The sequence below is a fragment of the Calyptranema fuscum S582 genome (assembly GCF_055793305.1).
Genome location: NZ_JBSLYH010000024.1, coordinates 1 through 57,671, shown reverse-complemented (window position 1 = coordinate 57,671; position 57,671 = coordinate 1). Strand labels below are relative to the sequence as shown.

Genomic DNA, 57,671 nt, shown 5'->3' with positions numbered 1-57,671 from the left:
AGCCAATCGCCCATTCCAGTTAGAATATCGGTTTCAACGTCCTGACGGCAAAGTTACCTGGGTGTTTGGGCAGACAGCGGCAGAACGAGATGCCAGCGGCACCATCATTGGCTACATCGGCACCTTGACCGATATTAGCGAACAAAAACGCAACCAGGCAGAACGACGGCAATCTGAATTGTTACTGGAACTTCAGAAAGCAATTTTAGAACAGATTGCTAAGGGAGAGCCGCTCCCAGATATTCTAGAATCGCTACTTCAGTCCATTGAAGGGCAACTCAACCAGACACCCTGTTCCATCTTGCTATGTGATGGGAACGGCAGATTACGCTACGGTGCAGCTCTCCATCTGCCACTGGCATATGTCCAGGCGATCGATGGGATTGAGATCGGAGAAGGGGTTGGATCTTGCGGTACGGCGGCTTTTCGCGGTGAACCCATCATCGTCAGTGATATCGCAACTGACCCACTCTGGCAAAACTTCAAAGAATTGGCACTCGCACATGAGTTGAACGCCTGTTGGTCGATACCCGTTTTGGCAAGCGATCGCCGTGTATTGGGAACCTTTGCGGTTTATCACTACGAAAGCTATACGCCCACCGAACAGGATCTATCTATCGTTACCCTAGCCGCTAACATTGCAGGCATTGCCATTGAACGAGAACAGACCATACAAGCTCTGAGACAGTTAAACCAGGAACTCGAATGTCGGGTAGAAGAACGCACGGCTGCCCTACGGGTTAGTGAAGAGCGCTGGCAGTTGGCTTTGAGAGGCACAAACGATGCCATCTGGGATTGGGATCTCAGGACAGATCAGGTATTTTTCTCAAGTCGATGGAGAGCAATGCGCGGCTTTACGGAAGATGAGATTGGCAATCGTCGTGAGGAATGGGCACAGTCCATTCACCCAGACGATTACGATCGCATCATGGCTGCTGTCGAAGACCACTTTGCCAAGCGCACAGAATTTTTTCAGGAAGAGTATCGAGTGCGCCGCAAAGACGGCTCTTACCTATGGATTCTCGATCGGGGGCAGGCATTATGGGATGAATCGGGTCGGGCAATTCGCATGAGCGGTTCTGAAACCGATATTAGCGATCGCAAACGTATCGAAGAGGAACGACACCAGGCAGAACAAGTCCTGCGACGCTATGAGCGCATGGTTAATGCCACCCATGACAGTATGGTGCTCATCGATCGATCCTATCGATATCAAGTCATCAACCAGGCCTATCAGACCGATCACCAGAAGTCTCGTGAGCAAATCTTGGGGCATACGGTTGCCGAAATTATGGGGCAAGACCTGTTTGAACAGGTGCTGAAGGCTAACCTCGATCAAGCCTTTGCGGGACACACAATCCGTCAGGAACTGTGGGTGACACTGGCCGATAAAGCCCCGCAATACATGAGTGTGAGTTGGTCGCCTTACCTGGAAGCCGACCAAACAATTTCGGGTGCCGTAGTCACTGCCCGAAATGTAACCGATCTCAAGCGCATCGAAGCAGAATTGCACGACAGCGAACGTCGCATGGCAACCCTGGCAGCAGCGGCTCCCGTTGCGATTTTCCGGTTTGATACGCCCTTGAACTGTGTCTATGTCAACAATCGCTGGAGCGAAATGACAGGGAGACCCCGATCATCGGCTCTCGGTCAGGGATGGATGGAGGCGTTGCATCCAGACGATCGCGAGGCTTTTTTGCGGGAATGGGTTGAAGGATTTGCTCACTCAACTCCAGGTCATCTGATTCTGAGTAATAAGGAAGGCAGACACCTGCGCCCAGATGGCAGCATCAATTGGTACTATGTCCAAGTTGCTCAGGAAACGGATGCCACGGGTGCTGTCATTGGCTATATTGGCACCTTAACCGACATTACCGAACGCAAGCTGACCGAAGCAGCCCTGCGAGAAAGCGAATCTCGCTTTCGTAATGCCTTTGATACGACAGCGGTGGGGATGTGTTTGGTCGCGCTGAACGGGCGATTTTTAAAGGTTAATCCTTCCATCTGTAAGTTTTTGGGCTACAGCGAAGCAGAACTGCTGGAACTCACGTTTCAAGAATTGACCTACCCCGATGATCTGGCAAGCAGTCTAGAATTCGTCAATCGAATTTTATCAGGAGAGATTAACCATCACACGGCTGAGAAGCGCTATGTGACGAAGCAAAACCAGGTCGTTTGGGGATTGTTGAGTGTTTCCTTGGTGTGGGATATCCATCATCAGCCCCTTTATTTTGTGTCGCAAGTTCAAGACATTACGGCGCGTAAAGCCATTGAGAAACAACTTCAACTGACTCAATATTCTGTTGACAATGCAGCCGAAGGAATTCTCTGGATGAACCTGGATCATGGGTTCTTTTATGCGAACCATGCTGCTTGCCAGATGTTGGGCTACTCGCTGGATGAACTCTTGCAGTTGAATATTGCCGATATTGATCCAGACTGGCAACCTGAACGTTGTCAAAGGTTCTGGAATGACTACCAACACGATCAAGGTTCATCAGGCTTTGTGTTTGAGGCTCGTCATCAAGCGAAGGATGGGCGACTCTATCCAGTGGAAATTGTGGGTAATTTCCACTCATTTGATGGGCAAGTGTTCGAATTTATCAGAGTCCGAGATATCAGCGATCGCAAACGGGCAGAAGCCGAACTAGCAAAATCGCACCAAAAATACTACGCACTGATTCAATCGGTGAATGGTGTGGTGTGGGAATATGATTTCCGCACGGATCAGTTTATCTTTGTCAGCAATAAAGCAGAGGATCTCTTGGGCTATCCTCTAGAAGCGTGGCTGGCAGAACCCCATTTTTGGAGAAACCATGTCTACATCGAAGATCTGAGCGAGGCTGAAAGACTCTTTGATGAAGCGATCGACAATCGCAGAAACTGGGAGCTGGAATATCGCATGGTCGCTGCCGATGGCAGTCTCGTCTGGGTGTACGATATATCCACCCTAAATGTGGATGAAAATGGCGATTCCATCACCTACAGCGGTGTCTTAATCGATATTCGCGATCGCAAACAGGCTGAAGCCCAACTGCGCCACTTATCCGATCGGCTCAATCTTGCCTTGCAATCGGGTACCATCGGCACATGGGACTGGGATTTGATCCATGAAGCTACTTGGGATGAGCGGATGTATGAGATCTATGGATTAGAAAATCTAGATCGTCCTATTACGTACCACGACTGGATAGATCGCGTTCATGCCGATGATCTTGCTCCGACAGAAGCGTTACTGCAAGCAGCGCTTCGAGGCGAACAAGAGTTTGACGTTGAGTTTCGTATCTGGCGATTTGATGGAGAATTGCGTTGGATCAGAGCAACGGCGTTAGTGCAACGCGATCGCCAGGGTAACGCCCTGCGGATGACGGGAATTAACTATGATATTACCGATCGCAAACAAGCCGAGCTAGATCTGCAAGAAAGTCAACGATTTATTCAACAAATTGCCGACGCCTCGCCCAACCTTCTCTATGTCTACGACGTGCAAGACCAGCGGAATATCTACGTCAATCGTGAGATTTCTGTGATTTTGGGGTATTCGCCGGAAGCCATTCAGGCAATGGGAGATAGTTTCATGCAAAATCTGATGCATCCTGACGATATGCAACATGTTTTGCCAACCTATCATGACCGTGCTAGAAGCGCTCAGGATGGCGAAATTATTGAAACCGAATATCGCATGAGACATGCCAATGGGGAATGGCGTTGGCTTTACAGTCGCGATGTCGTATTCAAACGCGATGCCAACGGTCAGGTCAAGCAAATGATTGGCACGGCTCAAGATATCAGCGATCGCAAACGCTTGCAACAAGAGCAACGCCGATTAATTGCAGTTCTAGAAGCCTCGACCGACTACATTGGCATGGCAGATATATCGGGCAATATTATTTGGAACAATACTGCGCTCAAGCAGATTTGTGGGTTAGAGCAGGATGCTGCTGTCCAACAACGCCAAATTAAGGATTACCATCCCCAGTGGGCAATCGACCTGATTACGCAGCAAGGAGTACCAACGGCGATCGCCCAGGGTAGCTGGGTGGGTGAAACCGCGTTGCTCGATGCCACCGGACAAGAAATTCCTGTATCCCAACTGATTCTGTCGCACAAATCACCCCAGGGATCGGTGGAATTTTTATCAACCATTGCCCGTGATATGCGCGTGCGCAAGGAATATGAAAAACGGCTAGAGCGTTCGAATGCCGAACTCCTGCGTGCCACACGGCTTAAAGATGAGTTTCTGGCGAATATGAGCCACGAACTGCGTACCCCCCTCAATGCCATTTTGGGGATGTCAGAAGCCTTACAGGAAGACATATTTGGCACCCTCAACGAACGTCAACAAAATGCGATCGCTATGGTCGATCGCAGTGGTCGGCATCTATTGGAATTGATCAACGACATTTTAGAAGTCTCAAAAATCTCGGCGGGCAAGCTAAAACTCGACATTACAGCCGTTTCAGTGACCCATCTGTGCAATTCCAGCCTTACCTTTGTGCGGCAACAGGCCCTACAAAAACAAATTCAACTGCGCACCTTTTTGCCCAGCACTCTCGGAGAAATTGCTGCCGATGAACGCCGGATGCGGCAAGTATTGATTAATTTGCTGAGTAATGCGGTTAAATTTACGCCGGTTGGGGGGCAGGTAACTCTAGACGTTTGCTGTCAAGAGGGCGAACCGGGGAATGCGGCGGTGAAAATCTTGCACGAACCAGGAGCTGCGATCGCCGAGCCACCGCCAGAGCCAGGGGATGCAAACACCTGGATTGTTTTGTCCGTGATCGACACAGGAATTGGCATTAGTGCGGCAGATCAAGCCAGACTGTTTCAACCGTTTATGCAAATTGATAGCAGCCTCAATCGTAAGTACGAAGGCACGGGGTTGGGGTTAGCGTTGGTGAAGCAAATTGTTGAGCTGCACGGTGGGTTTGTCAGCGTTAGCAGTGAGTTGGGCAAGGGGAGTTGTTTTACTGTGCGTTTGCCCCATATTCAGCATCTGGCAGAGATCGATTCCCCCCCGTCTGTAGCCCAACCGTCTAGAGCCTCCTCCTCGGCAGAGCGCGATCGCCCTGCATCACCCCCGTCAGCTCATGGAGAAGTCAGCATTCCCTCCGAGACGACCGAGCAGCAACCTCTGATCCTCTTGGCAGAAGATAATCCTGCCAATATCCTGACGATCTCCAGTTATCTCACCGCCAAAGGCTATCGCATCATACTTGCCAACGATGGTCAAGAAGCGATCGAGCTAACTCAAAACCATCATCCTGACTTGATTTTGATGGATATCCAAATGCCGGGAGTAGATGGTTTAGAAGCAATTCGGCAAATTCGCCAAGATCCACACTCCTTTCAGATTCCAATCATTGCCCTGACGGCACTTGCCATGACAGGCGATCGCGAGAAATGCCTGCAAGCCGGAGCCAACAGCTACATTGCCAAACCCATCAAATTAAAAGAACTCACCCTGGTCATTCAGACACTTTTAGATCCCTGCGCCGACTAACATAGCGGGGTTATTTCGGAAAACACAACTTGCTAGATCAACTGTCGGGAGTTGGCGCAGCTGCGTCAACTCATTGCCGCGAAACTCGATCAGATTTCCCCAGAGACAATTGCGTCATTGACGTCCTACAGTTTCATGCTGAAAGCCCTAATTTGGCGCAGCTTCACAATTAAAACGGTATTAAAGATAAATTGAGTAGCTCGTCCTCTCAAAAAGGGGGAGGGCTAAAGGGTAAACTATAGGATGCATCGTGCGATGTATTTCAGTTAACACCGTTCACCTTAGAAACTAAATCTAGATATAGCTGTGCGAAAGATTGTTATTGCCGGTAACTGGAAAATGTACAAAACCCAGGCAGAAGCGTCGGAGTTTCTGCGCGGGTTCATCGAGCATCTGACAGAAACCCCAGACGAACGGGAAGTTGTGCTCTGTGTCCCGTTTACTGCATTGGGTAAGTTGTCTAAGGATTTGCATGGTAGCCGCATTCGCCTGGGTGCCCAAAATGTCCATTGGGCAGACGAAGGCGCGTATACAGGCGAAATTTCTAGCTCAATGCTATTGGAAATGGGTGTGCGGTATGTCGTCATCGGGCACAGCGAACGCCGCCAATATTTTGGTGAAACCGATGAAACGGTCAATCTCCGACTGAAAGCAGCACAGAAAGCAGGGTTGTTGCCCATTCTTTGTGTGGGTGAATCGAAGGAACAGCGGCAAGCTGGAGAAACAGAAGCTCTGATCATCAGCCAACTCGAAAAAGGATTGGTGGATGTAGACCAATCTAAGTTGGTGATTGCCTACGAACCCATTTGGGCGATCGGAACGGGTGACACCTGCGAAAGTCTGGAAGCCAATCGCGTCTGTGGTCTGATTCGCAGTCAACTGAAGAATTCAGAGACTCCTATTCTTTATGGGGGGTCTGTTAAACCCGGAAATATCGACGAAATTATGGCACAACCTGAAATTGATGGTGCCCTCGTCGGGGGTGCGAGTCTAGATCCCAAAGATTTCGCCCGCATCGTCAATTATCATCCGTAGAAATCAGCAGAGGGGCTGGAGTCGTGGCAACGTCACGACTCCAGCCCCTTTTTGCTGCTTAAATTTCATAGATTTCCAGGGGCAGTTTGTCAGGATCTTGAAAGAAGGTAAACCGCTTGCCCGTTAATTCATCAAGCCGAATCGGTTCGATCGCCACTCCACAAGATTGCAACTGCGCCACCGTTTCATCGAGATCGGCGACGGCAAAGGCAAGATGCCGCAACCCACAGGCTTCTGGTCGGCTGGGTCGTTCAGCCGGATTGGGAAACGAAAATAACTCAATTTGATCGCGATCGCCCACTCTCAGATCGAGCTTATACGAGTTTCGTTCTGCTCTAAACGTTTCTTGAATCACCGAAAATCCTAAAATTTCCGTGTAAAAATGCTTTGAGCGCTCATAGTCAGAGCAAATGATCGCAATATGGTGAATGTTTTTCATAGTTTCTTAGCGAGTAGCAGGTAAACCCAATTGATAGGTGCAGGGAGAACTTCAGTCCTCCAGATGAATCCAGTATGGTTATTTAACCTTGGCTATTGGTTATATCGCGCTGTGCAGGGGTAGAACTCCTTTTCTACTGACTGAGGATCATGGATTTCATCAAACCCAATTTGGGTTGAGAGGCAACGGCGCAGTCGTCACCCTCTCAACCCAAATTGCCAGTGAACTTACGAGTAACCTCTAACTCAAAACTTTTATGATCTTCTCAGCCAATCCTCAGCTTATCCAGATTCAATCAAGATCACAGAGGTGGTGGTGTTTTCGGTCTGACGTTTGAATCTGAAAAGTTGATTGGGCATACTCTGTGCGCGCAAAATCAATGGTTCAGATAGGCTTTGAGTGAGCCATTTCATCATCAAGCCGTCGTCTGTTTGGCATCTGACTTTTTCTCAGGGAATGTGACACATGCTAAGGATCACAAATTAATTAAAACCCTGACGTTCACTTTTGGAAGCGCCGCTCCGCCGCGCTTCCAAAAATTAAATCTTCGGTTTTATTAAACCCATGATCCTAACGGTCGCCCTGGAAATTGAGGTAAGGAATTTATGGCTAGATCAAATCTACGTTTGAGTCCCTGGCTCAAACTCGGATTCATTGCGTTGGGGGTTGCTGTGCTAATTGTTTTGACCCAGCAGTTTGATATTCAAGGAGTGCTACAACTTGCCTTGGATTGGGTACAAAGTTTGGGGGCTTGGGGGGCGATCGCCTTCATCCTGATCTATATGGTAGCGACCGTATTGTTTGTACCGGGTTCAGTCTTGACCCTGGGGGCAGGCGTGCTATTTGGCGTGGCAATGGGGTCGGTGTATGTGTTTATTGGGGCGTCGCTGGGGGCAACGCTGGCATTTTTGATTGGGCGCTATCTCACCCGCCGTTGGGTATCCCAGCAGATTGAAGGGTATGCCAAGTTTAAAGCTATTGATGATGCGATCGCCAGAGAAGGCTTAAAAATCGTCATTCTCACTCGCCTCTCACCCATTTTTCCTTTCAACCTGTTGAATTATGGCTTAGGTGTGACTCGGGTTTCGCTGAAAGACTATATCTTGGGTTTCATTGGCATGATTCCGGGAACGGCGATGTATGTTTATATTGGCTCTCTCGCCGGAAGCCTTGCCCGGATTGGCACCGAAACAGCCGTCAGCCCAGAAACCCAGAAAATTCAATGGATCGTTCGCATCGTCGGTTTTATCGCCACCGTTGGTGTCACCGTCTACGTTACGCGGGTGGCTAAAAAAGCACTCGACCAAAGCGTTTCCCCAGGAGAAATGAGCCATGTCCCCCTCAGCGATCCCTAATGTCTCCGTTTTGCCGATGGATGAGTATAACCAGGCGTTGGTCAACAACGCTCATCCGACAGACTGGACGAATCCTACCCCCGCGTCTCTCTACGATCTGGTCGTGATTGGTGCCGGAACTGCCGGATTGGTTACAGCAGCCGGAGCAGCGGGATTGGGTGCCAGAGTTGCCCTGGTCGAAAAGCACTTGATGGGGGGCGACTGTTTGCATGTCGGCTGTGTCCCTTCAAAATGCATGATTCGCTCGTCGCGAGTTGCGGCAACGATCCGCGCTGCCGGGTCTTACGGCGTGCGGGTGTCGGGGGATGTAGAGGTTGACTTTGCTGCGGTCATGGAACGGATGCGGCGATTGCGATCGGGGATTAGTCCGGTTGACTCTGCTCAGCGGTTTACGAAATTGGGCGTCGATGTATTTTTGGGCAAGGGACAGTTTCTTAATTCGGAATGCGTTGACGTGGATGGACAACGGCTTCCGTTCAAAAAAGCTGTGATTGCTACGGGAGCCAGAGCCGCCATACCTGCGGTACCGGGTTTGGCAGAAGCAGGATGTTTGACCAATGAAACGGTATTTACCTTGACTGAACGACCGCAACGGTTGGCAGTGATTGGCGGCGGTCCGATTGGTTGCGAACTTTCCCAGGCATTTCGCCGGTTAGGGTCGGAGGTTGTGCTGTTTCATAAAAACGCCCATATTCTGGACAAAGAAGATGCTGATGCCGCAGAAATTGTGCAGCAACGGTTTTTAAAGGAAGGCATCCAACTGCTGCTCAATGCCACCTTAGACCGGGTTGAGGTGCAGCCGCAGGGTAAAGTCATCCACTACACCTCAGCAGGGCAATCCAGTTCGGTAACGGTCGATGCGATTTTAATTGGTGCAGGACGGGTGCCCAATGTCGATGGCATGAATTTAGATGCGATCGCCGTGCAATACGACAAGCATAAGGGAGTGCAGGTCGATGATTACTTACAAACAAGCAATCCCCGGATCTATGCTGCCGGGGATATTTGTATGGATTGGAAATTTACCCATGCTGCCGATGCCGCAGCGCGGATTGTCCTGAAAAATACGTTATTTTCACCGTTTGGGTTGGGGCGTTCTAAACTCAGTGGATTAACGATGCCCTGGGCAACCTATACCGATCCAGAAATCGCCCATGTGGGGTTATACGAACGTGAAGCCCAGGCAAAGGGGATCGAGCTCAATACGTTTACGATTCACCTGAGTGATGTCGATCGGGCGATCGCCGATAGTGAAACCGAAGGGTTTGTCAAAATTCACGTCAAGCGCGGCACCGACCAGATTATCGGAGCCACAATCGTAGCTGCCCACGCTGGCGATCTGATCAGCGAAATTACCCTGGCAATGGTGAATAAAATCGGGCTGGGTAAAATTTCTAGCGTCATCCACCCCTACCCCACCCAGGCAGATGCGATTAAAAAAGCTGCCGATGCCTATCGCCGCACCTTACTGACGCCGCGCACTGCCAACTTGCTCAAATTCTTAATGAAGTTATCTTAGACACCTAGAACATGGCTCAATTTGGGTATATTTTGTGAAGTGAAAACTGTGTTTTCACTTCACAAAACCGTTTGCCTAACGGATGGGTCAACGCGGTGAATCGGATTCTGACAGAAATTGTCGGAATATAGCAATCTCGAATGGATTGTGAGAGGCTCACCCCGACGGGGTGAGCCTCTCACAACCGATCATTTTCACAGATCAAATAGGAGCGCTATACATGGGTTGCTGTTAGCCAGGAATGGGTGAGTCAAGAGAATGCGATCGCTGACGCAAAATTTAAGACTCCTTTTTCTATATTTAAGGCTAAACTCCTAAGATTCTAAGTCAATTCTCAGCTTGATCCGATTGAATAAAGAAGATGAAATCTGTTTTAACGAACACAGCAATTGGATTAAAAAACTGCTAAGCAATCTCCGGTTCATATTTCTATTCTCAGCATTAAACTAATATCAATTCTCTCAACGATGCTTCCGGAGCTTGAAACCAAGCATGGGCAAGAGAAAGGAGCTTAATTGGGTAGCCGCAAACCCTTAATTCTTCGATCTATATCTCAGCACAATTAAAACCTAAACCTAAAGCCCTATGCCGTCCGTACAGCAGGCAGTGTAGAATTTCACAGCTTGATCTTCAATCATGATGACCGACGGATCAAGGCTTAAATGGTGTCGGGGGTTCGGTGTACCCTATACGACAGAGTTTAATACGTGCAATATGAACAATCACTCTGGTTTCAAGCGGACGTATCGGTGAGCATCGGTCATCCCTGAGATGGTGAGTTAGGTGTATATTTGGGGCTTAATTAAAGAAGATTTATAGCAGATTTAATTTTAAAGTTTTCCATAATTTTCAGTGAGATTTCAACCTTATCGACACGCTGAATTACAAGCTGAAGACAACGGGAACTCAAGAACGCATGAGCTAGTTGCAGACATGAAGGTGGTTAAGCAAGTCCTGAATAAATTAAGCAAGCGCAACTATGGCGGCATTGATCCCTCTTCGCTGCAATTTCGGTTAACGATAGGTGTCGCTTTAGTATCGCTGTTGGGGTTGGGTGGGTTAGCGGCATGGACGAGTTGGAAGATGCAGCGGATGATCTTCGATACGCATAGTGGCGATTTAGAGGCAATTATCGAACATCTACCCCGCGAAATTGTTGATGAAAGCCCTGCCGCATCTAGCCACCGGATGCAAACGGTGGTCAATCAGTGGTCGTCTTCCGATTTATGGTTGTGGGTCAAGCAACCGGGAGGCAAGGTAATTGCCCAATCTCCCCTGTTTCCCGATGCAACCATCAAACGGGCATTGATCGCTTCAACTCAATTGTCTGTTAACCCCCGCATTGATGCGATCAACGGACATTATGTCGTCTGGTGCAGTACGCCACTACCGATGAATAATCAGCTGGGGTATATCTATGTCGCCCGAGATGTGACACAAGATTATCGGATGATGCTGACCATCACCCAAAGTCTGGTGATTGGCACCCTGATGGCGATCGCCACATTAACTGCTATCAGTGCCTTATTTATCTGGCGATCGCTCCATCCCTTGCGGCAAACGGCACAGATGGCATGTGGTAAAGCGGGTACCAACCAGGCAGTAGACCCCAACCAGGCACCGGGTGAGGTGCGAGAACTCGTCGAAAACTGGAATCGTTTGCTTGATCAACTGTCGAAAACCGGAGAGCAACAACGGCAATTTACCAACGGTGTCTCTCACGAACTGCGCACGCCCCTCAGCGTCGTCTATGGCTATTTACAAAGCATCCTGAGACGCGGCACAAACCTGACACCCCAACAAAAGGAAGCCCTACAAATCGCGGCATCTGAGACAGAGCGGACAATTCAAATGTTGCAAGACTTGCTCGACCTGGCACGGGCAGAATGCGGCACCGTGCAATTTGACCTTAAGCCTTTGCCCTTAGATGAGATTGTGGCAGCGGTGGTGAGTATGACGGAGGAATGCGAGCAGCGTTCGTTTCAACTGGAAGCGCCCGTCGTTCCGGTGACCGTGATTGCCGATCAACACTACCTGATGCAAGCGCTCATTCATCTGGTGAATAATGCGGTGCAATTTTCCGATGCCCAGCAGCCTGTGGTGCTCAACTGGAAGCAAGAGCAAGATCTGGCTGTGATTCAGGTTTGCGATCGCGGCTGCGGGATTCCGGAAGCCCAGCAAGAGCGGATTTTTGATCCGTTTTATCGGGTTGATCCTTCTCGCGCGCGGTCTACCGGAGGGGTTGGGCTGGGGCTGGCGATCGCCAAAGCCCTAATCGAAAACATGAACGGTACCCTCTCTGTCTACTCGGTACCCAACCAGGGCAGTACCTTCACCATCACCCTACCTACCCGATTAGTCACAGTTCCTAAACAACTATCCTCCAGTTCAACACCTTAACCTCTCTCTAAATCATTCCCCATCCTTCTAGCTATTGGTTCAGATATTGGTTCAGTATAGGAGTCACTCTATGTCAGCACATATCTTACTTGTTGAAGATGAAGTTAAACTGGCTCGTTTTATCGAACTAGAATTGGGCTGTGAAGGCTACCAGATTAGCGTAGAACATGATGGCTTATCGGGGTTGACCAAGGCGCGTGAGGCGACGCCCGACCTGGTAATTTTAGATTGGATGCTGCCAGGATTAACGGGCTTAGAGGTGTGTCGGCGGTTGCGGACAACGGGCAATAAAGTCCCGGTCATTTTGTTAACGGCTAAAGATGAAGTCAGCGATCGCGTAGCTGGGTTAGATGCCGGAGCCGATGATTATGTTGTAAAACCGTTTAGTATCGAAGAGTTGCTGGCTAGAGTGCGGGCTCATTTACGCCGCACCCAGGAAGAAGATGCCGACCAACTGCAATTTGAAGACTTGACCCTCAATCGTCGTACCCGCGAGGTCATCCGCAATCACCGACCGATTGAACTCACAGCAAAAGAATTTGATTTGCTCGAACATCTGCTGGCACACCCCCGTCAGGTGATTACCCGCGATCGCATCTTAGAAGAAGTCTGGGGCTATGACTTCATGGGCGACTCTAATATCATCGAAGTCTACATCCGCTATCTCCGCCTCAAACTCGAAGAAAACGGCGAAAAACGGCTGATCCAAACCGTGCGGGGTGTGGGCTACGTCCTAAGAGATTAGGTCTAACGGCTCTTGATACCAATCTTTTATGAAGTTGCGCCAAACTAGAACCCCCTGTGGTTCCCCTTGGCAAGGGGGACGGCGACAGCCGGGGGTTGAATAAGACGTAGCTTCACATTAAATCGGTATGAGAGAGCGGCGCACGCCGCTCTCTCAAGAGCCATCATCTATCCGGGCGTAAAGCGCTATAGATAGGAACCCTTAATCGCCACTGACAAAGGCTTGCATTTTCCATTCGCCGTCTACTTTACCAAATAGCGCCCGATAGCCAACAGGAGAATACGCATAACGACTCGACACAAATCCGCGTTGTCCATCTGGCAAAATCACAGGTCGCCAACCGTCTAAGGTTTCCATCGCTTGCAGTTGCGGCTCAGTCATTGTCGCCAGGGCTTGACTGTCAACTTTAAGGATTTCGTTGGCGACCGTTGCAACCACGGGGCTAGTGGCATTGGCTTCCGTATGAACCTCTACCCCTTCGCCAACGATGAAGATATCCACAAACGCATCGGCAATTTCAGGCGCTTGAAATACGGAGGGGCAAGCCCAGGTCGTATCGTCGGGCGGATTCCCTGGCACTGCATTGGCACAACCGATCGCCAGCGATCGCTCTAAATATTTCCAGAACGGAGCATCGGGGTTATCGAGGTCCTGTTCATCTAAGCGGGTCGGGTTACCAAAGGAAAGCCGAATATTTGGATCTGCAATCGACCGAATATAGTTGGCATCGCGATCGCTAACGGCTTGGCGGAGATCTGCTCGAAACGTAAAGAAATCACTGCCTGCGTCCACCTGGTCGATCGGTTGAGCCGGTCGCGGAGCATAGGAGTTTGCCGAGGTGCCTGTAGAAGGAACTGGGCTGGGGGTCGTGGTTGCCGTTGCTGTGACATCGGCAGGTGGAGTCGTCGTCTCCTGGGGTGCTTGACAGGCAGCTAACGTACCCGCCATCAGTAATGCGGCGATCGCCCCGATGGTTAACCGTTGGTTATGTTTCATCTGAATTTTGGTTTGAAAAATGTTGTATGAGATACCAAATCATAGGTTGAATCTCTTGGCGATCGCATCCATCCCAAGGACATTTCACTCAGCCCCTCAGCATTGCTATGAACGTCATGCAGAGTCTAGCTTTCATAGCAACTCTCAGCCCAATTCAGCCATTCTATGTTCTGCCGCAATTGTCAATTGAGTGGAGGATCGATTATTGTTTGAACGCCATGCTCTGCATGGCGTTCAAACAATAATCTGGTGCTAGCCAAGCCCGAAGCGCTATACTGCCTAAAATTCCATGGGATGATAGGATTTCTACGATATTGCTATTTAATCATTGAGTTCCATTAGTTATGGATTTAAAGGCTTTAATCCGAGATATTCCAGACTTTCCCAAACCGGGTATCGTCTTTCGAGACATCACAACTCTGCTGCGCAACCAAGCAGGGCTTCAGTACGCCATCGATAGTCTCGCCGAAAAATGTGCAACGCTCAGCCCAGACTATATTGTTGGCATGGAATCTCGCGGGTTTATCTTCGGGACTGCCCTGGCTTATAAGATGGGAGTCGGTTTTATTCCCGTCCGCAAACCGGGGAAATTGCCAGCAGCCGTTCATGCCATCGAATACGAACTGGAATATGGCATCGATCGCTTAGAAATGCATCAAGATGCAGGACATCCGCAAGCCAGAGTGTTAGTGGTAGACGATTTGATTGCCACCGGAGGTACGGCGGTTGCAACTGCTAAACTAATCGAACAAGGCGGCTGCGAACTCGTCGGATTTGCCTTTGTGATTGAGCTAGTCGGCTTAAACGGACGCAAAAATTTGCCCGATGTCCCTATCGTTACGCTGGTACAGTATTAAATCCGGTGTAAATCATCAGGTCGTGTTACAAATCTGGTATTCGTTTTTGGGCAAGGCGCACTCTACACGCCTTTCCCAAAAACTCAGGAGCCGTTTCCCCATTCCCTCTACTCTCTTCAACCACGTCTCTCTATGACTTCTACGAAAGCCACGTCGATTCAGCAGGTGATTCAGTCAATCGGCGATCGCTTGATTGCAGCGGTCACGAGTGAAACCTTTACCTATGTGGTCAAACGACTCTTGCAGGCATTACTGACGCTGTTGTTGGCATCGGCATTGAGCTTTTTTATCATTCAATTGGCACCGGGCGATTATCTAGATACGTTGCGACAAAGCCCACAAATTTCAGAAGACACCTTGAAGGCGCTGGAGCAACAGTTTGGCTTAGATAAACCTGCGATCGAGCAATATGGGCGGTGGCTCACCCGAATTGTTACTCGGGGAGATTTTGGCTATAGCTTTGCTTATCAGCGTTCGGTGACGGCATTGCTATGGGAGCGGATTCCGGCAACGTTGTTGCTATCGATCGCATCGTTGATTTTGACCTGGGCGATCGCTATTCCGTTGGGGATTATCGGAGCCGTGCATCAAAATAAAGCGATCGATCGCGTTTTGCGAGTGATGAGCTACATTGGGCAGGGCTTTCCGACGCTGATTACCGGACTGCTGTTACTCTTCCTGGCACAAAATCTGTCGCCGCTGTTTCCCGTAGGTGGCATGACCAGTATCGATCACAACGATCTGCAACTGCCCGGTAAAGTCTTGGATATTGCGTGGCATATGATTTTGCCAACGCTGGCATTGAGCATTACGGGGTTTGCCGGATTGCAACGAATTGCGCGGGGTGAATTGCTGGATGTGCTGCGGCAAAACTATATTCAAACGGCTCGTGCTAAAGGCTTACCCGAAAATCGGGTGATCTATGTTCATGCCCTGCGCAATGCGGTGAATCCATTGATTACGTTGCTGGGGTTTGAGTTTTCTGGGTTACTCGGTGGCGCATTTATCACCGAAAACTACTTCAATTGGCCTGGATTGGGACGATTGATTTTGCAAGCAGTGACCGCTCAGGATTTGTATTTGGTCATGGCAAGTTTGATGATGGGGGCAACAATGCTGATTTTGGGGAACTTGCTGGCAGATCTAATGCTCAAAACAGTCGATCCCCGCATCAAGCTATCTGACATTAACTAGTATTGCAAACACAAAATTTTGCAACATGGGGGTTTGGGGGCTGCGCCCCCAAGAGGGGGTTTTACCCCCTCCACCCCCTCTAAAACTTTTAAGTTGGTGTACTAGACCCCAGATATACCACGCTATATCCTACGCGCAGCGTTCGACACAAGGTTTTTAGCGTTGTACCGATTTAAGCAGACCGCACAGCAATCAATCGTCTGTCAGGGCGCAGAGCACCGCTTCTCAACACATCACATGTGCTTAAGCCATGGCTCCAAAATAGTTGGGAGTAAAGGTGCCGTGCAATCCATACGGAACGTGGTGTTTGAGATGTAGACGGGCGATCGCCCCTTGACTCAGATCCCGCGCATCCAAAATCACGACATCAGAGCGATCGCGTTGGGCATCAAATACCATCGTAATCAGCCAGCCATCATCTTCGTTGCCGTCGTAGGTAGTGCTGGGTAAGCCATCGGGCATAGCTGAAGGATGACGGGGCACAAACACAGGTTCGCCAACAAATCCAGATGGTGCCGCACTCCAGAGCTGGCGATCGCCTGACTCCAGATCGAGTTTGATAATCGCTTGCAGCGGCGCATTCCCTGTGAATGCATGGGCAGCTCCCAAATAGACATAGCGATAAGGGCGTCCAACATGCCCTGGATGCAGCGTCGGAAATTCGCAACAGCGGCTTTCTAACAATGTCTGACTGGCGGTACCCGCCGCTAAATTGACTCGAAATCGCCAGAGTTCACCCGGTGCCAGTACCTCGAACTTAACATCTCGATAATCTTGATCGGGATCGACCGCCGGAAAATCGGCATAGGCTACAGAGTCGATATAGAGCGCATCCTCATGTTCAAAGGCATTGGCATGGTGAAACACAAAACCCGTCTTAATAGGAATCATCTGGATCGCCGACGTGCCATCCCGAGGAATCACAATCAGTTGAGAGGGCTGATTTTTCTGTAGGGTGATACATTCGCCTGCACCCCGCCAACCTAGTAAATAGGGTAGAGGATTAAACGAAACTGGATTTTGCAGAAAGATGCAATAGTTCGGCGTGATGGCAAAGTCGTGCATGAAGGCAAAACCCGGAACCATCCGAGTTTGCTGCTGCACTAACGCCCCTGTCGGGTCAAATTCGTAAATTGTGATGGCGGTCGAAAGTCCGGGTTTAATGGCAAAGTTAACGAGACGGGGCGATCGCCCTGTTTCTGGGCACGCCGGATCAATCCAGGGATGAGCCGCAAAGGCAGATCCCGGTTGCAAAACCCCATTGAGATAATCGATGCCGATCGTTTCTAACGTTTGGGGATCAAGCCGGTAAGGTTCGGCAGCTTCCCACAACGCCAGGAGTTTGTCCCCCCAGTAAATCACCTGGGTATTGGCAATATTTTTCAGGCGCGTATCGAATAAATTCGCCAGCCATCCCCCCGGTTTTTGGGTGCCAAACACCCCCCGATAGAGAAATTTCTGTGCCTGTTGCTCAGCAACAAAGCCATCGGTGCGCACAAAACGGTTACGGAAATGCGCTTTGCCATCGGCAAAGGCGATCGCACAAATCATGCCATCGCCATCAAAGGGATGCCGTACCGACTGCCCGTCGCGATCCAACAGGGCAGGTCCATTACGAAACAAGGTTCCCTGTAGATCAGCGGGAATCTGTCCCTCGATGTCGTCGATCGGATAATCAAACTCTTCCGTCAGCGATCGATAGCCTTTGCGCCAATCTTGGATCTGATAAGGAACCGGGGCAGATGGGGTGGTATCGTCCTGAAATTGAACCGTTTGCATCTTAAATTAGGGAAATTAGGGTTGTTAGGGTTGCCGGGTGCTGTCCTGGAAGATTGAAGAGGTTCGCTACGCGAACCCCTCAACCTATCTAAAACACACCTGTTTTAATTCAACGGATCTTCGATAGGCTGGCTTTCAGCAGAATGAGGGGGTGGTCCAGCAACCACAGGAACCAGTTCTAGATCGCCTGTGAGATCGACCGTGTGTAACGGCATGCTGAGTTCCACTTCTGATTGCGTTGAAGGAGGGAGGGCATCAGGCGAGGCGATCGCCTCAAATTCGATGGCTTCCGTTTCCTGATTGGGCAACCAACCCAGCAGGGGCAAGGGCAATAACGTACTGAGATTGGTAATCACGACCAGCAACCAGAGGTTATCGAAATTGCTGTCACTCACTCCCAAAACATGCATCAACCCTGCGCCCATTTCGTAGGACAGCAGTGCTGCTAAGTTAGTCACCGACATCAACAGCGCAAACAAGGTTGCTTCAACCCCCGGAGGGCAGAGGCGAGCCGCTAAAACCAAAACGGGCATATAGGCGATCTGCCCCATGACGGTTAAGACCAGGCTGTCGCCCAGGCTAAACCAATGATCGTCAATGCCCAGGGCACGATTGGCATGGGTCACTAACAACAGCATGGTCATCCCCAAGATGGCTGAGGTTACCATTGTCCAGCCGAAGATCGTGCGAAACGGAATGGAGCGGAAGAATCGCTGAAACATCCAGATGCCAACCAGAGAGGCGATACTGGTGACTAATCGAACCCGTCCGAGAAACTCTGGAGAAAAGCCCAGTTCGTTAGTCGTAAAGAAAAAGAAAGCTGATTCTGCGGTGGGCGTGGCTTGCCAAAGAAACAAAAACACCGTGGGCATCCAGATGGATTTTTGGGCGATCGCCCCTTTCAACTGTTTAATCTGTTGCCCCACTACCGACCATTCCATGGCTCGTTCAACGGGCAATTCGGCAATCAACCCTGCTACCAAAGAAACGATCAGCGGGAACGTTGCCGTAATCCCAAAAACCGTGCGGGTGCTGAAATGCTCTAACAAAAAGCCACTGAAGTAAGCGGTTAACAACCCACCCAGAGCCGATGATCCCCAGCACAACGATTGCAGCGACCCTGCATCTTGCAACGATTCGGTTCGTGCCCGCTCAACCACCAGCGAATCTACAATAACGTCGCTGAATGCGATGGATAGCGAACTCAAGGCGATCGCCAATGTTGCTGACCAGGCACTGTGGACGGAGGTTGCCAAAATAATCCAGGCACTCGTGCCCAGTAAGCCCGACAAGATCAGATACGGTCGGCGACGATAGCCAAACAGCGGCAATCCATCCGACAGAAACCCAAACAACGGCTTGATCATCCAGGGAATAGCAGCAATCCCCAGCAAAGCAGAGACTTCCGCTGGCCCCAAGCCCAACTCATCTTTGAGGAAAAAACTGATGGCAAGTCGTGCTAACCCCAAGACACCCTGGACAAAATAGACCAGCAGAATGGCGACCAATTCAGGGCTGGGCTCGTGACCCAAAAATATCTTGGTGGTCAGAGAGTCCTTGAATTTCGCTAGCTTTGTTGAAGAAGCAACCATGCAATATGCGATCGTTAAGAAATATCAACACTTCCTACTATGATATCTCTCCCCTCTCAAGTGTCTACCGACTTGTGCATTAAAACTGACCCAGAAGCGGGGAGCCAGGGAAGGATAAAATAAGGATCTTTTAGCTGAAAGCTATCTACATGAGGAACTTGCAGGCTCACTAACCCTCTCTCTCCCGATTGCCCAATTAATCGGATCTAATTTTTCGGTGTGACTGGTTTTGAGTATGAATGTGCATGTGAAGCCTGCGGTTTCACATGCACATTCATACTAGGATTCAGCAATACCAATTTTCTTTTATCAATTGTTTAGCCACATTACTTTAGCGGAGCAACTCGTCAATGGGACAAGGTAAATTAATCGTTCTCACCGGCCCCAGTGGTGTCGGCAAAGGAACTTTGTTGCGATCGCTACTCCGCCGTCATCCTGAGTTATATGTGTCCGTTTCTGTTACCACTCGCACTCCCCGTGACGGTGAAGTCAATGGCAAACATTATTTTTTTACCGATCGCTCGCAGTTTGAGCAAATGGTAGAAGATAACGAATTGCTAGAGTGGGCTGAGTTTGCGGGCAATTTCTATGGCACGCCACGGCGGGCGGTAGAGCAAAAAATTCGCGATGGCAAATGGGTGGTTTTAGAAATTGAACTACAAGGTGCTCGCCAGATTCATCAAAGCTTTCCGGGTGCTTTCCGTATTTTTGTTCTGCCGCCATCGTTAGAAGAACTAGAATATCGTCTGCGACGGCGTGGTCAAGACCCAGAAACCGCGATCGCTCGTCGTCTTGCCCATGCTCATGCCGAAATTCAAGCCGCCGATGAATTTGATTTGCAGGTGGTCAATGACGATCTGGAGCAAGCACTCGACCAAATTGAATTGGCGCTGTTTCCGACCCTGAATCTTGCCACCCCAGCCTCGGTTGATGGATAATAGCTGGCTCTCACATAACCCCCGCAATCGATCTGGGCGCGACATGTTGTAACTTGTCAGCTCTAAGGGCAAGGCGGCGCTGAATAGACGTATGAATTTGCCCCCCAACCCCCAATTCTGGGGGAGCCGGATTGCTCAAAGTCTCCCAGACGTGGGGGACTTAGGGGACTTAGGGGACTAGTCACGTTGCCACCGCTCACCATTCATCCCCGTATTCAGTCACGCCAAGGGCAATAAGCACAATAAAAAGAGGGAGCAAGCTGAGCTTGCTCCCTCCTGAATAGATCAAAAAGGAAGGTTGGGATAGATAAAATCTGTCCTCAACCCATTTCAAATGCGTCTTAAGGCAGGGGATGGAACAACAAATCCGGGAAAAAACGATTGAATTCAATCAAAATTCCGGCTGTGATAAACATCCAGATGGTTGCCAAAACTGGCGCTGTGGAAAGGTATTTAACGAAATACTGCATCTGTAATACGCTCCGAAACTACGGAAATGATCGAGGCACAGCAAGCAATTGAAGAGGTGGATATTGAATACCAGCAATTCCCCAAACGAGTTTGAGGAAACGCAGGTCGAATCCACCCAAAACGAATCAAAGAGTCAACAGATAAAGGTAACGAATCTATCGGGGTGAAACCGGGATTTCGCTATCTTTGACTGTTAATTCACCCGTTGTGAACTCTTTCAGTGCTGCCAGGGGCCAGAGGAAACCCGTTAGCATACAAGCCGTTGCCTTCGGTAGATCAATAATGATCTCACCCATTTCAGGATCCTTCGTTTTGCTAACGGCGATCAGGTAGGCACGACCTACCCAACCGATCCAGCCAGCAATGTAAAGGAACAGCACGCTAGGAATTAAGAATTCGCCAGCGTGGCTGAGCGTACCATCCACGATTAGGTGGGGCAGCCCCTCGGTACCGCAGGAAAGCTGAGAGTATGCTTCAAAACGAGCCTTAGCTTGAGCAGTCGTTGCTTTAGCAGCACGTTGCTGATAAGCGGGATTCGCACTGCAAGGAGTCAAAACGTCAGCAGAGGCAGGCGGAGCAAATCCAACCCAGAGAAAAAACACTAAAACTAGAGCAAACAACCGTCGCATGGAATTGTTTCCCTTCATTACAAAAAACAAAGTTTTTCGTACAAAATTTAAGCTATTTGTACAGACTAACGCTGAACTTCAGAGCAATCATACTGCTAGAGGGAAACCCAGTAAAGTTAAGCTTTTTAACAGATGCGATCGCCAATAATTTTTATTGCTGAAATCGTCCAGAGAAAATTCGCTGCCAAAGCTGAGTTTGGGTCATATTTTCACCCTAAAAATTCTGGATTCTCTATCTCTATCGATCGCTGTGTCAGCTTACCTTCTGGGGTTTAGATGTGACCGTTTAGAGATTTGGTATACACTCCTAAAGGATTCCATCTGTCCACTCTCTGCAAATCTCTCTGCAAATCCCTGCAAAACATTTCGCGTTGCTCTATTGAATGTCTGAAACTATGAAAAAGATTATCCAAACGGATCAAGCACCTGCGCCCGTCGGTCCCTATAATCAGGCGATCGCTGCGACCGGGCAGATGGTTTTTGTGGCTGGGCAAATTGCCCTTGATGCCAAAACAGGTGCGATCGTGGGTGACGGGGATGTCGCGGCACAAACCGAACAGGTGCTGGCAAACCTCACTGCTATTCTCACGGCAGCTGGAGCCACATTAGACGATGTGGTAAAAACCTCCGTTTTTTTGGCAGATATGAATGACTTTGCGGCAATGAATGCCGTCTATGCCAAAGCCTTTGGAGAAGACAATGCGCCTGCCCGTGCCTGTGTGGAAGTGTCGCGCTTGCCGAAAGATGTGCGGGTCGAAATCGAGTGTATCGCCGTCATTTAATCGGTTTTGATCGCGTTTGATCACTACTAATCACGGCTATTGCATCGCTGGTGAGATAGGTTGTCCCAGACAAACGATTGCTAAACTCATTAGAATTTTGATTGGGGCGCGGCAGAGCCGCGCCCCAATCAAAATTCCAACGAACCGTAAATCCTTAAAGAGTGGGCGTTATCCCGACCCTACGAATTCATGTCAACCGTTTTGGCGTTAGAGACCAGTTGTGATGAGACCGCTGTGGCGATCGTGCGCGATCGCCAGGTGCTGAGTAATGTTGTATCGTCTCAGATCCAGATTCATCAGCCATATGGCGGGGTTGTACCCGAGGTGGCATCACGCCAACATGTGGAAACGATCAATCTGGCGATCGCCCAAGCCCTGGAGCAAGCGGAATTAGCCTGGTCGCAGATCGACGGTATCGCAGCCACCTGTGCACCCGGTTTGGTGGGGGCATTGTTGGTCGGGTTAACCGCTGGTAAAACGCTGGCAATGGTTCACCACAAGCCCTTCATTGGGGTTCACCATCTCGAAGGACACCTCTATGCCTCTTATCTGAGTGAGCCTGAGTTGCAACCCCCTTTCCTTTGCTTATTGGTGTCGGGTGGGCATACCAGCCTGATCTACGTCAAAGACTGCGGGCATTACGAAATTTTGGGGCAAACACGGGATGACGCGGCTGGGGAAGCGTTTGATAAAGTTGCCCGATTGCTGAAGTTAGGATATCCCGGCGGTCCGATCATCGATCGCCTTGCTAAATCTGGTAATCCTCAAGCATTTCCCTTACCCGAAGGACAAATTTCACTTCCCGAAGGCGGCTATCATCGCTACGACTCCAGCTTCAGCGGTCTGAAGACTGCCGTTTTACGGCTCACGCAAAAATTGCAAGAGACAGGCGAACCGCTTCCGGTTGCTGATTTGGCGGCTAGTTTTCAGGCAACGGTGGCAAAAGCGCTGACTAAGCGGGCGATCGCCTGTGCCCTCGATTACGGGTTACAGACCATTGCCGTTGGCGGTGGTGTTGCGGCTAATAGTGCGCTACGCCAACATCTACAAACTGCTGCGACGGCTCATAACCTGCGCGTTTTGTTTCCACCCTTACGGTTTTGTACCGATAATGCCGCCATGATTGCTTGTGCAGCGGCTGAGCACCTTGATCGGGGAGATCGATCGCCTCTAACGATGGGGGCACACTCTCGCATGGCAATCTCAGCCGTGATGAGCCTCTACCGTGAGAACTTGAATGAGTCACCCTAACCCTGTAACGGTAAGGCTCACAACCCGTCAGCTTAGTTGAGCGATCGCTGGCTCTGCCAGCGATCGCTCAACCAGGCATAGGTTTTATTCAATCCCCCATGCTACGGACGCCAACCTGTTGTTTTCCAACCTCAGAGGGTGGTTGAATGGAAGGGGTTATGGATAATGTGACGCATAGCTATCAGTTGATATAGAGTCAAGGAGAAATTAATGAGAAGATTTCGGTCGATTTTAAGTTTGTTCGTTGCGGCGATCGCCATCTTCTTAGTCAGTTGTAGTTCTGCACCCGTTGCCAGGGGTCCTGTTTACACGACGGCTCAATTGGCGCAAATCGAGCAATATACAACTGGAGTCACAGAATTACGCGATCGCTTACTCGAAATTCCACCGCTCGTACAAAAGCAAAATTGGGTGGACGTACAATCCTTCATCCATGGACCGTTGGGCGAACTCCGTGTGCGCATGAGCCGATTGGCACGCAGTCTAGAGCCGAAAGTTCGAAGCAAAGCGCTCCAGGCAGCCAAAGAAGTCTACGAAGATTTGAACTTGATTGATGAAGCAACCCTGACTAGAGATAGTAAGAAGGCACTGCTGAGCTACAATCGCACCATCAAAGACTTTGAGGCATTCTTGAAATACGTCCCTGCCGACGCATTGAATAGTTAATCAAATCAGTGAAAATTTAGGGGAGTGGTGAGCGATGCTTACCATTCCCCTAAATTTTTGTTCGTCTCTTATCTCAAAATCGTGAATTTGATTAACCCCAACTCATTTTGAGAGAACGATGGCTCCGCCATCGTTCTCTCAGACCAAATTCAAACAAATTTGTATTACAAACACTAAATTTTGCAACCTGGGGGGTTTGGGGGCTGCGCCCCCAAGAGGGGGGTTCACCCTCTCCACCCCCTCTAAAACTTTTAAGTTGGTGTACTAGGTGTTGAGTGAAAGCCATGCGGAGTGTCACGCTCACTCACACCCGTAATCTATTCAGGCGCGTAGCGCCATAGGCTAACGATAGGGTTGTCTCGGATGACGCATGTAGCAGTAATTGGATGTGGCGTGATAGGCGCAGCGATCGCCTATGAACTCAGTCAGGTTAACGGTCTGAAAGTGACTGTGTTAGATCCTCAACCGCCTGCCCAAGCTTCGACAGGGGCGGCATTGGGGGTATTAATGGGGGCAATTAGCCAGAAAACGAAAGGACGAGCCTGGACACTTCGGCAAACGAGCTTGCAACGCTACGAAACGTTGATTCCAGAACTAGAAGCCGCCACGGGTCAAACCATTCCCTACAATCGTCAGGGTGTTGTCATGCTGTGCTTTGAGCAGCCAGAACTAGAGCGCTGGCAACACTTAAGGGATATTCGCCATGGTCAAGGTTGGCAGTTGGAACTCTGGGATACGGCAGAGCTGGAGGAGCGCTGTCCTCAGATCCAGACGTCCCGTTGCATAGCCGCCATCCATTCTCCCGGCGATCGCCAGCTTGACCCTACGGCTCTGACTCAGGCATTGGTCACAGCCGCTCAGCACAACGGGGTCGAATTTCATTTTGATGCAACGGTCAAGAGCCTCCCCTATTTGCGATCGCCTCAGCCCAATGACACCAGCGCGTTACCCGACACCCCCCTCATGCAAGTGTCGGCAATTGACATTGAAACAGCAGCAGCAGACAGATCAACAGCATCGCTCTCGGTGGATTGGGTCGTGGTGGCTGCCGGATTGGGATCAACCGACTTAACCCAATTTGCGCCGCAGCCGTTGGATATTCGTCCGGTATTGGGGCAGGCAATGTGCTTACGTTTAGAGCAACCGTTAGGCCATCCTAGCTTCCAACCCGTCATCAGTGGAGAAGATATCCACATCGTTCCCGTTGGCGATCGCGAGCATCGCGAGTATTGGGTTGGTGCAACTGTGGAGTTTTCAGCCGAATCGGGAGACCTATCTGCCGACCCAGAGCAACTGCAAAACGTTTTACAACGGGCGATCGCCCTCTGCCCAGCCTTAGCCCACGGCACCGTTCTAAAAACCTGGTCGGGCTTACGACCACGTCCGTTCAATCGTCCGGCTCCTATTATTGAACCGCTGACCGGCTATAGTAACGTCTTGTTGGCAACCGGACATTACCGCAATGGTGTGTTGTTAGCACCGGCAACAGCGATCGCCATTCGGGAAAAAATGGGGTACTGAAGGCATCGTCGATACAGACAGAGTTTTCAGATCAGATTTACTCCAGGCACCTTATTTCGCTCGTTCCTAAAAAGTGCCAGTTCAGAGCCATGCCTGATCAACCGACAAAAGTGCCAGAAAGCGCATTCTACCGCAGGGACAAGTTTTGCCGAAACGCTGACTGCAAACCGATTAGGCATTTGCTAAACCTGCCCTTACGAAGATTTGTCAGTTAATCAGCAGATCTCCAGAAAGGGAGCATGGAAGACGATGTCTTCCATGCTCCCTTTCTCAATCTTTACGTTTCAAATCGGTCGCTGTTGGTAATAAAAATGATGCTATTTTTATTGATTCCGCATCTTCCGCAAGATAGAACTTTTTTCTCTATTTTCTCAAGAACGGATCTTTCAAATCTTTACTATGAACTCGACAACATTTAATGATAAAAAGACGATTTAATGTTGTGTAGTTTACCAGGTGTACCCTCCACGATTCGAACGGGTTAGAGTATGAGTTTTCTCTGAAAACGCTTTATTCTGACCTGATCGCTAATTTGTTGAGGATGGGTAGCCTATCTTTAATCATTTAGAGGATCTCTGGAGATTGTCGAACTTTAAAATTCACACTCTGATCTTGTTTTGATTTTACGTTCAGAGTTAAAACAGAGATCTAATTCAGTGCGATCGCATCCAATTGATCGGTCACCGTGATCGCACGGATCGCTGTCACTCTGAAAAATAGTTGTAGATCAACGCTAAAATCCTGATTTCAGTGATAGCGTCTAAGCCCCTATTGCCGATCCGATGCGCGATCGCATCTATTACGTTTAGATAAAATTTGTAAACTTAGCAAGCTCAAGACTACGACTCCGTATTCATTTTTAAGTGATCGTGGTGTTACTAAAATTCCCCTATGAGTAACGCACTTCTTCACAAATCATTTACGGACAAACCAAGATAGCTGGGCGCATAACTCATTGTTTATACGAAGTACATAATCAACAAGAACGAAATTCATTGGTAATCGTCATTACTTTTACTGAAGTTTAAGGAGTTGCCAAAATCGTAGTTTTCCCCTTGATGATGTGAATATATTGTTACCACAATGAAAACCTATATGAGAAATTTATAGCTGCAACTGTAGACTGCTACTAAGTTCGCCTCTCAGACTGGGCTAGGATGTGCCTCACCCCTTTCGTGCATCACCAGGGTTTATCCCCATCTCAATCCATTAACCCAACGGTTACTTGTTCACGTTCCTCTTTGTCACTTCATCTTCAACAGGAAGGCAGCCATGTCAACCCGAAAGTTAACTAGAGCCATCCAGCAGCTTTCACAGCAGATTGGCAACACCGTTAGATTACTCACGAAAGGTATCGTTACCTGGCTTTTGCGATCGCTGCTGTTATTGGGCAGGCAGCCCCTGTTTGTGCAGGCAGGCTTTGTGTTACCAACCACTGTCTTGCTATTGCTCATTCTCACCCTGACCGTGGGTTCCATCGGTTATCGCACCTATACGCGATCGCAAGAAACCATTGGAGAACGGCAACAACGCGTCATTTATAACTCCGGTACGCCAGCGATCGATCGAGCAAAGTCGAAACTAGAATACATGTTCGATCGGCAGCGCGATTTTCGTCTGCCAGCGGGGATTCCTAGCGAATTGCAATTGTTGGGGATGCTCTACAACGATGGGCGCACCATCAACGCGGGAGGAGGCTCAACGATTAGAGTTACCCCTATCATTCCGCCGCCCAATGCCCCCAGTTGCTCAACCACAGCTCCCTCAGCGGACTGTGATGTTTACACCTTCCCCGGTGAAACACGGGTTGATATTAATGGCGACGGCACCGTTGACAATGCCTGGAGCTTCCGGATTGACTCCAATAGTGATGGAGATCCAGATGGCACCGTTCTATATTCGATTATCCTCAGTACACCTGCCAACATTAATGACCTGAGATATGCTAACCAGGCAGGGGTCGCATCTCGCGCCCAGGTACTCCAGGTGCGCCACGGTCCTCTCAGCAACTCCAGTCAGCAAAATGCTGCTTGCACATTGCCTGGAGCCGCAACGTCGCCTGACCGAGGTTGGGTTCCAGATAGCACCTCCCCTAATACCCTGCGGAAAAACTTCCAGGTCGATGTATTTGTTCAGCCCGATGCTGCCAACGGTACCGTCTCGACCCTAGAGTTTCACCAGGATCGCGAAGTCAATCGAGGCAATCGGTGGGGAGCCTGGTTCCGTAATGACCTGGAAGTGTTTCCTGGCCCTCTGTTCAACTGGAACGGGGCAATGCACACGGAAGGCAACCTGATTATCGGCAACGATAGTTTCAGGGGCTACATGATTAGCTCTCCCTACTCTTGCTTCTACACCAAAGATGCATCCGAAATTACGGTGCGTGAATTTGCAGAAAATCCTGAAGATGGTCGTCCGGCATTTCAGGGGCAGTGGCTGAGTGGCAAAGTTGGGGACAACACCTTTGGCAATACTAACCATTTCCATCTCTACAATGGTCAGGGTACTGCCCCCATCACGAGTACAACACAGACCAGCTTTACCACCACAACCGATTCATCTACAGGGGGGGGGAGTGGACCTGCTAACTATGCCCTCGATCCGGTCAAATTGCAGACTCTCGATTTCTCTGTTGGCAGAGGGGTAGCCAATCCTGCGACTTATCGATCTGCTACATGGGAAAGTACCCAGTTCAGAACCAAAGGACGGATGCGGCAAGAGACGGCTCGTACCACCCCTTATGTAGACGACTTTTTCCGCGCAGACAACCGTTATGGTCCCAAGCCCCGCTACGACGACTCCCCTAATGGTTCGTTCCCTGGCATTTTCATTGGCACAGACATCGGTCCCAACGAGTACCTGACACTCTCAGACGCACCGACCCCTGATAGCGAAGAGCAGCTTGGTTTAGATGGCTACTGGGAGCGTCGTGCCCGTTGGTCGGGGACGCGTCTAATTGTTGGGCAACGTCTGGAATTGGGCGATCCGTTAGGTTGGGGCGGTCCAAATAATGATCTGGATGACGAGCCACTGCGCCCCTGGAAAACTTGCCCAGCTAACAGCACAGGTCGCTGCCACGAAGCACGTCAACGCACCACCCTCTGGGATAATCTAGCAGCCGTCCAAGCCACTGCGGTCTATCACGGAGGGAGCAACGATAAGGATGCTCCTCTGGCCTGCCTGGCAACAACCGTTCACCCCGGCACGGCAACGACCCTGGCAAATAGTGCAACGTTCCAGGACTTGGCATATGGTTTACCCAATGCGGCTCTAGGAAGTGGTGCAACTGCCTATACCCGTACCAGCGGCACCAAACCGATTATCAGTAATTTCTTCTGGGGTATGGGCACCAACGGTTGGGAATTTACAGCACCGCAAGCCAATGTCACCAGTAATGCCTCGATGATGCAGGCATTGCGCAATCTGGCAACGTTTGCCGGAGACCCCAACGGCGGTGCGCCTTCCTTTGAGCCTGTACAGGATGCGAATGTCCATCCCTATCCCAGCATGGCAATGTGGGGGGATTTCTCTAACTTGCGCCGCGTCATCGCCATGGTAGACGGTGGCACCACCTATGCTGAGCTAAGCCCTGCGGACAAAACTACTCTGCAAACCTCTGCCTGCACATTGGGGATGTTGGCATACAACCTGGATTATTTGGAAAAATTTGATCTGCGAGCACTTGCCCAAGATTCAACCACTGGCGGTGGACGAGATCTTTTAGGTCTACCTAACACATCCACCACTCCACTAGTTTCGGGTTCTCCAGACTATAACAAAGGGCTGAGAGGTGCAATCCGGCAGTTGATCAACGGCACCAGTCCACTGGGCACGGCTCCCCGTACTTCCGGGATTCTCACCCCAGCGGTTGGCGCAGAACAACCCCAGGTCTATATCAGACTGCTAGAACGGTGGCGCGATAATGCGGCTACTTCTACCGCTCGAAAAGATGAGTTGAATAAGATCATCGCCTTAGCGCGGTTGATCATTACCAAAGAACAGGTCGGGCGCGATCGCATGTGGGGGGCTTATACTGCAACCGCTAAATATGCCCAGGCTCCTCTTGGGTTTTGTAGCCTTTGGAAAGGAACCGATGCTACCGTTTCTGGTCGCAATACCTTAAGTGGTGATGGCACCGCAATCCAGGTAATTCAAGATCTGACTGATACTGCTCTAGGTGCCCCTATTTCAGGTGAGCCGTTAGAATACCTCTGTTCCAGCCGTCCGCGCTATCCTGTGATTTATTCGCTATTCAATGCGAAAGATGAAGCGCTTCCTAGAGCTTTTAGTGGGTCTGCCAACGCAGTAACGGCATACGATCCGAATGCGATCATCTATACCAACTTTGAACCGCATCCGGATGATGCCAACAGCCGAGATTCTCAAGATCGGACAAACCCGGCTCTGTCTTACATCAACTCAGTCAACAGTAGTGTCTCATATAGTGTTGTTCGGCCGTCAGACATTGCGCTGACCCCCAAACTGATTAACCGGAGCAACTGGACATTACCGATTGAGACGCCCAATCAGGGGGCAACTCGCTATCAAAAGGCTTTAGCCGACACCAACCCCAACAATAATCGCGATACCTTAATCAAGATCTGCGATGGCATTTGCCCTAATGAACTGCCCAACCCAGTGTCTGCTAACTTGTATCGGGTTGCCTTTAAAGATACGGCACCTTTCAATGGGCGGGAGATGATGCCCACTCGCATGTTGGATGTCAACATCGACCTAATTCGGCGCACATCGCCATCTGGTGTACCAGACTTTTGGCTGCCCAAGAAAGGCATTGTCTATGCCTATCGCGAAGATTCAGTATCTGAACGAGAGATCGTCAGACCTGCAAGTGCTGCTTGGGGAGCCTGCGATTCAGAAAGCGAGTTGAATACTAGCGCCACCTGCCGGATGAATGCAACCAGCAATGCATTCTCGTCTACCGATCCACCCATTTACCCCAACAATAAAATCTCGACGAAACCTGTCGATTATCTCCCCGATCCCGATCGTCGTCCTCACGGTTTCCGAATTCGCAATGGCGCAGAGGTAGGGCGCACAGGCGATGATGGCAAAGGTTTATCCTTTATCACCGATAACCCGGTCTATCTCCAGGGCGACTTTAATCTGCACCAGGCAGCAGCTAATGCCAGCACACCGTCAGAGGAATTTACTCAGGCACTGGCAACTGACTTTAGCAACTTCTATACGCGCAATAGCCTCAATTCTGGCTTTGCCCGAGCTAACAGCGACCTGTGGCGACCTTCGGAAATTTTGGCGGATGCCGTTTCTATTTTGTCTGATGACTACTGCGACGGCAGTCTTGAAGATGGCATATTGACGGCTGCAACCGGCAGTGGCGCTGTTATCTCATCAACCAAACGGGATAACGAATATAACTGCAACTCAGCCCATCTACGCACCTCCTACCTCAACCAGGATCGACCCAATTCGAACCCCAGCACTAACGCATCTGGGATTCGTTGGTTACGGGCAAACCCGGCTGATAGCTTGGGGCTAGGTACTGCAACGGCACCAAACCCTAATGAAGGAAGCTCACCGATCTTTATCAATCGGCAAGGTAATCCCCACTACTTCACAGGCACAACACTTCCGGCAAATACGAAATATGGCACACTGACCGCTCAGCAATATTTTTTGCCTTCAGATGCGAAGTCACTAATGACCGGGATCAACAATACGCGTGTCAACTCGATTATCATCAGCGGTCTGGTACCCTCCAGGATTAACCAATCCTACGGTGGGCTACACAACTTCCCGCGCTTCCAGGAAGACTGGGGCAGCAGTCGTGCCCTCTTCATCTCTGGATCGTTCCTTCAGTTAAACTTCAGCAACCAGGCAACGGGTCCGTTTGACCACGATGCTTGGGAACCAGGAACAACTCCGGTCACGAGTGAAAACATCGGATATTACAACCCACCGGCACGACGTTGGGGGTATGACGTTGGCTTACAGTATGCACCCGCAGGTCCTATCGCTGCTCGCTTTGTGACGTTGGATTCTGTCCGCAATGAGTTTTATAGCGAACCTGCGGCAAATGACCCCTATATGCGGCAACTTTGCCTCAAAGCCAACTCCAGCAACCCCGAGCGTTGCCCGGTCTAGTGTCTACTCACGATGGGTGGATATCGTTCCTGTAAAGCAGCAATAGATATCTACCCATACTTGAGTGCTGCTAACGTCTGCCCGATCTCACTCTAAAATCCTTGCAAGGGAGTCCGTCCATGTCACTACTGATGTTTTTGTCCCGGCAGTTACTCCACCCCCAACGCCCTGATGTGCCCGTTCGTCCTGATCTAGGCATGACTGTAGAGCGCAAGACTTCTGAGCAAGGTCTTAGCCTGTTGGAATGCGTCATGGCGATCGCTGTGATTGGGCTAACGGCTGCCATGATTGCGCCACCTCTATTTATTGCGGCGGCTACGCGAGTCCAAAATCGGCGAGCAGAACAAGCCTTTCAGCTGGCTCAGGGCGAGGTTGACCGCATTCAAGTTTTGGTGTCTAGAGGCGACCACTATCGCAACGTATTGCCTCCTGTATCAAATGCCCCAGTCAGTGGCAACACAGTTAATTTAAGTAATACTAGCAATCCGTCTTCCATTCCAACTAACATTTTGGATTCGATCAATCCAAGCTGTAATACTTACCGAGAACAGGTTCTGACGCTGGCGCAAGTTCGTCCTATCGATGTCGATGGCGATTGCCAGGCCGATTTTTATCTACAATCCTTCACGACTGCGGGTGTTGTGTCGAGTGCTGAAGCAACCGCCGGTGGAACGAGACCGACTCGGTTTCAATTGGGAGTAAGGGTCTATTCATTTCTGGCTAGAGATCGCATCACAGGGGGCGGTTTGAGCCCCAACCAGGCTTCTTTGATTCTCACGTCAGGGAATGGTAGCCAACGCAGTAATCCACTGGCAGTGGTTTACAGTGATATGCGTTGGGCAGAGCGTAGCGACACAGCTTGTGATTATTTCACCAATAATGGCAATTGTTTCTAAATTCTGTTTGATGGCATAGCGGCTTAGGTTGTAAATATTAAAAACACATATATGTTGTGTTGAATTGGGCACTCAATTTTGGGCAAGAGAGATGGCAAAACACGCTCTGATCAGCAAACTCAAGCAACGATGGTATTCTGCACGTAAGCACAGTCATGCAAGTCATACCAAGGGTTTCACTCTACTCGAACTATTAATTGTCACGATTATCGCAGCGGGCATCGTCGCTGGTTTGCTGTCTATCGTGACTCAGTTGCTAGAAGCAGACCTAAGAGAAGCTTCTAGAAATGATACTCAGCGAGAAATGCGATTAGCCCTAGATTTCATCGCCAATGAAGTGCAAGAGGCGGTTTATGTCTATGACCCTGCTTGTTTAGCTGGCGCGACAGGTACCACCCCAGGGCAAGCATGTTATGGAATTTTGCCCTATCTCCCCGCTTCACTCACCAGCGCAAGCAACATGCCCGTGCTTGCTTTCTGGAAACAGCAACCCTTGCCCCAAGTTTTGAAAAACCAATGCAGTTCGGCTAGTCCACCGGCTAACGTTCCCTGCCTCAACGCCAACTCGTATTCATTAGTTGTTTATTCGCTGAATAACGACAATTCAAGTAATACCTGGAGAGGTCAAGCCAGGATTACTCGGTATGCACTCACCCAATTTGATCAAAATGGGGCTGCCAATGCAGGCTATGTTGATCCAGGGCAATATAACAATTTTGCCAGCTGGCCGTTTGCCGTTGACTCTAGTACCGGCACAGTCATTAACCCGCAGAGCTCTCAACCAAATGGAGCCGCACAGGTTCTGGTAGATTTTGTTGACGATGGTGCGGGAATGGATATCAATGCAGCAATCCCCGGCCCGACATTACCCGACCCTCTTGCCACGGATGAAAATACGCTTTGTCCGAATCCCAACGCCCCGACAACGTTCGCTTATCGGCTCAGCCCTAATCTGCCAACAGGCAACTTTGCCAGTAAACCTAGAAGTTTTTATGCCTGTATTAGTAGTAGCAATTCAACAGGTGCAAACAAAGATGTCATTTTGTTTGTCCGGGGCAATGCTTATAGAAGACCGGCAATCAATACAGTTAGAGGATTTTTGCCGACTGTAGAAACCAGAGTCTTGAGCCGAGGCGTATTGCAAAGAAACCCAGATGAATAGATCTGTTGAGCCAATTCTTTTCGGCATAAACTATTAGCTTGGAGTTGGAACATTATGAACAGATCCATAACCCGCGAATCTACATCCGGTTTCACATTAATTGAGATGTTGGCTGTTGTCATCATCATTGGAGTCCTCTTTGGCATTGCGGCTCCAAGTTGGCTATCGTTTACCAACAGCCGCCGGTTGGGTAACAGTCAAGACCAAATTGTTTTAGCCATTCGACGTGCCCAAACAGAAGCTTTACGCACTCGACGCCCGCAAACGATGAGTATTAACACGACTGTCGATCCACCAGCGTTAACGGTAAAAGGTGAAACTGAGCGACTTGGCTATGGCTCTTATCCAGCTAATCGGCAAATTGTTCAGCTGACATCTTCTGTAACCCCTGCCCAAGTTGCATTTGACGAAAGGGGGAATTTGGTTGAAGGAACAACTTTACCCATTGTGTTTACACTGACGACGCCGGTCACGGGCGGCAAACGATGCGTTGTCGTACAAACTTTATTGGGAGCTGTGCGTAAGGTTAGTGCCGGGGAAGATCCGGTTTGCCCTTAATCAACGAGCACGACCCAACATAGCCATCTTCAACCAGGAGATAGGGCACCATACATTCATAACCCAAAGGGTGGGTGTGGAACCGATGCGCGGAGTGCATCGGTTCCACACCCACCCTGTTTTATTTAACGGTCTCCAAATGTTTGAATGCAACTGAGTAGGCGCTCTTGATCTGCCTCAGAAAGGGGTTGATCGATCCGCTGATAGTGATCGAAATCAATCGCCGTGCCTGCCCGAAATTGCCAGTGAGCCGCAGGACCATACGGTGGCTCAACTTGAGTCATATCAACGATTTGATTGCCATCGGCAAAGCCTCGGAAGCAAATGGCACCTATTGCCGATCGCCACTCAAATCCAGTGATGATACGCCCTGACTTGAACAGCACAATGTATGGATTGCTCAGCCGAGTTGCTCTGGGGGTGTTGTTCTCCCCAACCAACTGACCTGGTGCATAGTAGTATTCACCCTGAGGTAAGTCCTCTAGAGAGGTGAATGCACTACCCGTACAGATGAGTAAAACAGAACTGAGTAGAGCGATCGCCAAATCATTCATAAGACCAAGATTGTCAAAGGATAATGGGCTAACCGTCATCGCCCACACGAGGGATGTTTGCTCGTGGCATGCAACAAACGTTACAAGATCATAAAACTCATGAAAGAGGTATTTGATCAAACACTCCTGGCTGGCAAGATTAAGAGAAGTTAGATCAGCTTTTGTCAGTAATTGCCCCTAAAACGATCCCTGTTGATGACGCTTGGACTTTAGTTTTGCTACGTATAACGTAATTTAGTAATTCTGTGGCGTTTTAAGCAAAGAGTGTTTTGCGAGATCTCGGCTGAGTGGGATCTCAAAAAATACTCATCACCGATGTCAGCACTTAGCGCTATCGTCCCTGCTGCTCGGTTGGGATCGTCAATTGAATTAAACCGAGGATTGATTTGCAGAGGTAAGGCGATGCCCCGCTTCTGCAACTGAACATTCGAGTTTTTGTAAATGCGTGACCCTTAGTTGAGTAAATCTACTCTTCATCTACGGAGCTTTAGTTTGACGCTTATGTTATCCAGCATTTCACCCGCCCCCTCCATAGCTGTTTCACCAGTTTCATTACAATTGCAGTTTAAAAATCTTGTTTTTATTGATGCGGCTGTCGATGACTACCCCAGTCTCATGGCAGGCGTTTTACCGGGTTATGACGTCATTCTCTTGCATCCGGAAACCGACGGTATCGCCCAAATTAGTGAGGTGCTGTCAAACCAGATTGATATTGCCACCATACACATTGTTTCTCATGGTCATGCAGGTCGGTTGCAGTTAGGAAACATCTGGCTGAGTTTAGAAACGTTGGTACCGTACCAAAATCAACTCTTGCAATGGCGCGATCGCCTGGCTGATGGTGCAGAGATCTTTCTATACGGTTGTCAGGTTGCCGAGGGCATTCAGGGAGAGGCATTTATCCGACAACTACACGCCCTGACGGGTGCCAAAATTGCGGCATCTACCAGCAAAACAGGTGCCGCTCACCATGAGGGAAACTGGCAGTTAGAACGAACGATTGGCTCCATTCAAACCCCACTTGCGTTTCAGCCCACGGTGATGGCACACTATCCGTCCGTTTTAACGACGTTGTTGTTTGAAGATTTTTCGGATGCCATTGGCAGTACTCCTCCTCCAGGTTGGAGCATAGATGTTATTGCAGGTGATCCGTCAATTGATGCCTGGGTGTTTGATAACCCTGCCGGACGAGATGTTGCCGATCTGTTAACCGATCCCTTTGCCATCTACGATAGCGACTTTTTCTCAAACGATGACATTGCCGAGAATGTAGCGTTTGTCTCGCCCGAGTTCGATATCTCTGGGGTGGATGAGTTATACCTCAAATTTGATCAGGAATATCAGGGCTTGATTGATCCCGACTATGGCAGTCTTGCCTATGTTGAAGTGCTGAATGGAGATACCTGGGAAACGGTATATTTCTCAGACTCCGGTGAACCTGTGATTGGTCCGCAAGTCGTGGACTTAACCGATACCTTAGCAGGGGTGTCGAGTACGCAGATCCGGTTTCGCTTTGAAGGCAACTGGTCGTATTACTGGGGGATCGACAATGTAGAAGTAACCGATGAACTGGTTCCCGGCATCAAAGTCATTGGCTCTCCGGCAGTCAGTGAGGATAATGTTCCTGATCCGCTCAGATTTAGCCTGGTTTTAGAGAAAGCACCGACTGCGGATGTAACGCTAAATTTTACGGTTGATGAGAATCAACTTCAGCCGATCGCATCCATCACCTTTACGCCCGATAACTGGAATATCCCCCAGACCGTACCTGTGGCGGCAGTGACCGATGATATCTATGAGGGCAATGATCAAAAGTCGCCGATCGAAATTACGGTGACGAGTGCCGATCCTCAATATGCGTCATTGCGAGTGCCTGATGCGATCGCCACGATTACCGAAGATGTCATCCCCAACTTCCCTAGTTACCGCACGGTTGAAGGCACATACGAAGATCTGGAAGCGATCGCGGCAGCAAATCCCGATCTGGCGAGTTGGGTTGATATTGGCGACAGTTACGACAAAGTGACCCCTGGCGGATCGTCTGGTTATAACATTTACGCTTTGCAACTGACCAACAAAGATATTGCTGCACCCAATGGCGGCGAAAAGCCGGCTTTATATCTCCAGGCATCCATCCATGCTCGCGAATATACCACCACTGAAGCCGTTACTCGTTTTGCTGAACAGTTAGTTGCCGGATATGGCGTGGATGCCGACTCCACCTGGCTACTCGATAATTTTCAAGTTCACATCGTACCGATCGTCAACCCCGACGGACGCAAGTTCGCCGAACAAGGTTATCTCTGGCGAAAAAATACCAATCCTGGGGATGGCACTGCCTTTTTCCCGTATTACGGCGTAGACCTGAACCGGAACTATTCCTCAAAATGGGGTGAAATTCCGGGTGGGTCGAGCGACAATCCCTTCTCAGATCTCTATCGTGGCACGGCTCCCTTCTCGGAACCCGAAACCCAAGCCGTTCGCGACTATTTGTTAGATCTGTTTCCTGATCAAAAGGGTCCTGACGAGTTTGATCCGGCTCCAGATGATGCCACGGGAGTGTACATCGACGTTCATAGTTACAGTAACCTGATCCTCTATCCCTTTGGCTGGACAAATGAGCCGCCGCCTAACTACACCGGCTTGAGAAATTTGGGACTCAAGTTTGGCTACTACACAGCTCTGGCAGATGGGGAAGCCTACGATGTGCAACAGGGGATCGGGCTTTATCCTACCGATGGCACCTCCGACGACTGGGCATACAACACCTTTGGTGTGGCATCCTACACCTTTGAGTTAGGGACTACCTTTTTCCAAGATACAGATTATTTTGAGACCATTATTGACCCAGAAATCATTCCTGCCTTTTTCTATGCTGCCAAGTCAGCCTATCGTCCCTATCAGACCTCCGCAGGTCCCGATATTGTCAATCCGGCGTTAAATTTTGGTGCAGTGGCGGCAGGGTTTGCTGTGACTCTAACGGCTACAGCTGACTCAACCCGCTACGATGATGACAATGGCAATTCTCCTCCAGGATTGACCGAAGGTTTAGAGCTGCCAGAGTTCAAAAATATTGCAGCGGCACGGTATTCCATCGATGCTCCTTCCTGGTTTGAGGGAACTACCACAGAAGAATTGGATGCCGCAGATGGTGCATTTGATGGCACCGTTGAAGATTTAATTGCCACGATCGACACGTCTGAGTTATCAGCAGGTCGCCATACGATTTACCTCGAAACCCAAAATGAAGATGGGGTTTGGGGCGTACCGACAGCGATCTTCCTGGATATTCTTGATATTCCAACCGACGCCAAGACCTTGACCGGAACGGGTGGGGCTGATGAATTGAAAGGAGGTAAACGCACCGACGTCATTTATGTATTGGCTGGGGATGATACGGCTGCGGGTGGTGGTGGCGATGATTATCTCTTTGGTGGCACCGGCGATGATACGCTGCGCGGCGATAATAATAGCGTTTCTTCGGGTGGCAGTTATAAAGCTGGCGATGATGTCATCTATGGGGGTGCCGGGGCAGACCGTATAGGTGGTAAGGGTGGCAATGATGCTCTCTATGGCGACGAGGGCAACGATAGTCTCTGGGGCGATGAGGGCGACGACTTGCTGTGGGGAGGTGCAGGCGACGATTATCTCAGGGGTGGTAGCGGGTCAGACACATTTGCGCTGGCATTTGGTCAAGGCACAGATACCATCTTTGATTTTAGAGTTGGCAGAGATTTAATTGGGTTGGCAGGTCGGCTGAGTTTTGAGCAACTAGATATTACCCAAACCGATGGCAATGTCTTGATTGGTTTTCAGACAGAAACGCTGGCAGTTTTGCAGGATGTGACGGCAACGTTGACGGCAGCTGACTTTGCCCCGATCGCATAGTGATCGACGATTCAATGAACGTGAACCCTTCGGGTTCACGTTCAAATTCATCCCGCTATAGCGTTGTGCAGGTTGTTCAATACGATTTTGTGGGGCACGGAGCGCCCCACAACACCGTTTCTGTACTTAAATCGCTATACAACCCTCCATGCAGCAAGATTTAGTGTTTGCACTACTCGTTCAATTTTCATAGCCATTGGTAGGAAGCGCCTGGTTACACAAAGCCCCTGATGAATGGCAAAACAAAACCTTACAAATAGCGCTGCACTGCGTTGCCAAACTCTTCGTAGGGCTTGACCCCAATGATGGTTTCTTGCAACTCACCTTGCTTAAAAAACATGACAGCCGGAATGCTTCGAATGTTGAAGCGATTGGCGATCGCCTTGTTGTTATCCAGATCTAGTTTGTAAACTTTGGCGCGATCGCTATACTCTTCTGCCAACTGATCCATCAGCGGGCTAACCAGTTTACATGGTCCACACCAACTGGCCGTGCAATCTACCACCAACAACGCCTCATTGGTCACGAGTGCATCAAACTCAGTTTCATCTTGAATAAAAGCGGCTGTACCCATTACGGCGTCTCCCGAAGTGATTAATGTCTGATCAGACTGCTTGACTTTAGCAGAAATTAGATGACAACCTGCTTTTGTAAATCAGGCTGCTTTACATCACGAAGCTTGAACTGTGGATTATAGCGCTTTGCACCCGGATAAATGACGGGTGTTGAGTGAGAGCCGCGCGGGGCGCGGCTCTCACTCAATAATTTGTACGCACGCTATTGAGACTTGCTATAGCGATCCTAAATTCGGTGTGAAAGCGCCCGCCCGAAGGGCGGGCGCTTTCACACCGAATCATTTTCACAGATCAAATAGGATTGCTATATAGCAATTGAGTAGATGGTTAAGACAGTGGGGCTAGGGTTCCACTCCTGCACCCCGTTCAATCAGCCTCTCGGCTGCTATATGTAGCGCTATGCAGGTTGATTCAGTACGGTATTGTGGGGCGCTCCGCGCCCCACAATACCGTTTCTGTACTTAACGAACGTGCACACCGCTATAAACGCTGCAAAACTCGGTGTCAAAGCTACGCTTCATCCTGAATCATGCCGTTCCCGATCTACCAGTTTTTGGGCGGTGCGTAAGATTTGTCCTGCCAGCATGGCTGCCCCAAAGCCATTGTCAATATTAACAACGCCGACCCCGGCAGCACAGGAGTTCAGCATCGTCAGCAGAGGGGCTAACCCACCAAAATTTGCGCCATAGCCAATGCTGGTGGGTACAGCAATCACAGGGCAATCTGCCAGCCCTGCCACCACGCTGGGTAAGGCTCCTTCCATCCCTGCCACCACAATCAAAACATCGGCAGAGGCAACCAATTCCCGGTGGCTGAGCAGTCGATGAATGCCCGATACCCCCACATCCCAAAGCCGCTGCACCCGAAAGCCTGACAGTTCTGCGGTAACAGCGGCTTCTTCTGCAACTGCCAGATCGGCGGTGCCTGCCGAAATCAGGGTAATGGTACCGAGATATTGGGGTTGAACCTCAGTAGGAACGATCGCACAAATCTTTGCCATTTCGTAATAGCGCAAATCAGCAACCTGCCAGCGCAGTTGGCTAAATACCAGGGGGTCGATGCGAGTTGCCATAACGACGGAATTGCGCTGCCGTAGCGCTGCAAAAATCTGGGCAATTTGTTCCGGAGTTTTTCCGGGACCCCAGATGACTTCGGGAAATCCGGTGCGTAAGACGCGATGGTGATCGACCTTGGCAAAATCTGCCACGGGTTCAAAATCAAAATGTTTGAGCTTGTCTAGGGCAATATCGGGTGCTACGTCGCCAGCAGCAACCGCATCCAGCAAATTACGTAAAGCGTCGGGTTGAGTCACAGGGAAAAGAATAAAGGGATAAAGGGATACGACTGTGATCAGGATAATGAGAATGAGAGGCATCACGTCTCTCATTCTCATCATCTCAAATCCTATTTCACACGAATTTCTTGGATATTCCACAAGCCCCAACTGGGTAAGCCAGAATATTTAACGCCTTCGACGCGATCGCGCACTGCCATCAAAGCAATTTCTTGCACCAGATGGATCACCGGCAACTGATCTTGGACAATTTGCTGAAATTCAGCATATATCGCCTGGCGCTTTTCTTCGTTCCATTCTTTAGCACCCGCCTCAAACAGGCGATCGATCTGCTGTTCCCAGTCAGATATTTGCCAATCAGATAACGATGGCGAACCGGGTTGGGGTCCCAGGTTAAATAAATGAGAACCACCACCACTCGTCCATAAATTAGCCGCCCCATGGGGTTCGATACCACCTGTGAAGCCAATCAAATGACAATCCCAATCGCGGGTATCGGTCAGCTTACTCAGCAATGTACTAAAGCTAATAGGACTAAAGTCAACTTGTATGCCAATCTTGCCTAGGTCAGTTTTAATCTGGGCACCGATGGCTTCTCGAACTTCATTGCCGGAATTGGTAAGCAACGTAAACCGAACCAGATTGCCATCTGCGTCGAGTAACTGCCCGATTTCGTTATAGCGAAAGCCGATCGATTGCAGCAGTTGCTTGGCTTTGTCTGGGTCGTAGGGGTAAACCTTCAAGCCATTTTCGGGACTAAGGTAAAACGGACTTTGCACGGCAATGGGCGAATCTTGGGGAATGCCAATGCCCTGGTAGATATTGTTGATCATCCGAGGGCGATCGATCGCATAGGCGACGGCTTGACGAAATTCCTTGGCGTTAAACCAGCGTGACTTGATCGGATCGACAAACGGTTGCCCTTTATCGTTTTTGGCACGGTTGAGGTTAAACGAAATGAAGGTCATACTGGACCAGGAACCGCCCTGGTAAATCTTGAATTTGCCCCGTGCTTCTTCACGTTTTAACAGCATAAAATCTTGGGGGCGCAGCACTCGCACATCGCCAATGGCATCTAACCCACCCGACCGAAATTGCAGCAGTTGTGTGTCGGTTGAATCGCTAATTTGCCAAACAATGCGATCGATATAAGGAAGTTGAGAACCCAGGTCATCTTGTTGCCAGAAGTGAGGATTGCGGCGAAAAATGATGCGTTCGCTGGGGGTATAGCTTTCGATCAAATAGGGACCGTTGACAACAATATCGGCGGGGTTGGTGTCAGTGCCCCAGGTCGAAAGAAATAAGGGATTACCATTGGAATCGAGCGATCGCACGGAGTCTTCTAACCGATGCTTTGGCAAAATGACAATATCAGTGGGGGGTCCCGATGTGGATGGCAAGAAGGGAGAAAATGGCTCTGGCAAGGTAAATTCTACTCGTCGATCATCCAGTTGGCGGACGTTTGGAAACGCTCGATTGGCACCAATTCTCAAGCCGTCTTTGGCATCCGTTGGGATTTTTTCGTTGAATATAATATCTCGATAGGTAAACACCACATCGGCAGCCGTCAGCGGTTCACCATCCGACCAGCGCAAATTGGGACGCAACGTAAAGGTAATCATCCGCTGGTCGGCGGAAACCTCCCATGACTCTGCCAGATCGGGTTGAATATTGCCTGTCGTGCCCTCTTGAGTCGTCAGTCCGCGAAATGTGAACAAAAAAATGTTGGGAAACTCCTGGTTCAGGGCGTAATTAAACGTTTTGGGATCTTGCAGGGTGGTCAGCACCAGTTGCGTCGCGCCTTCTGCCTGAGAGGGTGTCGTCAGCAAACGACAGGCGCTAAAGAACAGGGTAGCAATGAGAAGAACCCCGATAATCAACCGACGGCGCATAAGCAGACCTGCAAGTCTTGCAAGAACGAGGGGAATGGTTAAACCACATTATATTTCTGGCTCGAAATATTTCTGGCTTAGATCTGGCTGGAAAACGTGGATTTCACGATACACCTATAATTTTTGGGGAGGGCGACGGCTCCGCCGTCGCCCTCCCCAAAAATTAGATTTTATTCAAGCCGTTAGCCCATTCTTGATAAGTTTCAGTAATGCTTTTGATTAGAAGAAAATATCAGGTGTCAGCTATCACGATAATATTGAGGAAACTGCGGAGTGCTGAGGGCAATGACACACTCATCCTGATGGCAAATCCACACCCTTGAAAGGCGTTCATAATACTTTCGCAAACATCTTGATGATCAAGATCGTTGATACCTACGAAGATACTTTGCTCAGCAATTCTTTTCCGGCTGTAGCACAAGACCGCATTCTTGCTGCCATCGATGTGGGCACCAATTCCATTCACATGGTTGTGGTGCGAGTTCAGCCGTCTATTCCTAGCTTCAGCATTATTTCGCGAGAGAAGGCGACCGTGCGACTGGGCGATCGCGATAAAGAGACGGGCAACCTCAGTAAAGCGGCAATGGAACGGGCGTTTACGGCGCTCAAGCGCTGCCAGGAGATTGCTAGAAGTCTGAATGCGGAAGATATTATTGCCGTTGCCACCAGTGCCGTCCGAGAAGCTCCGAATGGACAAGACTTTCTCAAGTCTATCGACGATGAACTGGGGCTATTCATCAACCTCATTTCTGGCACCGAAGAAGCGCGACGCATCTATCTGGGCGTGCTGTCGGGGATGGAGTTTAACTACCAACCTCACATCATCATTGACATTGGTGGCGGTTCTACCGAGCTAATTTTGGGTGATGGGCATGAACCCCGTAGCCTCAGCAGTACCAAAATCGGGGCAGTTCGGCTAACCGCAGAAAAAATCAACACTGACCCGATCAGCACAGAAGAATTCAGCTATCTCAAAGCCTATGTGCAGGGAATGTTGGAACGTCCGGTAGAAGAGATTCGTAGTCATCTGCAACCGGGAGAAGTGCCTCGTTTTATTGGTACGTCGGGCACGATTGAAACCCTGGCAACGCTTCATGCCCGCGAGAAGTTGGGGATTACGCCAACGCCTCTCAACGGCTACCAGATGAGCCTGAAAGATTTGCAGGAGATTGTTAATCGCCTGCGCAAGCTAACCTGTGCAGAGCGAAGCGCTTTACCGGGAATGTCGGATCGTCGTTCGGAGATCATCATTGCCGGAGCCATGATTTTGCAAGAAGCGATGATCTTGCTGGGCGTTGATACGATCGCCATTTGTGAGCGATCGCTGCGAGAAGGGCTGGTTGTAGACTGGATGCTGACCCACGGGCTGATCGAAGATCGGTTACGCTATCAGCGATCGGTGCGGCAACGGAGCATTATTAAAATCGCCCACAAGTATGCCCTCAACATGGAGCACGGAGAGCGAGTCGCTCGCTTTGCTCTGAATCTGTTTGACCAGACCCAGGGAGTTTTGCATGACTGGGGAGCAGCAGAACGTGAACTGCTCTGGGCAGCCTCAGTCTTGCATAACTGCGGTCACTTTATCAGCCATTCTTCGCACCACAAACACTCCTACTACCTAATTCGCAATGGCGAACTGCTGGGCTACACCGAGTTAGAAGTAGAAACGATCGCCAATCTTGCCCGTTATCATCGCAAAAATGCGCCCAAGAAAAAACACGATAGCTATCGCAATATCAGTAGCAAGCGATATCGCAAAGCCGTAGATCAACTCAGTGCCATTTTGCGCTTAGCCGTTGCCCTCGATCGCCGTCAGATTGGTGCAATTCAGCAAGTGAAATGCAACTATCATCCGGAGCTAAAGCAACTGGATTTGCACATTTGGAGTGCGAAGGCTGGCGATGACTGTGCGCTAGAGCTGTGGAGTTTGGATCAGAAAAAATCGTGTTTTGAGTCAGAATTTGGCATTAAGCTGATGCCAAAACTGGAATCGCTTCGAACCCCGACCTGAGCGCCTACCGATAGGTCATGATTTTTTGTGTGGTGGGGCGCGGAGCGCCCCACCACACCGTTTCCGTACTTAATGAACCTACATAGCGCTATATCGCCAACCTAAAGTGGCATGACTTATTTATCTCGTCAACGGCTATAACTTTAAACAAACATCACACGTCTCAGTATTTATCCGGATAAGGGTTTATATTTTAGCCCACTTAATCGGTTATAAAACTTGTATAGCGATCTGAATTGATAAAGGGTATGCAAAGAGGTGCAGTTTTTTTGACACGCGATCGCTAATTTTACGGAAGGTGCATTGTGCCGGTTCTTCTTATTAACCCTGTGTTGTCTTTAAAGACCTGTTGGGATATGAAACCGTCTACATTGCCTTTTTTCATTTGCCTGCTTATTACGGTGTTGAGTGCGTTGGTCGGTCGGGTTGACGCCAAGTCTGTAACCGATCCACTTGCGCCCAAAAGTCTTTCCTTATTCGACTTGCAAACGTTTCAAGATCAGGTTTGGGAGACTGAAGCATTACCGCCAGTGTCTTTTCCCCGTAAACCGTTTGCAGGGTTGACAACAGACGATAAAGCGTTTTACCTGCCGCCTTTGACAACGCAATTTTTCATTGCAGAGTTGGCATTGGATGAACGCTTAAAAGCGGAATTAACCACCGAGAAAGCGATCGCCCCTGCCCCTGCCCCTGCCCCGGCTCCGGCACTGGAACCTGATGATCTGGTAGTGCAGTTTCCCGAAGCCCGATACCCACGAGTTAGGGTGCCGGATATTAAATTTCTCAGCATTCAGATTCAAGAGAATGACCAATTTGCCATCATTACCATTCCAGCGGATAGTCTGTTTGATTTTGATCAGGCTGTGGTTCGCCCCAATGCTCAAGAAATGATGCGTCAGATCGGGCAGGCGATCGCCACTCGTTATCCCAATAGCACCCTCAAAATTCAGGCGCACACAGACTCACTCGGCGATGAAGCCTACAATCAACGCCTCTCAGATCGTCGGGCTGACTCGATCCAACAGTGGTTGAAACAGCAGCATAGCCTCAAACTCATGTCAATGATGAGTCAGGGGTATGGCGAGATGCGCCCGATCGCCCTGGATACTAACATCGATCGATCAGACAATCCCCTGGCTCGGCAGCGCAATCGCCGGATTGAACTGGTCGTCCAAAAACAACCCAACTTAGCGTTTCCGTCCCCTCAGGCGAATTATTCACCCGCCAATCCCCATGCCCAATTGCTGCTATCGGCTGCCCCGAACACCGAGCCAACCCCAGCAGCCAAGCCAGAAACTGCCCCCCCTGTCCCCACCCCTGACCTGACAGCAGAGTCGTTACCCCAAAGGTCTGTGGATGAAGAGGATGCAGCTGATTTAAATATCGAGTTTCCTAAAACGGCGTTTCCGATCACCAGATTGCCGGAAATTACTTCTCTGCGGGTGACGGTTCAAGCCAATGAGCAATTCACCATCATCACAATTCCGGTAGACAGTCTCTTTGAGTTTGACCAGGATGAGGTGCTTGCCGATGCCGAGGAGATGATGCGCCAGATCAATCGAGCGATCGCCACGCATTATGCTAACCGTCCAGTAAAAATTCAGGCACATACAGACTCGATTGGCAGTGACGCCTACAACCAGAGTGTGTCAGAGCGTCAGGCTGAGGCCGTCAAGCAATGGCTGAACCGTCAAGGCAAGATCGATCTGACCTGGCTCAGTAGCCAGGGCTATGGAGAAACCATGCCTGTAGCCCTCGATATCAACAGCGATCGATCCGATAATCCTCTGGGTCGGCAGCGTAACCGTCGCATTGAAATCATCATTCAAAAGTAGCCAGGGGTTTTAGGATTGAGTGTGGGAGCGATCGCCCTGCGATCGCTCCCACACTCAAGGTTGAACGGCTCAACGGTATGAAAACAGGGGTCTATGTAGGGATTGATTTTGGCACGTCTGGGGCACGGGCGATCGCCATTAATTCCCAGACAGAAATTCTGGCGCAGACGGAGTTTCCATGGACTTCAGGACTGACTTCAGAACACCATCAGACGGCTCTGTGGCAGACAGCTTTGTGGCAGACGGCTCTATGGCATCTAATCGGGGAATTACCGTCGGATCTGCGTCCTCAAATCCGGGCGATCGCCATCAATGGCACCTCATCCACTGTGTTACTCTGCGATCGCCAGGGTCAGCCGCTGGTGGAACCGATGTGGTACAACGATGCCCGTGGAGCTGCCGTCTTGGATCAATTACAGGCGATCGCCCCACCCCACCATACCGTTCTCAGTGCGACCTCCAGCTTGGCAAAGTTGCTCTGGTGGTCAGTGAATTGGGGCAATATCGACCCACAGAAACAGCCTGTGTATTTCCTGCATCAGGCAGATTGGTTGGCATTCTTGCTGCATGGGCAGTTGGGCATCAGCGATTATCACAATGCGTTGAAACTGGGCTATGACGTGGCAGCACTGAGCTATCCCGACTGGATGCAATCGCTGTCTCACCCGTTTCAATTGCCGCATGTTGTGGCACCGGGGACAGTTGCAGGAACCGTAACAGAGGCGATCGCCCAGCCATTGAACTTGCCCTCTGACTGCCAGATCTGCGCTGGCACCACCGATAGCATTGCTGCCTTTCTTGCCAGCGGTGCCCAGTTGCCGGGTGAAGCCGTTACCTCTTTGGGGTCAACCCTGGTGCTCAAGCTACTGAGTCAGACTCGTGTTGATGATGTTCGCTATGGCATCTACAGCCATCGCTTAGGTGATGTCTGGTTGGTCGGCGGCGCATCCAACACGGGCGGAGCAGTTCTGCAACAGTTTTTTAGTCAGGTGGAATTAGAACAGTTGAGCCGTCAATTGCAACCCGATCGCCCCAGTCCACTCGATTACTATCCCCTGACACAACCGGGAGAACGCTTTCCCATTAACGATCCGACTCTGGCACCCCGTCTCGAACCACGCCCCGATAACCCCGTTGAGTTTTTACAGGGTTTGCTAGAAAGCATGGCTCGGATTGAAGCCAGGGGCTATCAACTACTGCAAGATTTAGGTGCAACCCCTTTAACCCAGGTTTATACGGCGGGTGGAGGTGCCAGGAATGAGGCATGGACAACGCTGCGATCGCGCCATTTGGGGGTTCCTGTAAACGCATCTGCCCATACCGCAGCGGCATATGGAACGGCATTGCTGGCGCTCAACGGCAGTCGTCCAGTTCGCAAAAATCAGCACGGCGAAATCCCGACATGAAGCGGCACGGGAAACCCAGAGTTTCACCCATTGTCTGCCCAAAACCAGTAATGCCCGTGATAGGGTAAATCTAAACAGTGTCAATCGGTTTGCTCATGCCACCCTCTGTTGATCCAGAACTCCGCGCCCGCCTCAAATCAGAGATCAAAGCACCCTATCGTCCGTTCCGGCAATTTATTTATGTTGCATTTGGCGCATCGGGTTTGATCGGCGCATTTGTAATTTTGATGCAGTTGTTGGCAGGTCGAGAGGTCGGTGTTGCTGCGCCCAATTTTGCCTTGCAAGTGGGAATAGTGGCGTTAATGGTTTGGCTGTATCGATTAGAGCTAAAAATGGGACAAAAGCGTTAGGGCGTGGTTTAAAACTCGCTAAAAGGGTTGTTTTTTCGTGCGCTTCGCGCTTGGATATGTTCAGTTTTTTTGTTGTGTGCCGCGCGGAGCGCGGCACACAACAAAATGAAGCGGCATCTTATTCAACCCCCCGGCTATCGCCATCCCCCTTGCCAAGGGAGACTACAGGGGGTTCTAGTTTGGCGCAACCTCATAAAAGATTGGTATTAGGTATCAGTCTCACTGAAGGGAGGTTTCCAGCTCCACAGTTCGCCGATCACGGGTTGTAACTGACCGCCATAGGTTGCTTCAAATTCAGCTCTAAAGTAGTCTGGCAGATTCAGCAGAAAGATGGGATGCGATACATCAGTCAGCGTTGGAATTTCCTTCGACACTCCAACCTCTGGAAGGGGCAGCAATTGAACCGTTTCATTCAACAAATAGCTCAACGAGACTAAATTAGCGGGGTTATAGCCAAAGGCATCCGTGATTAAAATCGGGCGATCGCTCGTGTTGAGAATCTGAGCAATGACTGGGTTGTCGTAGCTCATGACTTTATTCCACCAGGTATTGGACTGCAAAAACATGCCACCAGAAACGATGCCAGCGATCGCCAGTAGGGTGAACAGAGCGATTCCCATAGAGCGATACCAACGGTTTGCCGTGATGAGTAACTGAGCGATCAGATACGCCACCGCAATTTGCAGACACAGGAAAAAGGGAAGGAAATAGCGGGTGGTTAAAGAGCGCTGTCCTCCAAACACCAGATCGGGCAATATTAACGGCAGTGATGTGCCCGCTAATACGCTCAACGCAAACAGCCAGGACGACTTGGGAGCTTTTTTAATCAAAAAGTAAAACGCATACATCTCCAGCAGCACGATCGGAATAATAGCCCACCAGTTTATCTGTCCATCGGCTGCAAACGGATTGCCATCGGTATCGAAAAACACCCGGCTGAGGTTCAACATCCACAGCTTAAACCCTGTGGACAGGGGTAGGGAAATGGTAATCCAGGCGGTTGATGCTTTGAAAACATCCGAATAGGTCGCCAGGAAATAGAGCCAGGGAACAAATGCGATGACGGCGATCGCCCCGGTGAGCAAAAATGTGATGGCTCGTCGGGTCAATTGCACATGCAATTGGACGCCATCCTCCATTTTCTCCAGACTCATGGGCTGCGTGGAGAGGACATAAAGCCCGTGACCCAAGGCGACGAGGGCAGAAAACACAGCCGTATAAAACGACACGATCAGCGTCAGACCATACACCATCCAGCGCTGCCAGCGATCGCATCGGATTGCCCACAACAATGCCGCACTACTGAATAACGTCAAGGCAGTAAGCAAGCTATATTCTCGGGCTTCCTGGGCATATACTACATGGATCGGCGAGATGGCTAAGAGAGCGATCGCCACCCATCCGACCAGAGGCGATTGAAACAACTCCCAGCACAGCCAATACACCCCCGGAAAAATCAGCATGCCCAAGATGGCGGCAAAACTGCGCGTTACCACAACGGAGTCTCCCCAGCAGCGCATCCAGGCGTGCATCAACAGATAGAAGAAAGGAGGATGTTGGGGATCTTCACTACCTAATCCAAAAATCAGTTGTGACACCGTCCGGGTTGGATCAAGGCGTTGATAAGGTAACAAGGCAGCGGGAGCAACCTCCTGCCCCGTAAAGATCTCTGCCTTCAGCTCTGATCCGGTGTGCGCAGTTGCCTCCATTGAGGTAAACACCTCGTCATGCCAGTACACTTTTTTGTCTAAATGGCTAAATCGAAACACAATACCAACGATGAGGAGACCGAGAACGATCCATCTTAAGAGCGCAAGCACAGGCTTTTCGGCAACGGTCTTGAGGTTCTCCATATGCGGTATCTCCTGGGGGGCAATACCGCACTATTGTAGTCATATAGCCATCCCCAATGAGTTGTAAAAGCGCCCGTCCTTCGGGCGGGCGCTTTCACAGCTAATCAGGTTCACACATCAAATAGAATCGCTACAGAGCAGATTCAATCCAGCAGCGCCGATACACTCTATGGAAACCTTAACGGGCAAACTGCCCATTGTGATTGCGCATCGAGGTGCCAGTGGCTATTTGCCAGAGCATACGCTGGCGGCTTATCAATTGGCGATCGCCCAGGGAGCCGATTTTATTGAGCCAGATCTGGTTTCGACGCAAGATGGCGTACTGGTCGCCCGCCACGAACCGAATTTGATCGACACGACAAATGTGGCAGATCTACCCCAGTTTGGCGATCGCCGCACGACCAAAATGGTGGATGGACTGGCACAGACGGGCTTTTTTGCGGAAGATTTTACTGTAGCCGAACTGAAGCAACTGCGAGCCAGGCAGGCTCATCCCGATCGCGACCCATCGCACAACGATCGCTTTACCATCCCCACCCTGCAAGACATTCTCGATCTGGTGAAACAGGTGGAACGGGAAACGGGGAAAAAAGTCGGCATCTATCCCGAAACTAAGCACCCGACTTATTTTGATCAACTGGGTTTGTCGTTAGAAGAACCGCTGATTGCCCAATTGGTTGCTAACGAATTTACCGATCCCAAACGGGTTTTTATTCAATCCTTTGAAGTTTCTAATTTACGGGATGAATTGCCTGCTTTGATGGCAGCCGCAGGAATTGCTTTGCCGCTGATCCAACTGTGTGACGCGTGGCATCTTCAACCCTATGATGGGGTTGTCAACGGCGATCGCCAGACCTATGCCGATTTGATGGCAGAGGACAATCTACCCCAGGTTGCCACCTATGCAGCAGGAATTGGATTGTGGAAACGCAGCTTCGTTTTGGCAGAACCGCTTGATCCCCCGATCGATCTGGATGGGGATGGTATCGCTGAAACCTGCGAAACACTGACGGGCGAGATTGTACCCATCATCAAATTGGCTCATGCCGCAGGCTTATGGGTGCATGCCTATACATTCCGCAATGAAGCTCGATATCTGGCTCACAATTACAACGGCAATCCTTCAGCAGAATACGACCAGGTTTTTCAACTGGGGATAGATGGGGTATTTTCAGATTTTCCTGATACTGCCCTGGCAGCTCGCGATCGCATCCAAACCCTACCTGAGAACAGCAGTCCCTAAAAACTAGACCATGAAATCCTAATTTTGTTGAGGCGCGGCTCCACCGCGCCTCAACACTTAAGACCTCGGAGGTTTTTAAAACCTCCGAGGTCTTATATCTTGCAGCCACCCCAATCTGTCAGAGATCTACACATAGCGATCCTAAATCGGGTGTGAAAGCGCCCGCCCTTCGGGCGGGCGCTTTCACACCGGATCATTTTCACAGATCAAATAGGATTGCTATAGATTCAGAGGAAAATCGCTTCATCGGGCAACACAGGCGTTATACTGCAAATTTGCAGAGATTGGGTACTCTGCAACACGTTTGACATCTTAGAAAATGCCGCTGTTAGTTGTTTGTTTCGTCTTATTTTTTGGCATGGCGGAGCTTTATCCGTTGGTCGAAGGCATAACGGTGCCCATGCCTGTTTTTATTGTCGTTGGCTTTTTGCTGGCAATCGCCTCTAACTACCATCAGCCCGCCGGATTGCCCTGGCGAATTAAGGGTAAATCTATCGAGCGATCGCCTAATATCACAGGGGCAAACATCCAACAACCAGGGATTCCCATAGCTAACGCGATCGCGCAACCTGTAGCAGACGCAGATGCGATCGACGCCAACCGATCATCCGTCCACGCTGCCCCGTCAGCCAATCCTGTAGCTGCTCAGGTCTCTACTCCACTGCGGAAGAGTCCACAATTGCCAAACCTGACTCGCTCATCCCATCCCAATCGGTAGAGTAGGGCTTACTTCAGCGCATAGGACGCTTGATATTCCACCAGTTCGATCTCGTTACCATCGGGATCGGTGACGTAGATACGGTGCTTGGTTTCAGGGGCGGTCATGGTGTAGTACTCAATGCCATTTTTGTCTAGCTGCGCCTTCATCTGGTCGCCATCGGCAATCACGAATCCAATGTGGTTGATGCCAATGTTTTCGTACAGATGATGAGTACGTTCTAGCTCGGGCGTATCGTTAAGTGCGAGATAAAACTGGCGATCGCCAAAGTGCATCCAGCGCCTGCCATCATTTTCCCCTTCAGCCCGAACCGACCAATCCGGGAAAAGCGCCTGGTAAAACAATCGGGTTTTGTCGAAGTCACGACAGGAAAGATTGATGTGCTCAAACCGATTAAAGTTCATAGCTATTTCCTTGTTTTAGATGCATTGCTAATGTCAAACGACAAACGTTGTCAGCCTTGAGGCATCAACAATGCCTTTCCTTAAATCATAATCATAACGACTTCGACTTGACAAGGGGATGACTCATGTCAATTTTCAATCGAGTGGAGTACAAACTAACTTTTTGAGAGAGACGCGCGGAGCGCGTCTCTCTCAAAAAGTTAGGCTTTATTCAATCCACAAGCTAATTAACAGGCAATCAGGCTATGCCCTCTGATACTGCCTGACTGAGCGAAAAGCTGACAGTAAACCTGTCGGTTATAGGGAGTTGAAATACCTTTTTGCTCGCCTAACTGAATAATAAAGCCATTGAGAAAGTCAATTTCTGTATTTCGTCCTGACATTAAATCCTGATACATCGAAGAATAGTGTTCGGGAACTTGATTGATGATGTTATGGATGGCTTCTCGCATGATGACTAGGTCAGGCAACGCATAATCATCGTTCAAAACCTGCCAGCTTTCTTGAATAATTCCATCCACAATAGAGCAGGTTCTCGGATGCAAAACTAAATCACCAAACGGTTTCTTCTCAATGGCTGAGAGGGCATTAACAGCCGCATTAAAAATTAATTTCTTTGCTCTCGCTTGTGCCAGATCCGTTGCAATATGACACCGAATTTTGGCAGACAACAGTAAGGCACAGACGTTTCGCCCTATCAGCGTATCTTCAGCCTGAAATCCTAAGTCTGTTTCTGTTACCAGAATCTGATTGTGGGTCAGGTTATACCCATTGAATACGCTGAAGGTTGTGAAGCCTGCATGGCGTTGCCATTCCCCATAAAAATCACGATTGACCAGTCCATTTTGAATGAAAGCAAGTATCGTTGGATCAAAGTGATAGCGACTCAGATCGATCAAGGTATTCGGGGTGTCATATAGCTTGGTCGTAACAAAAATAGTGTCGTATTGATCGGGCTGTAATTGATAAATTCGTGGCGGTAAGGAATAGGGTAATTGATTGATCCAAATTGGGTCGGTGATACTGCGAAGTTTTCGTCCGCCATACAGAACCACATCATATCCAGCGGCATACAACGTTGTTCCTAAAAATATGCCGATCGCACCCGCACCCAATACCAAAATTCTCATCATAAACATGACCTACAGATAGGGATTTTTCTACCTGCAACCGTTCATTTTTGCCTGAGGGGTGTGTGAGGAAAAGCCTAACACACCCCAATCTTTTGAGTTCTCAAATCGGGTTTTGAAATTACGTGAAGGTTGCAATGTCTTGAAGGGATTTCAATAATTCATGGATCTCTGCCATCGTGTTGTAATGGACTAATCCGATCCGCAATAATCCGCCACTCGACTCTATCCCCAGTGCCTCAGTTAAACCCAACGCATAAAAATTTCCGTGCCAGCTAAAAATGTGGCGATCGCCCAATTGTTTCGCGACCTCGTGGGGAGAGTGTCGAGCAAACCGGATGCCAACCGTAGGTGTACGCCAGAAAAAGCGATCGGGTTCTGTGATGCCGTAAACCGTCAAACCTGGAATCTGCATCAACCCGGCAACCAACCCTCGACTCAGGTCTTGCTCATAAGCCTGAATGGCTTGCATTGCCGTTAATAGCGCATGACGGCGGGTTGTCGCCTCCGGGGAAAGGCGATCGCCCAATTCTGCCAGGTACGCGATCGCCGCCACCAAACCAGCCAAGCCCTCATGGTTTTGGGTGCCCGTTTCCCAGCGATACGGTACCTGATCTGGCGCAGGCTGCACTTTGTAGGGTTGCAGCCGCGCCAGAAGCTCTCGTTTGCCGTAGAGAATCCCTAAATGGGGTCCAAAAAACTTGTACGCCGAGCAAACTAAAAAGTCGCATCCTAACGCCCGCACATCGATCGCACCGTGGGGCGCATAGTGAACCGCATCAACAAATACCCAGGCACCCACCTCATGCGCCATTTTGACGATGGTTGAGACATCATTAATCGTTCCAACCGCGTTAGAGGCATAGCCAACGGCGACTAATCGAGTACGCGAATTCAGCTGTTGTGCCAGACTCTCTAAATCCAGCGTGCAATCTTCTAAATCAACCTTAACCGTGCGAATCACGATCCCCTGTGCTTGCAGAGCAGCCCAGGGTGAAACATTGGCAGAATGGTCGAGTTGGGTGACCACAATTTCGTCGCCCGGTTGCAGGTCCCGACCTATCGCCCGACTGAGGGCAAAGGTTAAGGTGGTCATATTGGCACCAAACACCACCTCATCGCGATCGCAGCCCATCAAATCAGCGATCGCCACTCGTGCTGCCCCAATGACCGCATCAGTTCGTTCACTGGTAGCAAATAGCCCGTGCGAATTAGCATTCGATCGCACCAGATAATCGCCCATTGCCTCGACGACCGTTTTGGGGACTTGAGTACCACCGGGACCATCGAAAAAAATTGCCGGTTGACCATTTATTTCCAGGGCAAGAGCTGGAAACTGCTCGCGAATCCATTGCAAATCTAAAGCAACCATAGCCGTCCGTGTCTAGGGTAGAGAAACAGCAAGACTCAACATCGCACCCAAATTGACTCAAAAGTCTCTGTGGAAGACGTTTATGTGTGTCAGCGCGGCGTCGCCGCGCTGACACACCTACATCTTCGGACGATCTGAAGACCATGAAACCTGCGATTTCACAGTCTCCAGGTTCCCGACCGATCGATCTAATCAGTCCGGTCTGTCTCTGATGGATCGGGCGGAAATAGACCCGGACAGGTTAAAACAAACACGTCTCTGACGCCATTGCCCGAAGCGATCGCCTGGATGGGCGATGTGAAGTGGAAAAACTGATGATCACTGAAGACTAAAAATTCACCAGGGTTGAGAATTTTGGTCAGGATTGGCGTGCCGTTTTGTTCTTGATAAAGATGGGTTTCTGCGCCTTCAATACCATCCCGATTGACCGAAAAAATGCCTACCAGATCGACGCCATCTCGATGCACCCCTTCCGGCGCAGGATTGCCAATTTGATCGGGATAGGCAGTAATACGAATTTGATGCACCCCAATTTCGTTATGAGATGTGCAAAGTTGACAGAATTGGAAAAATTCCCAAACGATTTTTTGGAAGTCTTCTAATTCGAGCAAACCATCTTCTAACTCGGCATATTCTCTCGCAATATCGCCTAGCAAAGGATTGTAGTTTTTGGATTGAAACAGTCGCCGATGGGGCAACTTGACCAGGCGATCGCCTGCCACTTTGAAGTGCGATAACCGTCGAAAACGGTAATTTCCTTCCAGATAAGGATCGGGTGGAAGATTATCAAAAAATGGGGTCAATTGATCAACCCTGACGGAGGTAATTGCCTCTAAGACATAGCTAGTTAGGCAACTGAATTCTTTGGGTTTAAACAAGTTCAGCATTCGGTAGACCTGCCAAAAAATGAACGAACCTTATATCATCTGAAACTGTAATTTTTCATGATTGGGGACAATGGTTTAAAGACACACTATGCCCCTGAATTTTCATGAGAATTTGCATAAAAATTAACTGGATAAAGTCCAAAACCCAGGTGTAAGCTTTACAGGGCAGGAGGTGACAACCTGTTTAAACATTACCCAGAGTCTCTGGCTTTGATTAACAAAGATAGGGACTGTTGTCCTCTTCACTCCTCGGGATAGCGATGCCATTTAGGAATCAAAAAGGGCACAGGGATCAAATCCTTGCGTGGGGGCGTCAGGTTCCGTACCCTTACTTAAAAACCAATTGGTGGACGCGATCGCGATTAATAACAGCTTGAAGTTAGGTATCAATCTGTAATCAACATTTGTGGAGACACTTTTGTAGAGATACTATGGATCACCACTGAATGATTGTTGTAGGAATCTCATCACCCGCTTTACCATGTTTTCTAACAGCGAATGAATGTTTTTCTGTTGATCCCCACATCGATCACTCTAGCGCAGGCGCAGATATTCTTGGGGAATTTGTAACGATTTAAATAAAGAAGTAGATGAAGAAATGATGGCAATTCGATAAAGATAATGAGGCAACTCTGATCGTCCTCCTTAAAAGAGAAGCCCTCTGCAAGCAAGTCCGCTACGCTACAGTGGATAGCGTGACTTTTGTTGCTTTTGCCACACTTTTGATTGAGCATGACTTCCGCACCTCTACCTGACGAATTTCAGGAGCATCGTTCCGCCCGACAAACCGACTGGCGCTTGTTTCGCATCTTGATTCCCTATGCGTTGCAAAACAAGCGGTTATTCGCCATATCTTTCGTTTTGCTGGTGCCCCTGGCGTTGGCAGGGTCTGTGCAGCCCATTTTGGTGGGTCAGGCGATCTCGCTGATCCGGGGAGAGCCAACGATGTGGTTTTTACAAGGGCGATCGCTCTCTGGTGGGCTAAATCTTCTGGTCGTGCTACTGGCATTAACGATCACGCTACAACTGCTGCTCAATAGCACCCAAAGCTATCTGATCCAGGGCTTGGGTCAACGGATTACTGCCAGTATTCGTAACGATCTGTTCGACCATGTCACCTCCTTAGCGGCACGTTTTTTTGACCGCACCCCCGTAGGCCGGTTGATTACCCGCCTCACCAGCGATGTCGATGCTCTGGGCGACGTCTTTTCTACGGGAGCGATCGGCATTGTCAGCGATCTATTTTCCATGCTGGTGATCATGGTGATCATGTTTTCGTTGCAATGGCAGCTGGCACTGATGTTGTTGCTGATGCTATTGCCGATTACGGCACTGGTGGTTTACTTCCAGCAGCAATATCGGACGGCAAACTATAAGGCGCGAGAAGAACTGTCGGCGCTCAATTCCAATCTGCAAGAAAATATTGTCGGCATTAATGTCGTCCAACTGTTTCGTCGAGAGCAGTTTAACAGCCAACTCTATCGCACGATTAACCTGCGCTACATTACCGAAGTCGATAAAACTATCTTTTTCGATTCTGCGGTCTCTGCCACATTGGAATGGATTGCATTGGTGGCGATCGCCGGAGTGTTGTTTCTAGGCGGTTTACTGGTTCTAAGAGAGCAACTCCAATTTGGCATCCTGGCGTCCTTCATCCTGTATGCCCAACGGCTGTTTGACCCATTGCGACAGTTTGCCGAAAAATTCACCGCCATTCAAGCAGGCTTCACCGCCCTCGAAAGAGTCAGTGATATCTTAAACGAACCGATCGAAATCCGTGACCCAGAAGCAGGCGTTAGACGTCAGGGGTCAGGGGTTAAGAGTTGGGGAGATAGGGAAGGTAGGAGA

The 57,671-nt window shown here is 49.7% G+C and carries 40 protein-coding genes (1 of these 40 running past the window's edge); 25 read left to right on the top strand and 15 right to left on the bottom strand.

Annotation, left to right across the window (positions count from 1 at the left end; genetic code table 11):
* Both ACR6Z4_RS17040 and tpiA read left to right on the top strand, forming a co-directional pair.
* Positions 1–5,503 carry the 3' portion of a PAS domain S-box protein gene (locus ACR6Z4_RS17040; protein WP_479718499.1) on the top strand. 1,328 nt of this gene lie to the left of the window's left edge, so the window shows 5,503 of its 6,831 coding nt (coding positions 1,329–6,831); its start codon lies beyond the left edge, outside the window; the stop codon is at positions 5,501–5,503.
* Between the two features lie 306 nt (positions 5,504–5,809).
* Complete coding sequence (gene tpiA / locus ACR6Z4_RS17035; protein ID WP_479718498.1) at positions 5,810–6,538, top strand: triose-phosphate isomerase; 729 nt, start codon at positions 5,810–5,812, stop codon at positions 6,536–6,538.
* A gap of 58 nt (positions 6,539–6,596) precedes the next feature.
* On the opposite strand, the gene gloA2 is transcribed toward tpiA, so the two are convergent.
* Positions 6,597–6,977, bottom strand: a complete 381-nt coding sequence (gene gloA2, locus ACR6Z4_RS17030) for an SMU1112c/YaeR family gloxylase I-like metalloprotein (protein WP_479718497.1) — start codon at positions 6,975–6,977, stop codon at positions 6,597–6,599.
* A 605-nt stretch (positions 6,978–7,582) separates the two neighbouring features.
* Here gloA2 and ACR6Z4_RS17025 point away from each other — a divergent pair.
* From ACR6Z4_RS17025 to ACR6Z4_RS17010, 4 genes are all read left to right on the top strand, one after another.
* Positions 7,583–8,332: a TVP38/TMEM64 family protein gene (locus ACR6Z4_RS17025; RefSeq protein ID WP_479718496.1), complete on the top strand. Its 750-nt coding sequence runs from the start codon at positions 7,583–7,585 to the stop codon at positions 8,330–8,332.
* A complete protein-coding gene (locus ACR6Z4_RS17020) occupies positions 8,310–9,851 on the top strand; it encodes a mercuric reductase (protein ID WP_479718495.1) in 1,542 nt (513 codons plus the stop codon). Before ACR6Z4_RS17025 ends, ACR6Z4_RS17020 begins: the two co-directional genes overlap by 23 nt.
* Before the next feature lie 852 nt (positions 9,852–10,703).
* On the top strand, positions 10,704–12,251 hold the full coding sequence (locus ACR6Z4_RS17015; RefSeq protein ID WP_479718494.1) for a sensor histidine kinase: 1,548 nt from the start codon (positions 10,704–10,706) through the stop codon (positions 12,249–12,251).
* A 70-nt stretch (positions 12,252–12,321) separates the two neighbouring features.
* Complete coding sequence (locus ACR6Z4_RS17010) at positions 12,322–12,996, top strand: response regulator transcription factor (RefSeq protein ID WP_479718493.1); 675 nt, start codon at positions 12,322–12,324, stop codon at positions 12,994–12,996.
* A gap of 201 nt (positions 12,997–13,197) precedes the next feature.
* On the opposite strand, the gene ACR6Z4_RS17005 is transcribed toward ACR6Z4_RS17010, so the two are convergent.
* Complete coding sequence (locus tag ACR6Z4_RS17005) at positions 13,198–13,992, bottom strand: SH3 domain-containing protein (RefSeq protein ID WP_479718492.1); 795 nt, start codon at positions 13,990–13,992, stop codon at positions 13,198–13,200.
* A 344-nt stretch (positions 13,993–14,336) separates the two neighbouring features.
* Here ACR6Z4_RS17005 and ACR6Z4_RS17000 point away from each other — a divergent pair, with 344 nt between their 5' ends.
* Entirely contained in the window at positions 14,337–14,849 is a 513-nt protein-coding gene (locus ACR6Z4_RS17000; RefSeq protein WP_479718491.1) for an adenine phosphoribosyltransferase, read from the top strand.
* A gap of 132 nt (positions 14,850–14,981) precedes the next feature.
* Positions 14,982–16,043 (top strand): ABC transporter permease, encoded by a 1,062-nt coding sequence (locus ACR6Z4_RS16995; protein ID WP_479718490.1) that lies wholly within the window; start codon positions 14,982–14,984, stop codon positions 16,041–16,043.
* A 243-nt stretch (positions 16,044–16,286) separates the two neighbouring features.
* Here the strand turns inward: ACR6Z4_RS16995 and ACR6Z4_RS16990 are convergent, their stop codons facing one another.
* Both ACR6Z4_RS16990 and ACR6Z4_RS16985 read right to left on the bottom strand, forming a co-directional pair.
* A complete protein-coding gene (locus ACR6Z4_RS16990) occupies positions 16,287–17,822 on the bottom strand; it encodes a carotenoid oxygenase family protein (RefSeq protein WP_479718489.1) in 1,536 nt (511 codons plus the stop codon).
* Between the two features lie 104 nt (positions 17,823–17,926).
* The gene (locus ACR6Z4_RS16985) at positions 17,927–19,414 is read right to left on the bottom strand and encodes a folate/biopterin family MFS transporter (RefSeq protein WP_479718488.1); all 1,488 of its coding nucleotides are present in this window, start codon (positions 19,412–19,414) and stop codon (positions 17,927–17,929) included.
* 350 nt (positions 19,415–19,764) lie between these two features.
* On the opposite strand from ACR6Z4_RS16985, the gene gmk reads away from it, so the two are divergent.
* Entirely contained in the window at positions 19,765–20,352 is a 588-nt protein-coding gene (gene gmk, locus ACR6Z4_RS16980) for a guanylate kinase (RefSeq protein WP_479718487.1), read from the top strand.
* A 341-nt stretch (positions 20,353–20,693) separates the two neighbouring features.
* On the opposite strand, the gene psaJ is transcribed toward gmk, so the two are convergent.
* Both psaJ and ACR6Z4_RS16970 read right to left on the bottom strand, forming a co-directional pair.
* Entirely contained in the window at positions 20,694–20,822 is a 129-nt protein-coding gene (gene psaJ, locus ACR6Z4_RS16975) for a photosystem I reaction center subunit IX (RefSeq protein ID WP_479718486.1), read from the bottom strand.
* 156 nt (positions 20,823–20,978) lie between these two features.
* Positions 20,979–21,452: a Photosystem I reaction center subunit III gene (locus ACR6Z4_RS16970; RefSeq protein ID WP_479718485.1), complete on the bottom strand. Its 474-nt coding sequence runs from the start codon at positions 21,450–21,452 to the stop codon at positions 20,979–20,981.
* A 395-nt stretch (positions 21,453–21,847) separates the two neighbouring features.
* Between ACR6Z4_RS16970 and ACR6Z4_RS16965 the strand changes: the two genes are divergently transcribed.
* From ACR6Z4_RS16965 to ACR6Z4_RS16930, 8 genes are all read left to right on the top strand, one after another.
* Positions 21,848–22,234 (top strand): RidA family protein, encoded by a 387-nt coding sequence (locus tag ACR6Z4_RS16965; protein WP_479718484.1) that lies wholly within the window; start codon positions 21,848–21,850, stop codon positions 22,232–22,234.
* A gap of 189 nt (positions 22,235–22,423) precedes the next feature.
* Positions 22,424–23,485, top strand: coding sequence for a tRNA (adenosine(37)-N6)-threonylcarbamoyltransferase complex transferase subunit TsaD (gene tsaD / locus ACR6Z4_RS16960; RefSeq protein ID WP_479718483.1), 1,062 nt, complete (start codon positions 22,424–22,426; stop codon positions 23,483–23,485).
* A gap of 210 nt (positions 23,486–23,695) precedes the next feature.
* Positions 23,696–24,151: a photosystem II protein PsbQ gene (psbQ, locus tag ACR6Z4_RS16955; protein WP_479718482.1), complete on the top strand. Its 456-nt coding sequence runs from the start codon at positions 23,696–23,698 to the stop codon at positions 24,149–24,151.
* 363 nt (positions 24,152–24,514) lie between these two features.
* Entirely contained in the window at positions 24,515–25,672 is a 1,158-nt protein-coding gene (locus ACR6Z4_RS16950) for an NAD(P)/FAD-dependent oxidoreductase (RefSeq protein ID WP_479718481.1), read from the top strand.
* A 1,272-nt stretch (positions 25,673–26,944) separates the two neighbouring features.
* Positions 26,945–31,795 carry a hormogonium polysaccharide biosynthesis protein HpsA gene (hpsA, locus tag ACR6Z4_RS16945; protein WP_479718480.1) on the top strand — a complete coding sequence of 1,617 codons (4,851 nt, stop codon included), beginning with the start codon at positions 26,945–26,947 and terminating at the stop codon, positions 31,793–31,795.
* Positions 31,796–31,914: 119 nt separating this feature from the next.
* Positions 31,915–32,691: a hypothetical protein gene (locus tag ACR6Z4_RS16940; RefSeq protein WP_479718479.1), complete on the top strand. Its 777-nt coding sequence runs from the start codon at positions 31,915–31,917 to the stop codon at positions 32,689–32,691.
* A gap of 91 nt (positions 32,692–32,782) precedes the next feature.
* Positions 32,783–33,853, top strand: coding sequence for a PulJ/GspJ family protein (locus ACR6Z4_RS16935; protein WP_479718478.1), 1,071 nt, complete (start codon positions 32,783–32,785; stop codon positions 33,851–33,853).
* Between the two features lie 54 nt (positions 33,854–33,907).
* Positions 33,908–34,411 (top strand): GspH/FimT family pseudopilin, encoded by a 504-nt coding sequence (locus tag ACR6Z4_RS16930; RefSeq protein WP_479718477.1) that lies wholly within the window; start codon positions 33,908–33,910, stop codon positions 34,409–34,411.
* Positions 34,412–34,536: 125 nt separating this feature from the next.
* Here ACR6Z4_RS16930 and ACR6Z4_RS16925 read toward each other — a convergent pair whose 3' ends face one another.
* Positions 34,537–35,004: a hypothetical protein gene (locus ACR6Z4_RS16925; protein ID WP_479718476.1), complete on the bottom strand. Its 468-nt coding sequence runs from the start codon at positions 35,002–35,004 to the stop codon at positions 34,537–34,539.
* A 519-nt stretch (positions 35,005–35,523) separates the two neighbouring features.
* Between ACR6Z4_RS16925 and ACR6Z4_RS16920 the strand changes: the two genes are divergently transcribed.
* Entirely contained in the window at positions 35,524–38,853 is a 3,330-nt protein-coding gene (locus tag ACR6Z4_RS16920; RefSeq protein WP_479718475.1) for a M14 family zinc carboxypeptidase, read from the top strand.
* Between the two features lie 250 nt (positions 38,854–39,103).
* Here the strand turns inward: ACR6Z4_RS16920 and trxA are convergent, their stop codons facing one another.
* The 3 genes from trxA to ACR6Z4_RS16905 all read right to left on the bottom strand — a co-directional run bounded on the left by trxA (position 39,104) and on the right by ACR6Z4_RS16905 (position 42,614).
* Complete coding sequence (gene trxA / locus ACR6Z4_RS16915; protein WP_479718474.1) at positions 39,104–39,427, bottom strand: thioredoxin; 324 nt, start codon at positions 39,425–39,427, stop codon at positions 39,104–39,106.
* A gap of 518 nt (positions 39,428–39,945) precedes the next feature.
* Positions 39,946–40,740, bottom strand: a complete 795-nt coding sequence (gene larB, locus ACR6Z4_RS16910; RefSeq protein WP_479718539.1) for a nickel pincer cofactor biosynthesis protein LarB — start codon at positions 40,738–40,740, stop codon at positions 39,946–39,948.
* A gap of 92 nt (positions 40,741–40,832) precedes the next feature.
* On the bottom strand, positions 40,833–42,614 hold the full coding sequence (locus ACR6Z4_RS16905) for an ABC transporter substrate-binding protein (RefSeq protein WP_479718473.1): 1,782 nt from the start codon (positions 42,612–42,614) through the stop codon (positions 40,833–40,835).
* 355 nt (positions 42,615–42,969) lie between these two features.
* Between ACR6Z4_RS16905 and ACR6Z4_RS16900 the strand changes: the two genes are divergently transcribed.
* From ACR6Z4_RS16900 to ACR6Z4_RS16885, 4 genes are all read left to right on the top strand, one after another.
* On the top strand, positions 42,970–44,625 hold the full coding sequence (locus ACR6Z4_RS16900; RefSeq protein ID WP_479718472.1) for a Ppx/GppA phosphatase family protein: 1,656 nt from the start codon (positions 42,970–42,972) through the stop codon (positions 44,623–44,625).
* Between the two features lie 305 nt (positions 44,626–44,930).
* On the top strand, positions 44,931–46,460 hold the full coding sequence (locus tag ACR6Z4_RS16895; RefSeq protein WP_479718471.1) for an OmpA family protein: 1,530 nt from the start codon (positions 44,931–44,933) through the stop codon (positions 46,458–46,460).
* Positions 46,461–46,537: 77 nt separating this feature from the next.
* Positions 46,538–47,866, top strand: coding sequence for an FGGY-family carbohydrate kinase (locus ACR6Z4_RS16890; protein ID WP_479718470.1), 1,329 nt, complete (start codon positions 46,538–46,540; stop codon positions 47,864–47,866).
* Positions 47,867–47,961: 95 nt separating this feature from the next.
* Entirely contained in the window at positions 47,962–48,216 is a 255-nt protein-coding gene (locus ACR6Z4_RS16885) for a DUF3493 domain-containing protein (RefSeq protein ID WP_479718469.1), read from the top strand.
* Between the two features lie 206 nt (positions 48,217–48,422).
* Here ACR6Z4_RS16885 and ACR6Z4_RS16880 read toward each other — a convergent pair whose 3' ends face one another.
* A complete protein-coding gene (locus ACR6Z4_RS16880) occupies positions 48,423–50,069 on the bottom strand; it encodes a glycosyltransferase family 39 protein (RefSeq protein ID WP_479718468.1) in 1,647 nt (548 codons plus the stop codon).
* Positions 50,070–50,238: 169 nt separating this feature from the next.
* On the opposite strand from ACR6Z4_RS16880, the gene ACR6Z4_RS16875 reads away from it, so the two are divergent.
* On the top strand, positions 50,239–51,312 hold the full coding sequence (locus ACR6Z4_RS16875; RefSeq protein ID WP_479718467.1) for a glycerophosphodiester phosphodiesterase: 1,074 nt from the start codon (positions 50,239–50,241) through the stop codon (positions 51,310–51,312).
* A 319-nt stretch (positions 51,313–51,631) separates the two neighbouring features.
* Positions 51,632–52,030, top strand: a complete 399-nt coding sequence (locus tag ACR6Z4_RS16870; protein WP_479718466.1) for a hypothetical protein — start codon at positions 51,632–51,634, stop codon at positions 52,028–52,030.
* A gap of 8 nt (positions 52,031–52,038) precedes the next feature.
* Here the strand turns inward: ACR6Z4_RS16870 and ACR6Z4_RS16865 are convergent, their stop codons facing one another.
* The 4 genes from ACR6Z4_RS16865 to ACR6Z4_RS16850 form a co-directional block, all read right to left on the bottom strand.
* On the bottom strand, positions 52,039–52,434 hold the full coding sequence (locus ACR6Z4_RS16865; protein WP_479718465.1) for a VOC family protein: 396 nt from the start codon (positions 52,432–52,434) through the stop codon (positions 52,039–52,041).
* 227 nt (positions 52,435–52,661) lie between these two features.
* Positions 52,662–53,567, bottom strand: a complete 906-nt coding sequence (locus ACR6Z4_RS16860; protein WP_479718464.1) for a ketopantoate reductase family protein — start codon at positions 53,565–53,567, stop codon at positions 52,662–52,664.
* 118 nt (positions 53,568–53,685) lie between these two features.
* Complete coding sequence (locus ACR6Z4_RS16855; protein WP_479718463.1) at positions 53,686–54,936, bottom strand: cysteine desulfurase-like protein; 1,251 nt, start codon at positions 54,934–54,936, stop codon at positions 53,686–53,688.
* 188 nt (positions 54,937–55,124) lie between these two features.
* Positions 55,125–55,823, bottom strand: coding sequence for a 2OG-Fe dioxygenase family protein (locus tag ACR6Z4_RS16850; RefSeq protein ID WP_479718462.1), 699 nt, complete (start codon positions 55,821–55,823; stop codon positions 55,125–55,127).
* Between the two features lie 732 nt (positions 55,824–56,555).
* Here ACR6Z4_RS16850 and ACR6Z4_RS16845 point away from each other — a divergent pair.
* The coding region (locus ACR6Z4_RS16845) for an ABC transporter transmembrane domain-containing protein (protein ID WP_479718461.1) at positions 56,556–57,671 on the top strand (1,116 nt) is incomplete at its 3' end.

Excerpts from the sequence above, each read along its gene's own strand:
- ACR6Z4_RS16950 (WP_479718481.1), top strand. The coding sequence starts at position 24,515 with ATGACGCATGTAGCAGTAATTGGATGTGGCGTGATAGGCGCAGCGATC.
- ACR6Z4_RS16935 (WP_479718478.1), top strand. The coding sequence starts at position 32,783 with ATGGCAAAACACGCTCTGATCAGCAAACTCAAGCAACGATGGTATTCT.
- ACR6Z4_RS16850 (WP_479718462.1), bottom strand. The coding sequence starts at position 55,823 with ATGCTGAACTTGTTTAAACCCAAAGAATTCAGTTGCCTAACTAGCTAT.
- ACR6Z4_RS17025 (WP_479718496.1), top strand. The coding sequence starts at position 7,583 with ATGGCTAGATCAAATCTACGTTTGAGTCCCTGGCTCAAACTCGGATTC.
- psbQ (WP_479718482.1), top strand. The coding sequence starts at position 23,696 with ATGAGAAGATTTCGGTCGATTTTAAGTTTGTTCGTTGCGGCGATCGCC.
- ACR6Z4_RS16990 (WP_479718489.1), bottom strand. The coding sequence starts at position 17,822 with ATGCAAACGGTTCAATTTCAGGACGATACCACCCCATCTGCCCCGGTT.
- ACR6Z4_RS17005 (WP_479718492.1), bottom strand. The coding sequence starts at position 13,992 with ATGAAACATAACCAACGGTTAACCATCGGGGCGATCGCCGCATTACTG.
- ACR6Z4_RS16865 (WP_479718465.1), bottom strand. The coding sequence starts at position 52,434 with ATGAACTTTAATCGGTTTGAGCACATCAATCTTTCCTGTCGTGACTTC.
- ACR6Z4_RS16940 (WP_479718479.1), top strand. The coding sequence starts at position 31,915 with ATGTCACTACTGATGTTTTTGTCCCGGCAGTTACTCCACCCCCAACGC.
- tsaD (WP_479718483.1), top strand. The coding sequence starts at position 22,424 with ATGTCAACCGTTTTGGCGTTAGAGACCAGTTGTGATGAGACCGCTGTG.
- ACR6Z4_RS16880 (WP_479718468.1), bottom strand. The coding sequence starts at position 50,069 with ATGGAGAACCTCAAGACCGTTGCCGAAAAGCCTGTGCTTGCGCTCTTA.
- ACR6Z4_RS16995 (WP_479718490.1), top strand. The coding sequence starts at position 14,982 with ATGACTTCTACGAAAGCCACGTCGATTCAGCAGGTGATTCAGTCAATC.
- ACR6Z4_RS16870 (WP_479718466.1), top strand. The coding sequence starts at position 51,632 with ATGCCGCTGTTAGTTGTTTGTTTCGTCTTATTTTTTGGCATGGCGGAG.
- ACR6Z4_RS16905 (WP_479718473.1), bottom strand. The coding sequence starts at position 42,614 with ATGCGCCGTCGGTTGATTATCGGGGTTCTTCTCATTGCTACCCTGTTC.
- ACR6Z4_RS17010 (WP_479718493.1), top strand. The coding sequence starts at position 12,322 with ATGTCAGCACATATCTTACTTGTTGAAGATGAAGTTAAACTGGCTCGT.
- ACR6Z4_RS16855 (WP_479718463.1), bottom strand. The coding sequence starts at position 54,936 with ATGGTTGCTTTAGATTTGCAATGGATTCGCGAGCAGTTTCCAGCTCTT.
- ACR6Z4_RS16985 (WP_479718488.1), bottom strand. The coding sequence starts at position 19,414 with ATGGTTGCTTCTTCAACAAAGCTAGCGAAATTCAAGGACTCTCTGACC.
- ACR6Z4_RS16890 (WP_479718470.1), top strand. The coding sequence starts at position 46,538 with ATGAAAACAGGGGTCTATGTAGGGATTGATTTTGGCACGTCTGGGGCA.
- ACR6Z4_RS16885 (WP_479718469.1), top strand. The coding sequence starts at position 47,962 with ATGCCACCCTCTGTTGATCCAGAACTCCGCGCCCGCCTCAAATCAGAG.
- gloA2 (WP_479718497.1), bottom strand. The coding sequence starts at position 6,977 with ATGAAAAACATTCACCATATTGCGATCATTTGCTCTGACTATGAGCGC.
- ACR6Z4_RS16900 (WP_479718472.1), top strand. The coding sequence starts at position 42,970 with ATGATCAAGATCGTTGATACCTACGAAGATACTTTGCTCAGCAATTCT.
- ACR6Z4_RS16930 (WP_479718477.1), top strand. The coding sequence starts at position 33,908 with ATGAACAGATCCATAACCCGCGAATCTACATCCGGTTTCACATTAATT.
- gmk (WP_479718487.1), top strand. The coding sequence starts at position 19,765 with ATGGGACAAGGTAAATTAATCGTTCTCACCGGCCCCAGTGGTGTCGGC.
- hpsA (WP_479718480.1), top strand. The coding sequence starts at position 26,945 with ATGTCAACCCGAAAGTTAACTAGAGCCATCCAGCAGCTTTCACAGCAG.
- psaJ (WP_479718486.1), bottom strand. The coding sequence starts at position 20,822 with ATGCAGTATTTCGTTAAATACCTTTCCACAGCGCCAGTTTTGGCAACC.
- ACR6Z4_RS16965 (WP_479718484.1), top strand. The coding sequence starts at position 21,848 with ATGAAAAAGATTATCCAAACGGATCAAGCACCTGCGCCCGTCGGTCCC.
- ACR6Z4_RS17020 (WP_479718495.1), top strand. The coding sequence starts at position 8,310 with ATGTCCCCCTCAGCGATCCCTAATGTCTCCGTTTTGCCGATGGATGAG.
- ACR6Z4_RS17000 (WP_479718491.1), top strand. The coding sequence starts at position 14,337 with ATGGATTTAAAGGCTTTAATCCGAGATATTCCAGACTTTCCCAAACCG.
- trxA (WP_479718474.1), bottom strand. The coding sequence starts at position 39,427 with ATGGGTACAGCCGCTTTTATTCAAGATGAAACTGAGTTTGATGCACTC.
- ACR6Z4_RS16875 (WP_479718467.1), top strand. The coding sequence starts at position 50,239 with ATGGAAACCTTAACGGGCAAACTGCCCATTGTGATTGCGCATCGAGGT.
- ACR6Z4_RS16860 (WP_479718464.1), bottom strand. The coding sequence starts at position 53,567 with ATGATGAGAATTTTGGTATTGGGTGCGGGTGCGATCGGCATATTTTTA.
- ACR6Z4_RS16925 (WP_479718476.1), bottom strand. The coding sequence starts at position 35,004 with ATGACGGTTAGCCCATTATCCTTTGACAATCTTGGTCTTATGAATGAT.
- ACR6Z4_RS16970 (WP_479718485.1), bottom strand. The coding sequence starts at position 21,452 with ATGCGACGGTTGTTTGCTCTAGTTTTAGTGTTTTTTCTCTGGGTTGGA.